The organism is Arthrobacter sp. 05T444, assembly GCF_056395905.1.
On the sequence record NZ_JBFTKK010000028.1, the window covers coordinates 1 to 48,073 of the forward strand.

Here is a 48,073-nt window from a genome sequence, read left to right on the forward strand (position 1 = left end):
CGTTCTTCGGGTCATAGATCGGGTACAGCCCCACCATGCCCTTGTAAACATTTGAACCTGTGTGGTCCATGCGGTGGTCGTGGAACCAGAAGAAACTCTGCTTCTCGCGGTCATCTCCACCGGCGGGCCAGTTCAGATACAGGTTGTCGACGAACATCTGCGGCCTGAAGCCTGGGTGCCTCGGCCCGGACACCATCGAGTAGTGCGGGTTGCCGTCGCTTTCCGGTGCCGTGTGGCCGTTGTGCAGGTGGGTCAGGAAGGACAAGTCCGGGGAACCGAAGTCCTGGCGGTCTAGGTTCAGCGGGTTCTCATCCAAGTGGTTCTCGAAGCGGACCAGGACCGGCCTGCCGTATTCGGCGTTGATCATGGGCCCGGGGAAGGTCCCGTTGAAGCCATAGATCGTGCTTTGCGGCAAAGTCCGTTTCGTGCCCGCGGGGAAGGTCCTGCGGGATGAATCGAACGAGACTGTCGGGCGGCCGTCCGAGTCAATCGGCAGGACTTGGGAGGTGGTGAACGCGTGCTGCCGCAACAGCACGTCGATCTTGTAGACGATGGGGTCTGGCTCGCCGAATTGGCTCGGCCAGACCTGGTGCTGCTCATTGCCCAAGGAGTTCTGCTGGCCCGGTCCCGGTCCCGGCGGATTCCGCCAGGCGCTGAACACCGATTTCGGGACCGGGGCCAGCGCCTTCGGGATCGGCAGCGGGTCGCTGAACGGGGAGATGATCAGCGGGCTCGTGGGGAACTTTTCGATGTAGAAAATTACGTCACCAAGCGCTGTGGACGTGGCGGCGAAGGCGCCGTCAGCCGAAAGCAGCCCCCTCCGGGCCAGCAGCGGACTGGCCCAGGCCTGTGCGGCCACGAGTGCCGCTCCGGCTCCTCCGGCGGCACCTAAGCGGAGAAGTGCGCGGCGTGCGAGCCCGCGGGTGTTTGCAGATTCTTCAGACATGGTCTGCGCCTCCTTGGCGTGGGGGCGCAACCCAACTCAGCCGCCCCGGTCGTCATGTGTGGTTACGAGACCGAATCTTGACCACGAGGACCTCCTTGTCCTCTGTGGATCAGCTTTTCTGCGGCGATTCCCCTGGCGACAACTGTGGGTTTGCAACCTTGCGAAAAGCTGGTGCTCTTTTGGTGCAGACCCTCCGATCTGGCGGTCTGCCGATCGGCCGAACTCGGGACCCGCGCGAACATGCGGGTTGTCCAGCGCATTTTGTTTTCGCCCGTGCTTGGATTACCGAACGTTCATGAGAAAATAGCCGGTATGCCCAGTACAGCAGCACCCACAAAGCGCGGCCGCCCCGGATACGACCAGCAATCAGTGCTGCTGATCGCCGTCGACGTCTTCAACCGTCACGGCTACGATGCCACGTCCATGGGCATCCTCGCCGAGAACCTGGGCATCTCAAAGTCCGCAATCTACCACCACGTGCCATCCAAGGGCGATCTCCTGAAGCTCGCCCTGGACCACGCCCTCGGCGGCCTCGAGGCCATCCTGGACGAACCGGGGGCCACTTCGGGCGCCGCCGATGCGCGCCTGGAGTTCGTGCTGCGCCAGACCATTGCCGTCCTGGTGGACCGCCTGCCGTTCGTCACGCTGCTGCTCCGGCTGCGCGGCAACACGGACATCGAGCGGAACGCAATGGAACGCCGGCGGGCCTTTGACCACAAAGTGGCTGGCTTGATTTCCGCGGCCCGGGACGAGGGATCGCTGCGCCAGGACATCGATCCCCGCACCGTGACCCGGCTGCTGTTCGGCACTATTAACTCGATCGTGGAATGGTACAAGCCGGGCGGCTCGCTTTCGCCGGAAAAGCTCGCCGACGACGTCATCACCATGGTGTTCGACGGCCTCCACGCCAAGGCCTGACGCCGGGCAACGAAATAGCCGTTGACGCCGGCTCGCCGCCGCGCCCACGCTAAAGGCATGGCCACCAAGGTATCCGAAGTCCTCTTCGCCGTCTTTCCCGAGTTGCGCTACCAGCCCACCACCAAGAGGGTCCGCGCGGGCATTGACGGAAGTCCCGTCGTCGACACCCAGGACGCGCTCCTGGTGTGGGAGCCGAAGCGCGTCACCCCGGTGTATGCCGTTCCGGAGAAGGACCTCCTGGCCAGGCTCCGGCGCCCCGAATCGGAGGACGGCACCGTCGAGGAACACCCGTTTGCCTGGTCATCCAGCGGGCAGACAGGGCTGGATCCGCGGACAGGGTTCCGGCGGCACACCACCCCGGGTGAGGAGCTGGACGTCATGGCATCGGCGTACATACTCCCCCGCGCCGCTTTCCGCCCGTCCGATCCCGACCTGGACGGCTACGTGGTGCTGGATTTTGCGGCATTCCACTGGCTGGAGGACCAAGAGGAAATTATCGGCCACCCGCGCGACCCCTTCCACCGGGTGGATATACGGGCCACGCTCCGGCGCGTGGAAATATCGCTCGACGGCGTGAAACTCGCCGACACGGTCGGCGCCCAACTGCTGTATGAAACCATGCTGCCGGTCCGCTACTACCTCCCGCCAGCGGACGTCCGGCTGGACCTGCTGGATGCTAGCTCGCACAGGACTGTCTGCCCGTACAAGGGTGAGGCGAAGTACTGGAGCTTCCCGGAGTCGGACCGCGGCCGGAACGTGGCCTGGGCCTACGATTCACGGTTTATCGACGCCAGCCAGATCCACGGACTGGTCTGCTTCTTCAACGAGCGCGTGGATGTTGCCGTCGATGGCGAACTGCAGGAGCACCCCGTCACGCCCTGGTCCTGAACCCCAACCCTCTCTCACTTCCTGCGCCCAAAAACCGAACCCTCCCTCGCATCCTGCGCCCAAAAACCGAACCCTCCCTCACTGGGTGAGGAAGGGTTCGGAAAAGCTGCGAACGGTGCGGGGGAACGGTCAGAGCTGGTATTCAGCCTGGGTGCCGAGCCTCTCGTGAACGCAGAGGATGTTGTTTTCGGTGTCCATGAACCAGGCGCACTTCTCGGCGTCTGTTGAACAGATATGGTTCTCGGTCTTGAGATCCGGGAGGTCATAGTCCTGGAACCGAACGCCCTTGGACTCCATGTCCTGGACGGTCCGTTCAATGTCACTAACCTCGAAACTCAAGGTGGTGTGATCAGAGTGTTTGCCGTCTCTGACCTCCATCAGCTGCAGCATCGGGCCGCCTTCGCTGCCGAACAATTCGCTTCCGTCATCTGCCAAGCCGCGATGAGGGAGTCCGAGTGTTTCCGCGTAGAAACGACGGGCGCGCTCTCTGTCATCGACGGGCAGGACGGTTGTGGCTGTGTTTAGTACTAGGGTCATTTCGCCACCTCCTACGGAGGACATTTTACGCCCGGCTGCCCGCGAAAGATCTCACGAAAACCCGGCGGGAACCGCTCCAGACGGCCTAAACGCTCTCTCACTTCCCGCAGCCCAAACCGGACGCTCTCTCACTTCCCGCAGCCCAACGCCCACGCTCTCTCACTTGGGTGAGAGAGCGTCCGGGAAAAACCGACACGACGTGAGAGAGCGTCCGGGAAAAGCCGGCGCTACTTCTCCACCGGCCTACTTCTCCACGAGGGTGAGGACGTCGTAGGTGGCCACGATTTCGTCGTTCTGGTTGGTCAGGACGGCGTCCCAGGCCACCTCGCCGTATTCGTCGGTCTCGCGAGGCGTGATCTTCTTGGCCGTGAGTGTGACGCGGATGGAGTCCCCGGCGGCCACGGGCGTGATGAAGCGCAGGTTCTCCAAGCCGTAGTTGGCCAGCACCGGGCCCGGCGCGGGCTCCACGAACAGCCCCGCGGCCCAGCTCAGCAGCAGGTAGCCGTGCGCCACGATGCCCGGGAAGAACGGGTTGGCTTCCGCGGCCCCCTGGTTGGTGTGGGCGTAGAAAGTATCGCCCGTGGAATTCGCGAAGGCCGTGATGTCCTCCAGCGAAACCTGGCGCAGCCCGGAGCGGACGGCGTCGCCGATCCGCAGGGTTTCAAGCGACTTGCGGAAAGGGTGCGTGCCCTCCGTTTCAACGGTGAAGTTGCGGTCCGCTCCGGTGTGCCAGACGCCCGTCACGGCGGTCAGCATGTTGGGCGAGCCTTGGATGGCGGTGCGCTGCATGTGGTGCATCACGGAGCGGATGCCGCCCAGTTCCTCGCCACCGCCGGCGCGGCCCGGCCCGCCGTGCACCAGATGCGGCACGGGAGAGCCGTGACCCGTGGAGCTGCGCGCGTCCTCACGGTTCAGCATCAGCACACGGCCGTGGTGGGCCGCGATGCCAGTGACCAGTTCCCGGGCCACAGCCGGATCATTGGTGCAGACCGAGGCGACGAGGGAGCCGCCGCCGCGGGCGGCGAGCCGGACGGCGTCGGGAAGGTCCTTGTACCCGATCACAGACGCAACCGGGCCGAACGCCTCCAGCGAGTGGACCTGTTCCGCCTCGGCATCGGCCCAGCTGAGCACCACCGGGGACATGAAGGCACCGCTGTCGACGACGCCCGTGGCACCATCAGCGCTGGTGACCGACGGCGAATCGAGAGTTCCGTACGCAAGCTCACCGCCGGCGTCAAGCATGGACTGCACAGCGGCGCGGACGTCCCCGAGCTGCTCCAGCGAGGCGAGCGCGCCCATCGTGACACCTTCGGCGCGCGGGTCCCCGAGCACGACGCGCTGATCGACACGGGCGCCGATGGCGGAAATGACGGCGGGCACCAGCTCCTGCGGGACGATGGCGCGGCGGATCGAGGTGCACTTCTGGCCGGCCTTGACGGTCATTTCGGTGACGACGGACTTGACGAAGGCGTCGAACTCCGGGGTTCCTTCGACGGCGTCGGTGCCGAGGATGGCAGCGTTGAGGGAGTCGGTCTCGGAGGTGAAGCGGACACCGCCCTCGACCACGTTCCGGTGTGACTTCAGGGACTGAGCGGTGGATGCGGAGCCGGTGAAGGCCACGAGGTCGCGGTAGTCCAACACGTCCAGCAGTCCGCGGACCGAGCCTGAGATGAGCTGCAGCGAGCCCTTGGGCAGGATGTTGGATTCGATGATCGCCTTCACCACGGCCGCGGCGACGTAGCCGGTGGGGGTGGCGGGCTTGACGATGGTGGGTACGCCGGCGATGAACGCGGGGGCGAGCTTTTCCAGCATGCCCCACACAGGGAAGTTGAAAGCGTTGATCTGGACGGCGACGCCCGGAATCCGCGTGTAGATGTGCTCCCCCGCGAACGAGCCGTCCTTGGACAGCACCTCCATGGGTCCGTCCACCACAACCTGCGAGTTGGGGAGTTCGCGCCGGCCCTTGGAGCCGAAGGTGAACAGCACGCCGATTCCGCCGTCGATGTCGATCATCGAGTCGATCTTGGTAGCGCCGGTCTGCGCGGAGAACGTGTAGAAGTGCTCGCGGCGGGCATTCAGGTACTGCGCGAGCTCCTTGAGCTTGAGAGCCCGCTGGTGGAAGGTCAGCTTGCCGAGTTCCGTCTGGCCGGTGGTGCGTCCGTAATCCACGACGGAGGCCAAGTCCAGTCCGTCCGTGCTCACCTTCGCTAGGATTTCCCCGGTGCTGGCGTCACGCACGGGGACAGCGGAAGCTGCCGAACCGGCGTCGGGAGTCCACCAGGAGTCCTGCACAAAACTGGGGACGGTCTCTACTGTGTCCAGGGTGGCCTCAGGAGCGGTAGCGGTTGTGGTCATCGTTGACGGGTCCTTCCAACGCGGAACAAACAAATCCGGGCAATCCGGCAATCCGGCCAGCGCATTACTGACCGTCCGTTCGGTAATATGTCTACAGTACATGAATGTGCCCCGCTGCACACTAAGAAGCGCTGCAGCCGAGCCGGGCCCCGGCAGGACCCGGCCACCGTTCTGAGGAGAGCAAATGACGCCCGAGCACCGCGACGCAGACGTGCAGACCGCCGAGACGTGGAAGATCACCCTGGGTGAACTCGACGAGAAGATGGGCGTGAAAATCATCGAGGAATCCGTGGAACGCGTGGTAGCCACGATGCCCGTGGAGGGGAACCGCCAGTCGTTCGGCCTACTGCACGGCGGCGCATCCCTGGCTGTCGGCGAGGCCGTGGGGTCCTGGGCAGCGGTGATCCACGCCAGCACGCTGGGCAAGACGGCGGTGGGTGTTGACGTCTCCGCCACGCACCACAAGTCAGCCCGCAGCGGCCTCATCACCATCACGGCGACGCCGATCCACCTGGGCGGGACGCTCACCACCCATGAGGTGCTGATTACCAACGAGGCCGGCCAGCGGCTCTGCACGCTCCGGATCACCAACCTGCTGCTGGCCCGGAAGTCGTAGCCGCCATGTGACCGTGATTCGTCCGCCGCTAGGCTGATCAGGTGACTGAGCTTGCCAACCTGACTCCGACCCTGGCGGCAGTCGGGCTCCTCATGGTGTTGACAGCCGGGGTTCTCAAAGCCTTTAAGGTGCCGCACGGCTTCGCCCCCGCGCTCGCCATCCTTCGCGGAGCCGCGCAACTGGCAGCGGTCAGCCTGATCCTGGGAGCCGTCATTGCCAGCGGCACCTGGGTTGCCGTGGCGCTGGGCGTCATGTTCGTTGTCGCTGCCATGACTGCCACGCGCCGCCTCGGCTGGAGCTGGACCCACTTGGCAATGGTTGGCTCGTCGATGGCCGCCGGCATCATTGTTGCGCTTGCCATCGTCTTCGCCACGGGATCCATCGGTTTCACAGGGCGCTACGCCCTGGCAATCGGCGGCATCGTCATCGGAAACTCCATGACGATTGCGGCATTGGCCGGCCGACGGTTCAACGAGGCTGTCATTGACAAGTGGGACCTCGTCGAAGCCTGGCTGGCGCTGGGTGCCACTCCCCGGCAGGCGACCCGGGACATGGCGCGCGGGGCGGCGTCCTCGGCCCTCATACCGTCGATCGACCAGACGAAGACAACCGGCCTGGTCACACTGCCCGGGGCCTTCGTGGGAGCCATCTTCGGCGGGCTTTCACCGTTGGAGGCAGGGCGTTTCCAGATTGTGGTGCTGGCTTCGATCATGGCCGCCGGCTCAATCACCGCAGTGATGCTGGTGCACATGCTTGCTCCGGTCCGTGTGCGGCCCGGCGCACTACGTTGAACGCCCGGCCAACATTTGGCTCGGGGCGGTCTGGCGGTCATGGGTGGCGGAGGAGAAAGCGTTGACTTTGCCATGGACGCTTTATACGCTGGCTCCTCTGGATGAGTGGCATGCGGCAGCCATCCACCCAAAGGTGGTTCTGTCTAAAAATGGTGCCTCCGTCCGGTTCCCTTTCCGGCGGCGGCCGACGTCGGCGCTAAGCCGAGTTCCGTAGTTTCCGCACCACCGCAGGCGGATGCATGAGCAAGAAATCCACAAGGGCCGCAATCCTGGCAGTTGCCGTTCTGGCAGGCGGCTTGCTGGCGGGTGTGACTACTTCCGCCTTGGCGCCGGCGACCACCAATTACTACGTCAGTGCTGCCGGCAGCGACACCAACCCGGGAACATCGAGTGGATCGCCCTGGCAATCGTTGTCCAAGGTAAACGAAGCCGACCTCAAGCCCGGCGACACAGTGAGCTTCCGCCGCGGTGATGTGTGGATCGGCATCGTGGAGGTGAGCCGCAACGGAACTGCCGGCTCAGCCATCACGCTGAAGAACTACGGAAGCGGGAGTTTGCCGACCGTCACCGGCGGCGAAGGGGGAAACTGTTTCCGGCTCAGCGGCAACTTCATCGAAGTAGACGGGCTGCGCGCCACATCCTGCGGTTACGCGGGCTTTAACGTCGCGGGCGACAACAACATCGTCAGAAGTTCGGAAGCCTCCAACAACACGGCTGGCATTAAGGTGAGTTCCGGCTCTGATTTCGGCATGTATGCCAACAACTTCCTGGCCGACAACAACGTCATGAACGTCAACACCCCGGGAACCCGGTGCGGCACGCCGCAGGCCGTTGACTGCAGTGACGATTCCGGCGCCTTCGGCGTGCTCATCAACGGTGACGACAACGAATTTTTCGGCAATACCGTGATCGGCTCCACTGCCGCCTCCTCCGACTTCGGCCGCGACGGTAGCGCCTTCGAGATCTACAACGGCAACCGCAACCTGATCCACCACAACAAGGCGATCGACAACAATGTGTTCTCGGAACTGGGACGATCGAAGGGCACTGCCGACGGCAACACCTACCGTTACAACCTCGTCCGCGCTTCCTGCGGCCCTGACTGCGCCGAAGCCTCGGGCCTGATCGCCCGCGGAACGGGATCACCCTTCGGCCCGACCAACAACACTGTCTTTGAATTCAACACGGTCTGGCTGAACGGCAGCCATTCCCGCGGAGTAGTGTGCCACGCCACGTGCCCGTCCTCGACGGTCATCAGAGGCAACATTCTGGTGGCCAACCGCAACGCGCTTTGGTTGGATGGCTCCGGCTGGACCGAACAGGCCAACGTCATCAACGGGCCAAGCAACGTGGTGTTGGACAAGACTTCGACGACGGCCCCGGCCCTCTTCGCGAACGCACCCCAAGATCTCCGGCTGACATCGGCCAGCCCGGCCGTCGACCGGGTCGGCGGCAGTCCTTTTGGGCTGGACCTGGACCGGGTGCAGGTGCCACAGAGCGGTCTCTGCGGTGGAATCGGAAGGGCCGACGCCGGCGCCTACGAATACGATTCGCCGAATTGCTAGGTCGGAGCCGGCACCGGAGGTGCCCCGGTCCGGTGTGAGCCCTTCCGCCTGCCGCAGCACCGGAAGATAATCAAGGTAACTGCTCTTAGCGCCATGGAGGTGGTGGATCGTGTCGGTTTATACCTTGGGGATCTGGCTCATCAAACCGGGCCATGAGGACGATTTCGTGAAGGCGTGGCAGGACATGGCCGCACGAACGCAGACGGATTTCCCGGAAGCCAAGGGGATTCTGATGCACGACCGGGATGTACCCAACCGATTCATCAGCACGGGACCGTGGGAGTCCCTGGACCAGATTGAACGGTGGCGGGCATCGGCCGCATTCACGGAAAGCCTCCAGTCGATCCGCGAAATAGTTGAACACTTCGAGCCTCACACACTGGACGAGGCAGCGACGATCGGCACGGCCGCGAAGTAGTCCTATCGCCTGCCGCGCCGCCGGACTGCGAGAAGCAGCAATCCGCCGAGGAGCAGGGCAGCGCCTGCCACGCCGCCTGCCGCAAGCAGGCCGGACGCCCCGGTGTCGGCCAGCCTGTCCGTAGTGCTCGCCGTTGCATCCCGGATGTACGTGATGCCGTCAGGCAGCACAGCCACGACGGATGGCTGGGGCGCCGGCTTCAGTTCGGCGGCCCGGACAGAGCGTGCCGGCGCGGCAGGCTTGGACGGCGTGGCCGGGTTTGAAGCGGCTGGTTTCTCGACCGTACTGAAGGTGCTTGTCCCGGAGCTGCTGAAGCCGTTGATGGTCTGCGCCGAAAACTGCGTAGCGGAGGCGGGCGCTGTAAACGACCAGTTGCCGTCAGCGTCTGCTGGGACGTCCAGCGGCTCGTGGGCCGGCAGCACAATTCGGACACTGGAGCCAGCCGGTACAGCGGCGGCCGGAGCTGCCGGGATCCTGCCCGTGATGCGCTGCCCTGCGGCGATTGGCCCGGCCGGCAGGGGTGCGTCCAGTGCCGGCTTGTTGAGGAACAGCCTCAGCTGGACGCCCGGCAGCACGTTGAGCGATTCCTGCAGGGTGGCAGCCACAGCGAAGTTTTCTGCCGACGTTCTTGAGTTTCCGGCCGAGTGTGTTCCCACCGCATAGTTTCCGCTGATCCAGGGACCACCGGAATCGCCTCCGCTTGATTGCACGGATGTGGAGAGGAACCCACGGAAGGATCGGAGGTCGTCCGGCTCGCCGGAGCCGCCCTCTACGACATAGATCCCCACCTCGTCCACCGTGCCGCACGACCAGCCCGCGGTCCGGCCGGAGCGGCAGACAGCCTGTCCGACGAAGGGGGCGGCGGTGCCCACAATCGGCACGGCCCCGGCGCCGAGGTCTGCGGGATCGTCCCATGTGGTCGCGGCAGGCAGCAGGTCGAGGTCGGAACGGATGGATTCAATGACGGCGATGTCGGACCCCGGTTCCACGGCGCCAGCCGGGTCGGTGCTGATCCTGGCGTTTCCCGGGCCGCCGAACTGGCTGAATCCGAAGGTCCCGAGTTCCCCGGTGACCCCACTCTCCGCGACGGAGCCACCGGCCGGTTCGCCCGCCGGAAGTGTTACCTCCGCAAGCCGGGCGGTGCCGTCCTCCGCGCAGTGGCCAGCTGTGAGCACCAGCGGCTCTCCTCCAGGGCTAAAGGCGCTGAACCCCGAAGAGCAGACCACCACACCGTCGATTCGGTAGCCTTGGCCGCCGAGGAAGTCCTCTTCGCTGGCCATCGGCTCGCCCTTCTCCAGCACCACGTTGGCGTACTGTGCCACGAATTCCGACGGCGACATGCCGGTCTCGCCGGCGGCCCCCCGCATTACGCCGCCCCCCGGCTGTTGTCCGCTTTGAGACGCTTTCTCGGGGGAATTGACGCCGCCCGTGCGGATGATGAATTTGCCACCGGCCGCGGCCACAGCCTGCAGGCCTGCTGCGCCGACGTCGTGCAAATAGGCCCGGTAGAGCTGCTCGGTGCTGGTTGCCTGAAGATCCTTCTCCGGAGCAGGCCCCTGCGCCGGAGTTGCTCGGGCTGGCGCAGCCTTTGCTGGTGTCTCCGGGGCTGGCGTTGCCCCAGCTGGTGTCGCCGGGGCTGGCGTTGCGTGCGCTGGCGTTGTCTGCACTGGCGTCCCAGGGACCCGAGCGGCGGACGCTGCGCCCGGGGCGATGAGCACGAATTCGTTCCTGCCAGCCTGGCCGGCCGCGTTGAGCGACGCAACGCTCTTTTGAAGCCCGGGGCCCGTGCCTTCGACCAGAACATGGCCGTCGTGCAGGCTGAGCGCAACGAAACCGGGCAGCTTCCAGAGCGTGGCCAGCGCATCGGCAGCGCGTTTTCCCTGCGCACCGGCAGCGTTGAACTCCGCCAGGGTCATGCCGAGATCCCGCGCAACTGCCTCCGCCAGGCCTTCGTCGCTGATACCGGAGGCGCTGACACCCGTAGCGCCGACACTGGGTTTACTGACACTCGGGCTGCTGACACTCGGTCTACTGGCAACCGACGGCGACGCGGCACCGCCGGTGACTGCCGGCGTCGGACTTTCCTCGGCAGCGGAAGCCGGCACGGACCCGAGAGCGGCGCTGAGGGCGACAGCTGCTGCCGCCGCCAGAGCCAGTGCGCGCCGGCCTGCTGCGCCGTATGCGGAGGAAGTCACAGGGCCACCCTGGCGCCGAGGGCAGACAGGATGGCTTCCAGCTCCGGCTCCGAAACGCCATGCCGCAGGAGGTACTCCCGGGTGTTGAGTGACCGAACGAAATCAAGGACGCCTTCCCCGCGGCTTTGCAGGAGCGGCGCCAGGGTTTCTTCGTCCAGGTACCGTTCGTGGGGGTGCGGTGTCAGCCGTGTGCGGTGACGCTCATTGATGCCGCGCATGGCCGCCTGGTAGCCAGCGACAATATCGCCGTCAGGGGCGCCGGCGAGGTCCTGAAGCATGGCTGCGACCATGCCGCTGCGGTCCCGTCCTGCCGAGCAATGGATCACGACTCCGCCAGGGGATGCGGCCACAGCCTTGAACACAGCGGCCAGTTTGTCCGGAAACAGCCGGGCGTTGGCGGCGTAATAGGCGGGGTCATTGAGGTAGGGGACGCAGAGAGCCTTGAACTCGCGGTTGTCCGGGTCCTCGGTCGGGGCAAATATGACGTCGAACGCGGCGAGCGCCCCGCCCACGTCGGGATCGGCGTCCCGGGGTTGCCGTTCGGCGGGGTTGCGGAGGTCGATGACGGTGCGGACGCCGTCATTGTGTGCGTCCTGCCAGCCGGCGGCCGTGACCCACTCGCGGCGGCCCATCCGGTAGACCGAACCGGCCACGCGCCAAGCATTGACGGCACCGTCCCAGCCCACAGGTGCCAGTTCCCTCGCGTTCACGGAGACAGCTAACCACATCTTCCGCGCCGGCTGCACTGGCTGCATCCAAGTGGCGCGGCCACTGCCGGCCAAAATCGAGTACTCGCGACAGGACCATAGCCCCACGACCAGGCGTACTCTAAGGCGATGAGCGCCATCGCCCGGCCACTGCTGCCTCCACCGGCCATGCCGGGTCTGATGGCGTGCCGCAACGACGCCGTTTCACCACCGATTAGTTCAAGGCACAGGATCTGCAACGAAAAGGGGACATCCAATGGGCAAGAGGACGACAATCCGGCGGCGCTCGGCTCTCGCGGCCGGGCTCGCCACTATGGCGATGGCACTGGGCTTCACAGCAGTACCGGCGGAGGCGGCACCGCCCATCGCCTATGTGGCGCTTGGCGACTCCTATGCCGCAGGGCAGGGGGCAGGGCCTTATCTTGACTCGTGTTTTCGCAGCGACAACAGCTACGCGGCGGACGCCGACGTTGCGAAGTCTGTCCGCCTCGTCACCAATGCGGCGTGCAGCGGTGCAACGACGTTAGACGTAGCCGCGACGCAATTAGGACGCCTCAAGAAAAACACGGCCCTTGTGACCATTACGGCTGGCGCAAATGACCTGAACAGCACTGCCGTCCTGATCGCCTGCCTTCCAGCCCCATCAAGTGCGAACTGCGCGGCCGCCCTCGGATTTGCCTCGAACATGTTGGGGACAGTCAGTGCCCGGCTGGTTGGCCTCGTGCAGGCCGTCCACGCCGCAGCACCGAACGCGAAAATTGTCCTAACGGGCTACCCGCATTTGTTCGAACCTGTCGATACTTTTACCGCCACAGCCAACCTGCTGACCGATCGCCTCAACACCGCCATTGCCGCAGCAGCCGACTACACTAAAACGCAATACGTGGACGTAACCACCGCCTTCGCAGGACACGCCACCAACAGCACCCCCGCTTGGATCAACTACGACCCTCTGACTCCGCTCGCTCCTGACAACTTCCACCCGAATGCTTCGGGCTACGAGGCATACTACGCGGCGCTCTTGGCTAAGGGTGCCTACTCAAAGTCGTAGCACAGCCGTCCTACCGCTTCCTGGCCAGCCTGTACTCGAGGCCGTTGCGGACCATGGGCCACTCGTGTTCCAGGATAGAGAACACCACGGTGTCCCGGAGCACGCCGTCCGAGGTCCGGGAGTGGCTGCGGAGCACACCGTCCTGCTTGGCTCCGAGCCGGGCGATCGCTTCCCGCGACTGGTGGTTCAGCCAGTGTGTGCGGAATTCGACGGCGGGGCAGCCGAGCGTTTCGAAGGCATGTTGCAGGAGCAGCAGCTTGGAATCCGCGTTGCTGCCGCTGCCGTGCGAAGAGGCCGCATTCCAGGTTGAGCCGATCTCAACGCGGGGAGTATCGGCGTCGATGTTCATGTAAGTGGTCATGCCGATCACCCGACCCGGACCGCCCGTGGTCGGGTCTATCAGCCGCGTGGCGAAGGGCAGCATGGAGCCCAATTCCTGGAGGGCCAGCCGGCGGTCGATTTCTGCAGCCATCCGGTCCGGGGCGGGGACGTTCGTGTACCAGAGCTTCCAAAGTTCGCCGTCGCGGGCCGCTTCCACCAGTCCGTCGTGGTGGCTGTGCGCCAGTGGCTCAAGGACGACGACCTTGCCGGTCAGGGTGATGGGTTGAATCGGGGTCACCGCACCATCCTAGAGGCGCCCGATGATGTTCCTATAGACAATTCTTCAAATCGTTTGGCGGCACAAGCAGCGCGAGACAACCCTCACCCTTATGCTGGCTGAATGGCTCGTACCGCAAGAGAACGCATCGATGGTGACCCGATTTCGTCTGGTGTTTACGGTGCCCTCCTCGATCAGATTTCTGCTTTGGATGGGTGTGAGCTACAGGAGAACGCGTCCTCGTTCCATGTCACACACGGGCGTGCTTTTCTCGGCATCCACCCCCGGCGGGGCGGCATTCTGGTCAACATCGTCCTGGCGAGGCAGCTCGAATCCGATCGTGTGCACCGCGCCGAGCGCGTATCGGCCAACCGGTGGCACAACGAAGTCATCCTGAAGGACCCTTCAGAAATTGATGCCGAGGTGCTGGCCTGGATCCGCGAAGGATATGCGCTCACCGCCTGAGGCGGCAGACTTGGCGCTGGATGGTGGCCCGGGTCGGCGTCCGTCATGCAGGACCTTTCAAGCCGCACGTTCCTATCAAGTCACTACCCCGTCCGGCCGGTCGCCCCTGGTGAGTGGCGGCAGCCCGGTCCGCCTTGAGGAGCCGGCTGTAGGATTCCCGCATCCGACAGACCTAGAGGAGCTGCCATGACCAACGAGCCCACCCCGGTAACGCACGCCTTGGACGCCTACGCCGCGGCTGTCTATGCCAAGGATGTCGAGGCCTTCACCGCGCTCTACGACGACGACATCCACGTCTTTGATTCGTGGGGGCAGTGGCAATACCAGGGCATCGACCAGTGGCGCGGGATGGCGGCAGGCTGGTTCGGCTCGCTGGGCGACGAGCGTGTGCAGGTCGAGTTCAACGACGTGCAGTCCGCCGTCGGGGATGACGTCGCCTTCGGACATGCGGCCGTCACCTTCGCCGGCGTTTCGGCGGACGGCGAGCGACTGCGGGCCATGACCAACCGCATCACCGTGAACCTGGCGAAGAAGAACGGCGTCTGGAAGATCGCCCACGAGCATTCCTCGCTGCCCATCGATCCGGAGACAGACAAGGGCATGTTTTCGCTGCGCCCTTAGCTCCAGTCGAAGAACCCCTTGCCGGTCTTGCGGCCCAGTTCGCCCCGGGCCACCTTGTCCTTCAAAATCTGCGGCGGCGCGAACCGCTCCCCCAGCGTCGAGTGCAGGTATTCGGCGATGCCCAGCCGCACGTCCAGACCCACGATGTCTGTGGTCTTCAGCGGCCCGGTGGGGTGCTTGTAGCCGAGCACCATGGCGGCGTCGATGTCCTCCGCGGAGGCCACACCTTCCTCCACCATGCGCATCGCCTCCAGCGCAATCGCCACGCCCAGCCGCGAGGACGCGAACCCCGGGGCGTCATTGACGACGACGGCGGTCTTGCCCAGCGCTTCGGTCCAGCGCTTCGCTGCGGCCGCCAGCTCGGGAGATGTCGCCGTCCCCAGCACCACTTCGATCAGGGTTGACGCGGGCACCGGGTTGAAGAAGTGCAGGCCCAGGAAGTTCTGCGGGCGCTTCAGCTCACGGGCAAGGCCGTTGACCGACAGCGAGGAGGTGTTTGAGGCGAGGTAGGCATCCTCGCCGAGCCGCTCTTCAATTCCCCGGAGGGAAGTGACCTTCAGGTCCCAGTCTTCCGGAACGGCCTCGATGACGAGCTGCCGGTCCGCGAAGTCGTCGTAGTCCAGGGTCACCGAGAGCCGGGACACCATTTCGTCCAGGTTTCCGTCCGTGGCGCCGCGTTCGATGCTCTTCGCGGCTGCCGACTCCACCCGTTCCCGGGCGGCTTCGGCGGATTCCTCATCGCGTTCAACCACCAGGACGTTGGCCCCGGTGATCAGGAACGCGTGGGCGATGCCTGCCCCCATGCGGCCGCCGCCGAGGACGCCGACGGTGGCGGGAAGGTTTGCCGGCAAGGTCGAGTTGCTCATATCTATTTCTTCTTCTCTGTTTTTTTGTCGAGGAACGCCTGCATGCGGTCAAACTTCGCCTGCGACTCGAAAAGGATGCCCTGCGCCAGCTGGTCCACGAGCGGATGCGCTTCCGCCGGCGCGTGGAACACGGACTTGGTGATCCGCACGGCCAGCGGGTCCTGCCGGGCGATGCGGTCGGCCAGGCTGTGGGCGCCCTCCATCAGCGACGGCGCCTCGTGGATCTCGGTGATCAGGCTGACCGCCAGGGCCTGTTCGGCCCGCAGCACCAGCCCCGCGAGCAGGATTTCCTTGGCTACGGGCTCCCCCACGAGCTCCTTCAGCCGCCAGCTGGCGCCGGCCGCCGCCAGGATTCCCAGTCCGGTTTCCGGGTTGCCGATGCGGACGCCCGGAGTGCCGATCCGGAAGTCGGCGGCGTAGGCGAGCTCGGCACCGCCGCCCAGGCAGTAGCCGTCCAGGGCCGCGATGACGGGCATGGGCAGCTTGGCAATGCGGACGAAAATCGTTGAGTTGATGCCCTGCAGGGCATCGTCCCGCCGCCGCTCGCGCAGTTGGGCGATGTCCGCGCCGGAGGCAAACACGCCCTCGACGCCGGCAATGATCAGGATCCGCGGGTTCTGCTCGAGTGCGGTGCAGACCACGTGGAGCTCATCCACCATCTGCTGGTCGATGGCATTGCGGACCTCCGGGCGGTTGAGCAGCACCACCACGCGGTCGTCGCGCTCTTCGACCAGGAGGGTGCTGAACTTTTCGGTGCTTAAGGATCCGTTCGCGCTGTCCGGAGCCGCCATTACACCCGCTCCAGCAGCATCGCGGTACCCTGGCCGACGCCGATGCACATGGTCGCCAGGCCGATCCGGGCATCCTCGCGTTCCATCCGGCCCAGCAGGGTGATGGCGATCCTTGACCCGCTGGACCCAAGCGGGTGACCCAGCGCGATGGCACCGCCGTCGTTGTTGACGATGCCAGGGTCCAGCCCAAGCCGCCGCATGCTCGCCAGCGACTGGGTGGCAAACGCTTCGTTAAGCTCGACGGCGCCAAGGTCGCCGACGCTGAGACCGCTCCGCTTGAGCACTTTCTGGGTGGCGGGGACCGGGCCGATGCCCATGATTTCGGGCTCGCAACCGGCAGAGGCGCCGTCGATGATACGTGCCCGCGCGGTCAGTCCAAGCCTCTGGATGGCCGCCTCGGAGGCCACGATGATGGCCGAGGCGCCGTCATTGAGGGTGGACGAGTTGCCGGCGGTGACAATCGATCCGCCCGGAACGACCGGCCGGAGACCGGAGAGCACGTCCATGGTGGTGCCGGCACGGGGACCCTCGTCGGTGTCCACGACCGTCTCGGACTTGCGGGTCTTGACCGTGACCGGAACAATCTCGTCCTTGAACCGGCCGCCCGCGATGGCTGCCAGGGACTTTTCGTGCGAGCGGACGGCGAAGGCATCGGCGTCCTCGCGGGAGATGACGTCAACGCGGCCCACTTCCTCCGCCGTTTCCGGCATCGAAAAGGTCATCTTGCCGTCCCGGGACAGGTCGCCCTTCTTGAAGGCGGGGTTGACGAAGCGCCAGCCGATGGAGGTGTCGAAGATTTCGCCGGGCTTCGCGAACGCAGTGTGCGGCTTTTCCTGCACCCACGGCGCCCGGCTCATCGATTCGACGCCGCCGGCCACCACGATGTCCGCGGCGCCCGACTTGATCATCTGGCTGGCCATGATGATGGCGCTGAGGCCGGAGGCGCACAGCCGGTTCACCGTGATGCCGGGGATGTGGAGGGGAAGTCCTGCCAGGATCGTGGCCATGCGGGCAACGTTGCGGTTCTCTTCACCGGCTCCGTTGGCGTTCCCGAGAATGACTTCGTCGATGGCGTCCGGGTCCACACCGGCGCGGGCCACGGCTTCGCGGACCACCAGCGCTGCCAGATCATCAGGACGCACGGCCGAAAGCGCACCGCCGTATCGCCCCACCGGGGTGCGGGCGCCGCCAACCAGAAAAGCCTCGACCATGAGAACATCCTTTACGCAGGGAGTGAGGCCGGATACGAATAAATTACCGACCGTTCGTTCTATAAAGATTACACGGCGGGCCCGGAGGGTCAACCAAAGGGCCTGTTTTGGTCGGCCGGCACACGTCGCGCCGCCCGGCGCTACGCCACCACGACCCCCAGATGAGCGGCCAGCAGCGGGGCGATGAGGCCGAGCTGGTAGTCGTCGATCACCACGCCGGCCAGGCTATCCAGTCCACTGATGCTCCGGAAATCGGTGCCGCGGAGATCGAAATCCTTCAGCTTCGCGCCGCTGAGGTCCAGGCTTCCGATGGTGCAGTTCCTGAGGGCCACGCGGGCGCCGGTAACAGAGCCAAGGTCCAGCTCATTGATGATGCAGTCGCTGATGAGGACGTCCGCCAGCCTGGAGCCGCGCAGGTTCACGAAATCCAGCTTGCCGCCGTCGATCTTCACGGACTGCCAGCCGCTGTCATACAGCTCGGCGGATCCCCAGCGGGGGTTGCTGAACTCGACGTCGCGGAAGGTGGACCTGGCTGCGGTGAGCACGGGAGCGTAGGCCTCGCTCACCAGGCAGTCCCGGAAGCTGGCACCCCGAAGCTGGGTTTCATTGAAGGAGATCCCGGAAAATTCGCACTCGGCAAAGACGATTCCACTGAGCTCCAGGCCATCCGCATCCGCACGGCTGTACCGCACGGCGTCATACCTGTCACCGCTGCGGAAATCCGGCGCATCATCGTCCCGCAGGCCCTCGAGCTGAATCGGAGACAGCCGCGGCGGCGTGACCTTCAACCCCTTCCCCCGGGCGGCCTTCCCCGCGGCCCTGCCCGTCACTGCAGCGACTCGGCTTTTGCAGCGATCTCGGCAAGGTCCTTTGCCAGGGCTTTCCGCGTGACGTTCATGCCGATCTTTCCGAACAGCGCCAGCATGACCCTGCTGACGGCTGTGGGCCGGAGCATCTCGGCACCGAAGGTCAGCGTAAGGTCCGTTCCGGCGTCGCGCTCAGCCAAGGTGAAACGGGAGGTGTAGTCCGCGCCGCCCTGCAATGCCTTGACGGTGGTGCTGCGCGGCGCATCCACCTGGGACACCCACATTTCAATCGTTTCACGCCGGCCCATCATGGACCGCGTTTCCTTCCACCGCGTGCCTTCGCCGTAAGGCCCCTCGCTGACCATCTGAATGGTCTCGACGCCCGAGAGGGTGGCTGCCGAACCGGGGATGTCGGAAATCACTGCCCACACTTTCTCGGGCCTGGCGTTCACATGTTGAGTCAAACTGGTGCTGTGGTCCATCCTCCGAGCCTAGCCCCGGGCACAGACATTGAGCACTCAGGCGGACACGTCCTTGAATTAGTAAGCATGCTTTGTGTTAGGCTGAAACGGCTTTGTCAGATCAACCGGCAACGGAAGGTGGTTAGCACCATGGGTATTGGAGACAAGATTCAGAACGCTGCAGAAGACTTCGGCGGCAAGGCCAAGGAAGCTGCCGGCAACGCCACGGACAACGACCGCCTGAAGGCCGAGGGGCAGAAGGACCAGGTCGTTGCCGATGCCAAGAAGGTCGGCGAAGACGTCAAGGACGAGTTCAGGCGCGACTAGGTCCTACAGACACACAAACGACGACGGCGGACTCTCCTTGGGGGGTGTCCGCCGTCGCCGTTTTGTCGTTTAAATGTCCGACCTGTCTGCCAGACTGTGGCCATGACGGAACTAGACCTGAGTGACGACAGCAGGGCGGCCGGCGGCTCCAAGAATCTTGGCGGCTACTTGGCGCGCCCGGACGGCCCGGGCCCGTTTCCGGCCGTCGTGATGATCCACGAGGCCTTTGGCCTCAACGACCAAACCCGGCGGCACGCGGACCGGCTGGCAGAGGCAGGCTACTTGACCCTGGCCGTGGACCTGTTCAGCGACGGCGGCACGCGGCGCTGCCTCGTCAGCACCATGCGCTCCATGATGTCCGGCGAAGGCCGCGTCTTCACCGACCTGGCCACCGCCCGGTCCTGGCTCAGCGGTTCAGGGCTCAGCACCGGGAAAACGGGGGTGATCGGCTTCTGCATGGGCGGAGGGTTCGCGCTGCTCGCCGCCAACGACGGCTTCGATGCCGCGTCGGTGAATTATGGACGCCTGCCTGGAAACCTGGAGGCTGCGCTCCGGGGCGCCTGCCCCGTCGTGGCAAATTACGGCAAAAAGGACCGGACGCTCCAAGGCGCCGCCGCCAAACTCGAGGCCGCGCTGGAGTCCCTCGGCATCGAACACGACGTCAGGGAGTTCCCGACCGCCGGCCACGCCTTCCTGAACGACGAGGAAGAAGGGCCGAGGGCGCTGCGTCCGCTGATGAGGGTCATGGGCATCGGCCCGGATCCGCGGTCCAGCCCGGAAGCGTGGCAGCGGATTGAGGACCATTTCGCCAAGCATCTGCAGGCGTGAGGCTTAATGAGCGGTGGCGGCCACCTGGTGAAGGTGACCGCCGCCGTCGTCGTGATTCCAAGTACTAGCTGAACAGCTCGCTCTTAGGCTCGTTGTTCTTGACCTTCTGCCAGCCCAGCCACAGAACCACAGCGAAGAACGGGATGGTGGCCAGGGTCCACAGGCCGAGGTAGAAGACCTCACCGTTCTTGCTGGTCATGGTGTCGAAGCCGATCAGCACGGCGATGACCAGCAGTGCGACAAGTCCGGCCCAGCTGCTCCAGGGCGAGCCCGGCATCGGCAGCTCGGAGACGCGGCCCTTCTTGTGGCGCAGCGCGATCTGGCTGGCGAAGATGGCGCCCCAGGTGAAGATCACGCCGATGGACGCGGTGTTGAGCGCGAGGTCGAAGGCGTGCGAGCCGCCGAGCCAGATGTTCAGCAGGATGCCCACGAGGTAGAACGCGGCGATGGCGAGGATGGCAGCGTACGGCACGTGGCGCGAGGACATCTTGGTGAGCCACTGCGGGGCATGGCCGTTGTTGGCCATGGTGCGGAAGACTCGGCCGATCGAGTACAGACCCGAGTTGCACGACGACAGCGCAGCGGTGATGACGATCATGTTCATGACGTCGCCCACCCACCCCAGGCCCATCTGGCCGAATACGGTGACGAACGGCGAAACGCCTGCCTTGTACTGGTCTGACGGCAGCAGCATGGCGAGGAGCAGCACGGAGCCGACGTAGAACACCACAATGCGGAGCACGACGGCGCGGATCGCCTTGGGGACTTCACGCTTGGGATTCTGCATCTCACCGGCAGTGATGCCGACGAGTTCGATGCCGTTGTAGGCGAAGATGACGGCGTTCAGGACGAGCACCATCACGAGGGCGCCCTTGGGGAACATGCCGCCGTCGCCGTCGAAGAGGTTGGACACCGAGGCGTGACCGCCGCCGACTTTGGCATTGGTCACCACCATGAAGGTGCCGACAGCCAGGAAGATCAGGATGGCGCCGACCTTGAGGCAGGACGCCCAGAATTCAAATTCGCCGAACGCCTTAACGCTGAGCAGGTTCACAGCCACGAGGAGCGCCAGCGCCGCGATGGCGGACGCTTCGACAGGAACGTTGGGGAAGAAGAACTGGAAGTACAGGCCGATCGCGATCAGTTCGGCGATTCCGGTCATGCCCCAGTTGATGAAGTACATCCAGCCGGAGAGGAAGGCGCCCTTCTTCCCGAACATTTCACCGGCGTAGCTGACAAACGAGCCGGACGTCTGGCGGTACATGATGAGCTCGCCCAGTGCCCGCATCAGCAGGTAGGCGATCACGCCGGCAATGGCGTAGGAGAAGATCAGCGCCGGGCCCGTGGAGGCCAGGCGTCCGCCGGCCCCCATGAACAGGCCGACGCCGATTGCGCCGCCCATCGAGATCATCGTCACGTGGCGGCCGCTCAGGGTCTTCTTATAGCCCTCGGCGCTGAGGGTCGAGTCGACGGCGATGGATGGTGCCGTCGGGCTCTCAAGTTCTGTGGGAGTAATTTGTGGCACAGCTTTTCCTTGCAGGTCGGGGTGTTGCCGCAGGTTGGGGCATTGCCGGTTGGGGAACCTCGAGTTTTTGTACCGATTATTCGCAGTTTGACCCCTCTTGAGGGCCGGATGAGGACAAAAACTCGTGAAGCATCGAAGGTTCGCGCGGCTCATCCATCGTACAAGATTTCCGGGGCGCTCCGTGACGCGCACAACATTATTGGGTTCAGCCCGCCGTTTGATGCCGTCCTGCGCCGGTTGTATTTCGAATGGATAAAAAGACGCCTGATCGGACGCAATTACCGCTACCCTGAGCTCAACGGGGAGGGACGTGCGTCTCGCCCCGGCGACCACGCGGCCTGCGTGGCACATGGCATTCGTGCCATTCCTCAGGGGGGACTATGAGAATGAGAGCACTACTGCCTGCAGCGCTGCTGCTTGCAGTTGCGGGGTGTTCGGGCGGCGGCTCTGGTCCTGCCGGACCAAGCGCCAGCCAATCGGCACCTGCATCATCATCGGCAACAACAATCAATCCGACGTCGCGGTCTCAGTCGCCGTCGGTATCCGCACCACCAACAACCGCACCATCACTGCCCACCGACGTCTCGACGTCGCTGAACGCAATCGATGCCCTGCAGAAGCACACCTGCGCAGCGGGCCCGGACGGATCGTGGACCTTCAAGGGAACCCTGCTCAACACGTCCGACAAAGCGAAGACGTATACCGTGGCGGTCGCGGTGACCGTGGGCGCTGCTGTCCAGGGCCACACGCTCATCACGGAAACGCTCCAACCCGGAAAATCAGCCGAAGTGTCGGCTGAGAATTTTGCCAAAACCACCGGCCAAGAAGGCACGTGTGAGCCCGTTGTCTCGGTGGAGGACGCTTCGTGAAGAAAAGAATACTGACGGCTGCCCTGCTCCTGAGCTTCGCGGCCGGATCCCTTGTGTCCGTTCCGGCATTCGCCGATGACACCACACCTGCGACGCCGTTGACGCAGACCTCTGATACGGGCAGTCCCGGCGCCACAAACGAGGCCACGCAGCCGGGCTCCTCTACAGACCCAGGAGTAGCGCCGGGAACCGGAGACGTGCCAGGCACAGGGCTCTCGGATCCGACCACGCCGGAGCCGCCGGCATCTGATCCTGCCCCCGCGTCTGATCCTGCCCCCGACCCGGCACCGGGTCCCGCGCTCGATCCGGCACTTGATCCGCCGGCACCGGATCCGGCACCAGACCCGGAGTTCGTCACCCGCGGCGCGATAGGCGCAAAATGGCTTGCCCTGGGCGGTAAGGGCGGCGTCCTGGGTGCGCCGAAAGCAAATGAGCAGTGCGCAACCGGACTTTGCGTCCAGACGTTCGAGGGCGGTTCGATTTACTGGACGTCGTCCACCAGTGCGCACACTGTCTTCCTCACCTCCGGACGCACCGGACCGCGGTGGCATGCCGCCGGGGCCCTCCCCACGTTCGGTTATCCGGTCAGCGACGAGGCCACCATGGGTGCCAAGTCCCTGCAGAAGTTCTCCACCGGGAAAATGCTGGTCTGGACCGGCACGCAGTACCTGAACTTCTCTACCGGCACGGGAATCGGCAGGGCATGGGTGGCGGCAGGAGCTGAAGCCGTGGTCGGCCTGCCGCTGGCGGGTGAAGTCTGCGGGCTGAAGAACCGCGGGTGCTCCCAGGCCTTCGACCGCGGAACCATTCTCTGGTCCCCGCAGACCTCCGGTCAGGTGGTCCGCGGCGGCATCGGCGGCCGGTGGCGCGCGGCCGCGGCGCAGAACGGCGTTTTGGGCTACCCCACCACCAGTGAACGGTGCGGGCTGACCGCGGGCGGCTGCAGCCAGGGCTTCCAGGGCGGCGCCATCTACTGGGCCCACGCCACCGGCGCCTGGATCGTCCGGGGCGGCATCGGCGGCCGGTACAGCGCAACCGGCTCCACCGGCAGTTTCCTCGGCTATCCGCTGGGCAACGAGACCTGTGGCCAGGCAGCCGGCGGCTGCCGGCAGCGCTTCCAGGGCGGAACAATCCACTGGTCCGGCGCCACCCGTGCGTGGATCGTGCAGGGAGCCATCGGCAGCAGCTTCACGGCAAACGGCGGGGCAGGCGGCTGGCTCGGCTATCCGGTGGCCAACGAAAATTGCGTCGGCGCCCAGTGCGTCCAGTGGTTCCAGCGCGGTTTCATTAGCTACACCCGAGGGGCCGGGACACGGACCTACGGAATGACGGAATGCCAGAAGCTGAACAACGGGCGGTCCAAGTACTCCACCTACGGGGCCAACCGCGTCCTCCTCACCTGGACGCAGGGCTACGGGCTGTCCCGGGCCACAAACCTCTACTGCGTCCGGATTGCCGGGACCTATGTTCCGGACTGGAAGACCGACGGCTACGTCGGCGCCTCCGGATTCAAGCCGCCGGGCGTGCCGTCCGGTCCCACCCGTTACCTCTACTCGCCCACCGGCTCGTTCTCGGTAACGGAGGCCTTCGGCCTGGGCAACCCGGGAACGAAGCTGGCCTACCGCACCCTCAACCCTGGCTCCCGCTGGGGCGGCAACCCGTGGACCGCCACGTACAACAAGTACTTCGAGTCCTCGTCCTGGGTGGGCTGGGACGAGAACATGTGGTACTTCGCTACCCGCGCCACGCACGACTACCGGCAGGGCGTGGTGGTCAACTACAACCGCCCCAACATTGTGCAGAACGCCGGCTTCGCCATCTTCCTGCACATGAACAAGGTCCCGACGGCGGGCTGCATCTCGCTGGACGACTGGGCGGTTGTTGACTACATCAGGAAGTCAACGCCGGGCGACCGGATCATCATGGGGACCTACAGCGCCCTCTTCCGCTGAAGCGAACGGACGTCAGCAAGTCACGCTGGCGCCTGGTTCCGGCGGCCCCGAGCCGCCGGAACCGGGCGCCAGTTGTGTTTGCCGGCTTTCCGACGGCGCGGGCAGGTTGCCCGGCGTCGGGTCAGCCCGCCTGCGGGCTCGCTAAGCCGCCACGGGCGCGGGTGCGAGCACGCCGCGGTCCATGGTGTACCTCAGCCAGGCGCCGCGGGGCCGTTCCGTTTCCGTTCCGCGCACAGGGTTCGCGGACCGTTCAGCGCAGTCACTGAACCATTGCCTCAGGGCCCGGTCATGGCTCACCATCACCAGCGTCCCGCTGAATCCGGCCAGTGCAGTCTCCAGCTCTTCCACCAGCACAGGGGCAAGATGATTGGTGGGTTCGTCCAGCAGCATGACGTCGTTGTGACCGAGCAGCAGCCGTGCCAGCGCCAACCTGCGCTGCTGGCCTGCCGACAGCCCGCCGACCGGGACATGGAATTCACTCGTTCGGAAAAGGCCAAGGCGCAGCAGTGCTTCGGCGTGATCGTCAATGTTGCCGCCCAGTCCCGCGGCGAAAGCAGGGAGCAGCCGCAGCCCGGGGCGTTCCGGCGGCTCGAGCTCCTGCTGCAAATAGCCGATCCGCCCGCTCCGCTCCACGTTGCCAACCGGTGCCTCCAGCGTGCCGGCAAGCACGGAGAGCAGTGTTGATTTGCCGGCACCGTTGGGACCAGTGATCAGGATCTTCTGGCCGCGTTCCACGCGGAACGACGGCAGCTCCAAGCGGCCCTGCACGCGCACGCCGCGGATCCTCAGGGCCAGGCCGGGCTCGCCCTCCGCGTTCCCGGCAGCCCCTCCGCCGTCGAGTCCTGCCTCCAGCTTCAGCCGTTCCGGGGGACGCTCCACCGGATTCGCTTCGAGGCGCCGGAGCCGCTCCTGGGCGTTGCGGATCTTGCTCGTGGCGGCCCGCTCCCAGGTGCCCGCCTTGAAGTCGAAGCCCATCTTGTCGCCGTCACGCTGCCGGGCGTAGCCCATCTTGGTCGCGACGGTGTCCGCCTGCCTCTGTTCGGCAGCCATGGCATCGATCCAGCCGTGGTACTGCTGCACCCAGCGTTGCCGTTCTGCCCGCTTCTCCTTCAGATAGCCGTCGTATCCGTTGCCATAGCGGTTCACGGCGCGGCGTTCGGCGTCCACCTCGATCACGGTGGATGCTACCTTCCGGAGCAGGACACGGTCATGCGAAACCACCACCACGGCGCCGCGGTGCGATGCCAGCCGTGCTTCAAGCCAGGCGGTGCCGCCCGCATCCAGGTGGTTCGTGGGCTCGTCCAGGAGCAGGATGTCCGCAGGATCTGCCAGCAGGCAGGCCAGCGCAACGCGCTCCTGCTCTCCGCCGGACAACGATCCCAGCGTCCGGTTCCGGTCCACGCCCCCGAGGCCCAGCCGGTCAAGCGCCGCCTCCACCCTGGAGTCCGCGGCGTACCCCTCCCGCAACTGGTACTGGGTCTGGAGGCTGCCGTACGCCTCAAGGTCGTTGGCCTCTGCAGCGGCCAGCCCGTACTCCAGCCGTTCCAATTCGGCTTCCATGTCGCGCAGCGCACGCAGGGCGTCGTCGATGGCGTGGGCCACGGTCAGCCGCGCCGGGAGGCCGGAGGTTTGGGCTAGGTAGCCCACACGCCCGTGGCTGACGGCGGTTCCGGCGTCAGGTCTCTCAAGTCCCGCAAGAATCCTCAGCAGGGTGGACTTGCCGGCACCGTTTTCGCCGACGATCGCCACATGCTCCCCCGGGGCAATCACCAGCCCGACGCCGGTAAAGAGTTCGCGGTCTCCGTAGCCGTGCGAGACACCGGAAAGGTGCAGTTGCTCGGCGTGGGAAGTCTGTTCAGTCATGTGAAGTCCTTGAAATCAGGAGGGTGGCCCAGGCGCCACTCCTTGAGCGAGCCAGCGGCTCTACGGGGCCCGGCGCTCCAAGCGGCCTGGCGCTCTGCGGGGTGTTTTGCGTGCAGCGCGGGCGTGCGCCAGCACCGCCGGCTAGGACTTCATGCCTCCAGCGTGCCCGGCGGCGGCGATGCCGTCAAGGCGGGCACCGTCGTCGGCTTCTCAAGAGCAAGAGGGCGGGCACCGTCGTCGGCTTCTCAAGAGCAAGAGGGCGCGCACCGTCGTCGGCGTCTCAAGAGCAAGAGGGCGGGCACCGCCGTCGGATTCTCATGAGTCGTAGCCGGACATCCCGGCTACGCTGGAACCATGGTGACTACCCGACGGCTTCTCCCCGCTCAGCGCCCGGAACTCTACCGTTTTTCGCCGCTCGATTTCACCGCCGTGTCACTGTACGTGGCGGTCGCCGCCTTCTTCGCCGTGGCCGGGGAGCTGATCATTCCACTGCTCAGGCTGATCGCCCCGAGCCCGGCCGCAGCGTCGTACGGCGTCAACCTCCTGTTCTACGGCTGCGTCGGCGTCCTGGCGCTGTTCGCCGCCCGACGAGTGGTGGCCCGGGACCTCAGGGTGCTGGCCACGAGGCCGTGGTTCACCGCCGCGATGGTGCCGCTGGCCGTCGTGGCGATGATGATTTTCACCGCCGTACTTGTGGTGATGGGTGGCACGTCGGAAACGTCGGCCAACCAGGCCGGGCTCCAGGCGCTCATCCAGCAAGTGCCTGCGTGGCTCATGGTGCCCCTCATTGTGGTGGTGGGTCCGTTTGTGGAGGAGTACATCTTCCGCCATCTGCTGATCGGCAAGCTGAGCAGGCGGATCAACATCTGGATCTGCTGCGCGCTGTCCGTGGTGCTCTTCGCCGCCCTGCACATCGTGGGCCAGGAGGCGCTCACCGTCGCTGCCCTCATGCCGTACCTGGCCATGGGTGCCACACTCGTGTTCGTGTACGTGTGGACGGGCCGGAACCTGATGTTCTCGTACTTCGTCCATGCCGCCAAGAACCTGCTGGCGGCCGTCTTCCTCTACAGCATCCCGCCGGAACTTCTTGATCAGCTGCAGCAGGTCCAGGGGTAGGGACCCTATCCGGAGGCGCCGCCGTCGTCGTAGTTTTGTCCCATGGGACTCAACATTCAGATCACCGTCGACTCCAAAAATCCACACGATCTCGCCGACTGGTGGGCCGAAACGCTGGGCTGGGCCGTGGAACCACAGGACGGGACCTTCATCCGCTCCATGATTGAGCAGGGCTACGCCACGGACGCTGACACCCTGACCCACAGCGGCAGGCTCGTGTGGCGGGACGGCGCGGCGATCCGCCCGGTGGAGGAACTCGACGCCAAGACGCCGGAGCGTCGCATGCTGTTCCAGATATCCCTGGAAGAAAAGACCGTGAAGAACCGGGTGCACTGGGACGTCCGCCTGGATGGCCGTGACAAGGACGAGGTCCGCACCGAACTTGAGGCGCGTGGCGCAACCTTCCTCTGGACAGCAAGCCAGGGACCGCATTCCTGGCACACCCTGGCGGACCCCGAAGGCAACGAGTTCTGCATCAGCTAACGCGATTACTAGACTTGGACGGTGAGCAACGAAATCCCTGCCAAGGTATCCGATGTGTTCGACCCGTCGCGCTGGCGCACCGTGTCCGGCTTCGACGACTTCCAAGACATGACATACCACCGGCAGGTGGAGCGCTCCGAAGACGGCACGGTGGTGCGGGACCTGCCCACCGTCCGGATCGCCTTCAACCGCCCCGAGGTCCGCAACGCCTTCCGCCCCGGCACAGTTGATGAGCTTTACCGCGCCATGGACCACGCCCGGATGAGCCCTGACGTGGCCACGGTGCTGCTCACCGGCAACGGCCCCTCCCCCAAGGACGGCGGGCATTCGTTCTGTTCCGGCGGCGACCAGCGGATCCGTGGCCGCGACGGATACCGCTATGCCGACGGCGAGACCCAGGAAACCATCGATCCCGCCCGCGCCGGCCGGCTGCACATCCTGGAAGTCCAGCGGCTGATGCGCACCATGCCCAAGGTTGTCATCGCGGTGGTTAACGGCTGGGCGGCCGGCGGCGGGCACTCCCTCCATGTGGTCTCGGACCTCACCATCGCCTCCCGCCAGCACGGCAAGTTCAAGCAGACCGACGCCACGGTGGGCAGCTTCGACGCCGGCTACGGCTCGGCACTGCTGGCGCGCCAGATCGGCCAGAAAGCAGCCCGCGAAATCTTCTTTCTGGCCCGCGAATACACTGCCGAGGACATGGTGCGGATGGGCGCCGTGAACGAAGCCGTGGACCACGAACGGCTCGAGGAAGTGGCGCTGGACTACGCCGCTGACATCGCCAAGCAGTCGCCCCAGGCCATCCGCATGCTCAAGTTTGCGTTCAACCTCGCCGACGACGGCCTGGCCGGCCAGCAGGTCTTCGCCGGCGAAGCCACCCGGCTGGCGTACATGACCGACGAGGCCGTGGAAGGCAAAGAGGCGTTCCTCGAGAAGCGCGATCCGGACTGGTCCAGGTTCCCGCACTACTTCTAAGCAGCACCAGCCCAAAGGCAGCCCCATGATTCCCAGGCCTACGTTTCCAAGGCACACATCCCCAAGGAGCACAGCGTGAACATCGACCCAGCGCTCAAGGCATTGGCGGCCGCCCTCCACGGTGAGGGCCCCGCCGTCGAGCTTTCCGCCGGCGACAACGGGGAAGTGCTGGTGACGCTTGTCGAGACACCCGGCATCGAGGACGCCGCCGTGGTGGTCCGCACCTCCGGGTCCACCGGCGTGCCCAAGGCCACGGTGCTGACGGTTGATGCGCTCGCGGCGTCCTCAATGGCCACCGCGTTCGCGCTCAAGGGCGAGGGCCAGTGGCTCCTGGCCCTACCCGTGCAGTATGTGGCCGGCGTTCAGGTGCTGGTGCGTTCGCTCTTCGCCGGCACCCGGCCCTGGGCCATGGACCTGTCCAACGGTTTCACCACAGACGCCTTCACCGCTGCCGCGCTGGAGCTGACGGACAAGATCCGCTTCACGTCCCTGGTGCCCACGCAGCTGCAGCGGCTGCTGGACAACCCGTCGGCCGACACGCTTGCCGTGCTCCGCCGCTTCAACGGCATCCTCGTCGGCGGCGGACCGGCCCCTGCTGCGCTCCTTGACGCTGCGCGCGACGCCGGGCTCCGTGTCATCACCACCTACGGCGCCGCAGAAACCTGCGGCGGCTGCGTGTACGACGGCTATCCCCTCGAAGGCGTCGCCGTCCGGCTCGCCGAGGACGGCCGCATCCACCTTGGCGGTGCCACCCTGGCGGCTGGATACCTCGAGGCTCCGGGGCTGACAGCTGAGGCCTTCGCCGATGACGACGGAGGCCGCTGGTACCGCACCAACGACCTCGGAACGCTCGACGCCGACGGCCGGCTAACGGTGCTGGGCCGCGCCGACGATGTGGTCGTCACCGGCGGCGTCAAAGTCTCCGCCGCGCACGTCCAGGCGGAGCTGGAAAAGTCCGACGGCGTAACGGCGGCTTTCGTGGCCGGCGTCCAGTCCGCGAAATGGGGTCAGGCCGTTGCGGCCTACGTTGCGGTGGCCGGCGGACCTTCGTCCGGCGTCGACGGTGCCGCCTTGGCTGAGCAGTGGCACCGCACGTTGGGACTTCTGGCGCCCAAGACGGTCCTTCCCGCGGACGAACTGATCATGCTGCCCAATGGCAAACCGGACAGGCTCGCCATGATTGAACGGCTGAACGCCCTTCATCAGGGAAAATAGACTGGTTCCGCTCCGCCGCGGGCCTTCCCTCGGCATCGCAGTTCCCTGCACCACTCCGGCCGCGCTTCCTGCGCGTGCAATGCCCACCGAACCAACACGAGGTACTCACCGTGGCCACAGCCGCACAATGGATCCAAGGCGCCAGGCCCCGCACCCTGCCGGCAGCGATCGCCCCTGTCGTGATCGGCACGGCGGCGGCCTTTGAAATGGACGCCTTCCGCCCGCTCAACGCCATTCTGGCGGCCCTGGTGGCCCTGCTGCTACAGATCGGCGTCAACTACGCGAACGACTACTCGGACGGAGTACGCGGCACCGACGAAAACCGCGTGGGGCCGCTGCGATTGGTCGGATCAGGCGCAGCGCGCCCGGAGCTCGTCAAGTACGCGGCGTTCGCCGCCTTCGGCGTGGCCATGCTGTTTGGGCTGGCGCTCATCATCATCACCCAGACGTGGTGGCTGCTTCTCGTCGGCGTGGGCTGCGTGATGGCGGCATGGGGCTACACCGGGGGCAAGAACCCGTACGGTTACATGGGCCTCGGCGACGTCTTCGTGTTCGTCTTCTTCGGGCTCGTGGCCACCCTGGGGACCACGTACACCCAGGCCGGGCAGATCAGCCTGCCCGCCGTCGTGGGCGCGATAGGCACCGGCCTCATCGCGTGCGCCCTGTTGATGGCTAACAACGTCCGCGACATCCCCTCCGACATCCAGGCCGGGAAACGCACACTGGCCGTGCGGCTGGGAGACAAGCACGCCCGCGAAAGTTACGTGCTGATGCTCGCCGTAGCAATCCTGCTCGTGGTGATCCTCGCGCCCACGCGGCCATGGATGCTGATTGTCCTGCTGCTCATCCCGGCAAGCCTCATGCCCGCCTGGCTGATGATCAACGGCCGCAAACGCAAGAGCCTCATCCCGGTACTGAAACAGACCGGCCTCATCAACCTGGGCTATGCGGCCCTGTTCTCACTGGGACTCGTACTGAGCCACGGGCTGTAAGGCTCTGGCGCTGCCGTTCACGGTCCGGCTGGGCTTGCGGCCGCCACGGTCCGGCGGGCCTGCGCGGAGAGCGTTCTAGGCTTCCTTGCTGCGGGGGTCTTGGCTGCGCGGGTCTTGGCTGCGCGGGTCTTGGCTGCGCGGGTCGTTCTTGCGGGGTGCTTCTTTCCTAGTGTCGTTGCGGACCGTTATATCCGGGTGGGAATCGACCAGACGATCCTCCGCCTCGGCGTCGGCGACCTCACCTGCGGTGCGCAGGGGCTTCGCGCGGCCAGACAAGCGCGTATGCAGTGCGGCGGTAGCGGCATCGCGCTGCTTCTGGAAGAAGAGGTAGCTGATGGCGAAGGCAATCAGCCCGGCGCAGACCACAGCAAGAAGCCACCCGAGCTGCAGGAACACGAACAGCGCAAAGAGCGGTGCGAAGAGGGCAAGCCGGATCAGGGAGTATTTCACAAAAGCCACCATCCAAGTTTAGCCGCGATCCCTGAACGCAACCTCCGCGTCCCTCCGCCCGGCCGCCGGCCCGGCCGTCGATCCCGGCGGCGGTTGCGTCATTCGTTGCGATGTCCGTTGAAGTTTGGGCCCGGCAGACGAGTCCTGCGGGGCCGTTTGGGAGCATTATCCGGGCCAAAACTCCCCGGTTCAGCGGCGCAAATCGGTGACGTCTTCTGTGGGCATACTGTAATCTTCGCAACCCCGCGCGACAGCTAGACTTGATTGCATGCTCCGTGTTGCGATTGCAGTCGCCGTTCTTGCCATATACGTCTACGGACTGGTGGACGTGATCCGGACTGATTCGACGCTCACCCGGGGATTTTCCAAACCGACATGGATCATCATCGTTGTCTTCCTCCCTATTATCGGCGCCGCCCTGTGGTTCCTAATCGGCCGTCCGCGTTATGACGCCCCGGTCCAGCCGACCTACTCCCATCCAACGGCCCCGGATGACGACCCCGATTTCCTCCGCAACCTGGAACAGCGCCGCCGCAACCAGGCTGAAGCGGACCGGCTGCGGAAGCTGAAGGACGACCTGGAAGCCAAGAAACGCAAGCTCGACGGCGGTGCCCGCGGCACCGGAGAGCCCGGCACCTCGGGCGCCACAGGAGACGCCAGCGCCGAGGGCAACCCGGAGATCAAGTAGCGCGGGATACCTGGGCTGCCAGTCTGAGTGCGTCCTGCGTGCCCCTCCGTTTCGCCCCGGCATGGAGCCGAACGCGGTGACACGGGTGCGCGCAGCTTTGAAGGACCGGGGCTGGATGCCGTCCCAGTAGAAAGCCGTCGCCGTAGAGGAACAGGAATCAGGCAGAGGCTGCCCGATTGCCACAAAGGGCCGCCCAGCAACCAAGCTGAGCGGCCCTTTATGGCAACCGGCGTTCCGTTGATCCAACGAGGGCCTCGGAGAGGCCCTACAGCCCCGAGTAGGAGTGCAAACCGTTGAAGAACTGGTTCACGATGGTGAAGTTGAAGACCACGCACAGGTAGCCCACGATCGACAGCCAGGCCGCGCGGGTACCCGTCCAGCCGCGGGTGGCCCGGGCGTGGAGGTAGCCGGCGTAGACCACCCAGATCACGAACGTCCACACTTCCTTGGTGTCCCAGCCCCAGAAGCGTCCCCAGGCCTTCTCCGCCCAGATGGCGCCGAACATGAGCGTGAACGTCCAGCCGATGAAAGCGATCGCATTGATGCGGTAGGAGAGGTTCTCGAGGCTCAGCGCCGACGGCACCAGGCGCATGAAGCCCAGCTTGTCCTCGCCACCGCCGGCAATGGCCTTCTGCCGGTGCGACTGCACGAGCTGCAGCGCGGACATGGCAAACGTCAGTGTGAACAGCGCGGAGGACAGCACTGCGATGGAGACATGGATGACGAGCCAGTAGCTCTGCAGCGCCGGCACCAGGTGGCCCACGGGCGTCCAGAAGGCCACCGAGGCAGCCACCAGCATGATGATCACCAGGCCCACCACGAACGTGCCGAGGAAGCGCAGGTCGCGGCGGATCAGGACGGCAAGGAATACAGCCACCACCAGGAACGCGCCGGTGGTGAGGAATTCGTACATGTTGCCCCACGGCACACGCCCGGAGCCAATGGCACGGGTCAGCACACCCGCGGCGTGGATCGCGCCGCCCAGGACGGTCAGGGCCACTGCCACGCGCGCAGGGACGCGGCGCTCACCGCCGTAGAGCATGCTGGCGTCAGCGGTCTGCCCTGCACCGCCGCTCCCCTGCGCTTTGGCGGCCACGGACGACGACGGCCGCTCGGCACGTCCTGCCGGCCCGGCCAGGTGCCCCTCAACCCGGTCGGTGTTCCGGCCGGCGTCGGCTCGTCCGGAAAGGCCAGCCGTCCCGGCGGCGCCTGCTGCCACCGGAACCTTCGCGCCGGCGTCGGACGCGTCCTCGGAGGAATCGGAGGCAGAGCCGGCCGCGGCGGCCGCCCTCAGATCCACGGTGCGCAGCGCCTTGCTGCTCTTGGCCAGGTCCCAGGCGAAGGCGATGAACGCCACCGTGTAGGTGCCCGCAGCAAGGAGCATGAACAGCTCGCTGTACTGGCCCATGGTTTCGTTGATGGGGAACATTAACTGTCCTTCTTCGGCTCAGCTGAGCCTGCTGGTGAGGAAATGGAGGATGGTTTTTGGGGCCCGTCCGCGTCGAGGTCCCACGCGCTCGAGAGCAGTCCGCGGATGGCGGCGGCTTCGCCGGCCAGGCGGTGGTCCTCACCGCGGGCGAGGAGGCCGTATTCCACCATGGTGCGGCCGTCTTCATGCCTGCCGGTGCGCACCCAGACCCTGCGCCGGTTGACGTAGAGGGAAATCACAAGGCCGCCGACAGCCAGCAGCGCGAAGATCAGCGCGGATACCTGGCCTGGATTGTGGTGGATGTCGACACCGACATAGCGCTTCACGCCGTCGAAGCTGATGGAACCCTTGCCGTCCGGCAGCGTGACGGTCTTGCCCGGCGAAAGAGTGATGCCCTTGGTAGCCAGGTTGCGGGCGTTCAGCGGGGTCAGGCCCTTGACGTCGAGTTCAAACACGTTTTGCGGAGCGCCGTTATCCAGGCCCAGGTCGCCGTAGTACGAGTTCAGGCTGAGCTGCGGGTTGATGAGGTCCGGGTCCCCGCTGAACGAGATGCCCTGGTCGGTCACAAAGGCGGTGGGCAGGAAGAAGCCGGCGAATCCGAGCTGGTCGGGTTTGGCGTCGGGGACCTTGATCACCAGGGACGAGTAGTAGTTGTCGCCCTGAAGCTTGGCCACCACGGGTCCCTGCATGGCGATGTTTCCCTTGCCGTCACGGACCGTGACCACCGGTGCGTAGCCGTTGCCCGTCAGGTAGATGCTGGTGCCGCCGAGGGTCAGGGGGTCGTTGACCTTGAGGACTTCCTTCTTGGCCGGGGCACCGGGGTTTTCCTTCGTGGTGACGTCCGCGGTGAAGTCGATGGGCTGGCCATACTTGCCCTTGGATTCGCGGTCGAACGTGGCCCGGAACTTGTTCAGCTGGATGGAGTACGGCTGGAGCTGGCTGCTCTGGAAGTTGGTGCCCGGGGTGAACTGGTCGTAGCCCACCAGCGTGTTCACGAAGGTGTCGCCCTCCACGAGGATCCGCTGCCCGCTGTAGCCGAACAGCCCGCCGATCGCCACGGACACCAGCACGCCGATCAGCGAAGTGTGGAAGACGAGGTTGCCCACCTCTTTGAGGAGGCCGCGCTCCGCCCCCAAAGACGGCCGCGCGCCGTCGTCGTGCCGTACGTCAACGCGGTAACCGCGTTTCTTGAGCAGCGCCGCTGCGTCTTCAATGGCGTCCGACGCCGGGACCCCGGCTTCTGCGGGCAGCACCAGTGTGCCGTACTCCGGAAGGCGGGAGAGGCGTTGCGGGGTGCGCGGCGGCTGGGAGCGCATGGCCCGGTAGTGCGCGATGGCGCGGGGCACCACGCAGCCGATCAGCGAGATGAACAGCAGGATGTAGATGGCCGAGAACCAGGCCGACGAGTAGACGTCGTAGAGCTGCACGGAGTCCAGCAGCTTGCCGTAGTCCGGGTGGTCCTTGATGTACTGCGTGACGATCGAGGGGTTGGCCGGCCGCTGCGGGAACAGAGAGCCAGGCACCGCCGCCACAGCCAGCAGGAGAAGGAGGAACAGCGCGGTGCGCATGCTGGTCAGCTGCGTCCAGGCCCAGCGGAGCATGCCTAGGATTCCGAGGGCAGGCAGCGCCGCGCTGGCCTTGGCCGCCTTCACCGCGCCCTGGGGACCGGTGCTCTTGGCGCTGGCATCTTTTGCGCCGGCCCTTTTGGAGCTGGCGCCTTTACGGCCGGCACCTTTACCGCCGGCACCGTCAGGGGCGCCTTCGGGCGCGGCCTTGGGCGCTTCGCCGGCCGGAGGGTTCTTGGTTGACTTCACACGCTCGCTCATCAGATCGGCAACTTCACGTCGGTTTGGAACCAGTACTGCAACTGGGTGACCCAGGCTCCCCAGACTCCTGTTGCCATCAGGAGGCCCAGGACGATCAGGACGCCGCCGCCGGTCCGCTGGATGGCAAGCCGGTGGGTGCGGAAAAAGGACATCACGCCCGCGCCGCGGCGCACGGCCAGCGCGATCAGAAGGAACGGAATGCCCAGGCCAAGGCTATAGACAAACGCCAGGAAAGCACCTTTTGCCGCAGACGAGCCGCCGGAGAGGCTCAGGAGCTGGACGGCGGAGTAGGTTGGCCCGATGCAAGGCGCCCAGCCCAGGCCGAAGGTGATGCCCAAAAGCGGCGCGCCCCAGAGGCCTGCCGGCGGTTTAGCGTGGATCTTGGCGTCGCGCTGGAGCCAGCTGAAGCCGCCCATGAACACCACACCCATGATCACCACCAGGATGCCCAGGACCTGCGTGATCCAGGCGTTCTGGCCGCCTGAGATCAGCGTCCCCAGTTGGCCGAACGCGCCGCCGAGCAACACGAAGATCACCGAGAATCCGAGCACGAAGAGTCCGATGCCGGCCAGCATGCGGCCGCGCTTCTGCTTCTGGAGATCGACTCCGGTCAGTCCCGTGACGTAGCCCAGATATCCGGGTACGAGGGGCAGGACGCAGGGCGAGAGGAACGACACGAGGCCGGCCAGGAGCGCCACCGGGATGGCAAGCAGCAGGGATCCGTTCAGGATGGCTTCGGCGAAGGGGCTGTTCACGGTGGGTCCGCCCGCTACTCTGCCACGGCGGATTCGATGAGGGCCTTGAGGGTACCCTTCTGGATCTCGCCCAGCACGCGCGAAGCCACCCGGCCCTTCTTGTCCACCACGAGCGTCGTGGGGACGGCCCCCGGCGGCACAAGCCCGGACACAGCCAGCAGCACGCCGCCGTCCTTGTCGTCAAAGCTCGGGTAGGTGAGGCCAAACGTCTTGTCGAAGGCTTCCGCGGTGGCCTTTTCATCCCGCAGGTTCACGCCGAAGAACTGCACGCCCTTGCTCTTGAACTCCTGGTGGAGCGCTTCCAGCGACGGCGCCTCCACGCGGCAGGGCGCACAGGCAGCGAACCAGAAGTTCAGCACTGTAACCTTGCCCAGGAAGTTCTTGGGCGCCACCGCGGTGCCGTCAAAGAGGGTGCCTTGGATGTCGACGGCGGACTTGCGGTCCGCGGCGGCGAATTCCGTCACCGAGCCATCCCCGGCGACGTAGTTCTTGTTGTCTCCCGCCTTTGCCTGCTTGGCAAGCGCGTCCTCCTGGGCGCAGGCGGACAGGCCCAGCGTGAGCGCCGCCAGTGCCAGGCCGCCGGCTGCGAGGACGCTGCGGCGGGAGCTTGTGGGGATGTGGGTCATCGTCAGGCTCCGGGGGTGCTCGAGGCACCGGGAAGAAGGTCTGCGGCCGGCTCGCTGTACTCAACGCGCAGGAGCGTGCCGTCGTCGTCGAACACGAGGGACGTGAGGGAGGTCAGGGTGCACTCGCGCTTTCGCGGGTCGTGCCACAGGGGCTTTCCCTCGGCGCTGCGCCGGGTGGCCCAGATGGGAAGCTGGTGGCTGACCATGATGGCCTCGGCGCCGTCGCCGCCGAGTTCGATCGCCCTGGCCCGGGCGTCCTGGACGGCTGCCCGCACCCGGGCTGCCTGCTCCTTGTAGGGCTCGCCCCAGGAGGGCCGCATCGGGTTCACGAGCTTGGGCCAGTGCTTGGGCTTGCTGAGCTCTGCCTTGGTGACCTTCAGGCCTTCAAAGTGGTTTTCGGCCTCGATAATGCGCTTGTCCGTGTGGATCTCCAGGCCCAGGGCCTCGGACGTCGGCTGCGCTGTCTCCTGCGCGCGGGTCAGCGGAGACGCCACGAGGTAGACGATCTTTGCACCCTGGGTTGCACGGTCGCGGAAGTGGTCCGCGAGCGTTTGCGCCATCTGCAGGCCAAGCTCGGAGAGGTGGAATTCCGGCAGCCTGCCATACAGGACGCCCTCGGGATTGTGGACCTCGCCGTGGCGGAGCAAATGAACAGTGGCTTGGGGCATGTGTACCAGTTTCTCAAAGATGTTGGGCGATTCGAAATCTTCTACATCTAGTAGAACTCAGGAAAATTAAGAAATGTTCCGTTCGGGTGGAATAAAAGATGCAAATGCATGTTTATACTGGATGCAGCAGTTAGTTGATAGTTCAACCAATGAAGCTTCAGCGGCATCAACGTCCGAAGCACCACTGATACAAGGAGAACCACCATGGCACTTCCCGCTAACGTCACCACCGGCACCTGGACCCTCGACAATTCGCACAGCGAAATCGCCTTCACCGTCCGGCACGCAGGCATCAGCAAGGTCCGCGGCCAGTTCAAGGAAGCCACCGCAACCCTGGACCTCGCCGAGAACGTGGCCGACTCCAAGATCAACGCCACCATCCAGACCGCGAGCTTCGACTCCGGCGACGTCAACCGCGACGGCCACGTCCGCGGCGAAGACTTCTTCGACGTCGAGAAGTTCCCCGAGATCTCCTTCGTTTCCAACGGTCTCGTAGCCAAGGGGGACGCCTACGAACTCCAGGGCGACCTCACCATCAAGGGCGTTACCCGTGCGGTGGCCCTCGAGACCGAGCTCAACGGCGTTGCCGTGGACCCGTTCGGCAACACCCGCGCCGGCGTTTCCGCTGAAACCACCATCAGCCGCAAGGACTTCGGCCTCACCTGGAACGCCGTACTGGAAGCCGGTGGAGTCCTGGTCAGCGACAAGGTTGCCATCAACCTCGAGCTCGCCTTCATCGCCCCTGCTGCGTAACGTGCACGCCTAGGTCGGTCCCGCCGACTTTTGCAGTGCAAACGCCCCGCCCGTGGCTTCCACGAAGCGGGGCGTTTGCGTTGTCCTGATGCCTTGTTTTCCACCCTTGAACGCCTGCCGGGAACTGCGGCCGTGCCGTAGCGATGGCCAACGAATGACCCCCGTGACATGGCCCCGGATCTTCTGGAATTAGCCATTTTCCGGGTCTACAGTGAGAGCCATGAGCAACCCCAGCGATGTACCGCAGCCTGAACAGCCGGGCTCCGAACCGCCGTCAGGCGACCACCGTCCTCCAGCGGCGCCGGAGACAGGGTGGAATCAGGCGGCGGGTTATCAGGCTGCGGGCCAGCACGACACCGACGCGCACGGGGACCGCTATGGGAATCAAGGGCAAGATTCCGGGCATTACTGGCAGCCAAACAAACCGGGCCGCGCCGGACGATTCCCCTTCGAGATTCCGGCCGACCGCCCCCGCAGTTTCAACGACGTCATGCCCCGCGGCGGCTTCTCGGGAATGTTCAGCGTGATGGGGCTGCCCACAGAGCTGAAGGTCTCGTACTGGATTTGGGTGATCGGTGGACTGGTGGGCCTGCTGGCCGGGGTGATCGGGCTGTTCGGGGCACTGGTGCTCTTCGCGTTCGTACCGGGCCTCGCGATCCTCGTGCTGCTGCTCGTGCTGGTGGCTCTGGCCCTGTCCGGGGCGCAGATTGTCCTGGCGATGCAGATGAAGGAAGGCCGTGAGTGGGCCAGGTTCGCTCTGACCGTAGTTGCCGGCGTCTCGTTGCTGCTGTCCATCATCAGTCTCGGATTCGCCGACGGGCGGGGCGGCAACGGACTGGGCTTTCTGGCCAGCCTGGTGGCGACCGTGCTCATGTGGGTCTCCAACTCGCAAAGCTGGTTTGCCGCCGTCCGGGGCCACGCCTGATCCCTGCGAAGGGTGCCCTCCGGCGGGCCCCCTGTTCGCCTGGTGGAGGCCCGCGGGAGTGTGCCGTTCTAGCCGGATCCGATTGGCCGGTCCCCCGCCCCTGATCGGCGCTGCAGCCCGGGCAATTGCGGTGCAGGAATACCTCTCCGGAATGATCATTGCCGCGCCCGCCGAGGGGTACGGTTGAACTGAACCATGCTGGGGGCAGGGCAGGCTTCTGAACCCGGTGGCCGATCCCGACGTCGATAACGCAAAGGAACGCTCATGAGCACTCCTCCAGTCCAGCCCCCGAATCCGAACGAACCGAATTCCGGCCAGCAGGATTCCAACGAACCGGACCTGAACGCCCGGGAAAGGTCCGGGCAGCCCGGGTACGGCCAGAACGTTCCGCCGGCACCGCAGTACGGCCAAGCGAGTCCGCAGCAGCCCCAGTACGGCCAGAACGCTCCGCAGTACGGGCAGAACGTTCCCCCGGCACCCCAGTACGGCCAGAACGCCCCGCAATATGGTCAGAACGTTCCCCCCGCCCCGCAATATGGTCAGAACGCCCCCCAGTATGGACAACAGCAGCAGTACGGGCAGCAGCCCTATGGCCAGTCGCCCTATGCCAAGTACCCCTCGGAGCAGCCCCAGGGCGGTGGCCCGGCCGGCGTTCCCAAGCTTGTGAACACAGCTTTCTGGATGCTCATTGGCGCAGGCGTCCTCTGGCTCCTGTCCATCCTCATCGCGATTCCCACACTGGATGACCCCGCCCTGCGGAACATGTTCGAGAGCCAGGTCCGGAGCAGCGGCCAGAACATTCCCTTCGAGGAGGTCAAGCCGTTCATCATCGGGACGATGGTGGTCTTTGGCCTCATCGGCGCCGGGCTCTACGCCCTGGTGGCATTTAACATCCGCAAGGGCAAGAACTGGGCCCGCATCCTGGGCACGGTCTTTGCAGCCCTCTCCGTCTTCGGCATCCTGCCGCTGAGCCTGAACACCCTGGTGACCGTCCTTGGAATCGCGGCGATCGTGATGCTCTACCTGCCCACAACGTCACCTTATTTCAAGAAGCAGCAGCCCTTCGCCAACCCGTACGCGGGCGGCCCGTACGGCCGCTAGCCACGAGCCGATAGCCTAGGGCCGCCAGCCACGACCCAGTCGGCACCCAGCATCAGCGGGCGCGGATCCCAACAGCGCCGGACGTTAGTTCGGCTGCCCCGGGGTCTGCGCCCGTTGCGCGTGGTAGGCAAGAATCTGCAGCTCGGTGGCCATGTCCACTTTGCGCAGGTTCACGCCGTCGGGCACCTGGAGCATCACCGGCGCGAAGCTGAGGATGCTGTGCACGCCGGCCGCCACCACCCGGTCGCAGACGCTCTGAGCCACGGCCGCGGGCAAGGCCAGGACCACCATGTTGGCCCCCGTCCGCTGCAGCACGGCTTCAAGGTCCGCGGCGTCGCTCACGCGCAGCCACCCAACCTCGTTGCCCACCACCATTTGGTCGGCGTCGAAAATGGCAACAACGTCGAATCCCCGGGACTCAAAGCCGCCGTACCTGGCCAGCGCCTTGCCGAGGTTACCGGCGCCGACGATCGCGACCTTCCAGTCGTGGGTCAATCCGAGCGCGGCGGCTATGTGACGGCTCAGGTACTGCACCTCGTAGCCCACTCCGCGCGTGCCGTATGACCCCACGTGGGACAGATCCTTGCGGAGCGTGGACGAGCTGACTCCCGACAGCTCGGCCAGCGATTCGGAAGAGACGCGTTCGGTGCCTTCGGCCAGCAGGGAGTTCAGGGCGCGCAGGTAGATGGTCAGCCGGGCCACGGCCGCTGGCGGAATCTGCTTTCCGGCAGCTCCGGTGTCCCCCGGCACAGCCTGGGGTGGTGAATCGAGCGAAGTCACTATCTGCTCCATTGCGTCGCGTTGTGAGTCCACTCTAGATCCCCATCACTTATGTCAACAAAGCCGGTGCCATTGCGCGGAATTCGCTGCTACCTCGCCATCGCCTGGCGCAGGACGCGCTCCAGCCTGGCCTCGTCAATCTTCCAGAAGTCGCGTTGGATCCCGTCCACCAGCACCACCGGAATCTCTTCGGCATAGCGGTCCCGCAGGGCGTCATCGCCGTCCACCGACTGATCCGTCCACTCCAGTCCGAGCCCGGCAGTAACCCGCCCGACGGCGTCGCGCGCCGCAGCGCACAGGTGACAGTCAGCTTTGGTGAGGAGAACGACGTCGGGATTTACCATGCTTCAACCGTATCGCCGTTCCCGGCGCGGAGCGATGCCGACGCCGCAGTGACGCCCAGTGCGTTCCCGCGCCGTCCGCTGGCCGCGCCCTCCCCGGCATTGACTAGACTCAATGGCATGCCCGAGGAGAAGTACGTCGCTGTGGCCCAACAGCCGGTTGCACCGCAGCAACGCCGCGAGGCCGCGTTCTTCGACGTCGACAACACCCTCATGAAGGGCGCCAGCCTTTTCCACGTCGCCCGGAAAATGCATCAGCGCGGCGCATTCACCCTGCCGCAGGCCGCGGGGATGGCCTGGAAGCAGTTCAAGTTCGTGCTCCGCGGCGAAAACATGGACGATGTTCACGCCGTGCGGGACTCCGCGCTGACCCTCGCCTCTGGTATTACGGTGGAGGACATCAAAGTCCTGGGCGAGGAAGTCTACGACGAGATGATCGCCTCCCGGATCTGGCCCGGCACCAAGGCGCTGGCCCAGCAGCACCTGCGTGTCGGACGAAAGGTCTGGCTCGTCACGGCCACGCCGATCGAAGTGGCCACAGTGATCTCCAGCCGACTCGGCCTCACCGGTGCCCTCGGCACGGTGGGCGAGATTAAGGACGGCCTCTACACAGGACGGCTGGTCGGGGACATCCTGCACGGGCCGGCCAAGGCGGTGGCGGTCCAGGGCATCGCCGACGCCGAGGGCCTGGACCTCAAGCGCTGCTGGGCCTACAGCGACTCCTACAACGACATCCCGCTCCTGACGCTCGTGGGACACCCCGTCGCCATCAACCCGGATGCCAGGCTGCGCAAGCACGCCCGCGAGCGCAACTGGCCGGTCTACGACTTCCGTTCCGGCCGCCGTGCCGCCACGCTCGGACTCAAGGCCGCCACCGCCGGCGGCGCCGTCTACGGCCTCTGGCGAGGCTACTCCCGCTTCCGCGGCCCCCGGGTCTGACGCGGAACGTCCCTGCGACGCACAAAATCCCCCTCGACACCCGAATTCCAGTGTCACCAGGCCATTTGCGCGTCCCTAGATCATTCGCGCGGCACCACCGCGGCCGCGATGGTGCCGACGGGAAGGCGACATCACGACGCACGCCGTGCTTTGCGTAGGCGACTTAACGACGCACGCCGTCTTTCGCAGCCGCTCCCCCGGCCCGCTGCCAGGACGCAAAAATGCCCGCACCCTCGAAAGGGAGCGGGCATTGACGCTGTAGAAGTATCTCTACTTCTTATTGCGGCGCTGGTGGCGCGTTTTGCGAAGCAGCTTGCGGTGCTTCTTCTTGGCCATACGCTTGCGACGCTTCTTAATAACTGAACCCACGAAAGTTCCTCACAAACTAGATGCAGTACCTGTCTGATGAAAAAGGTCCGTGGACTAAGCAACAGACTGAACAACTGACAGATTCTTACAATGACGTAAAACGTTCCTTAACAGGGTACCGCTTATCCGGACCCCCTACTGACCGCCACTGTTCCCATGACCTGCAGCCGCCCCAAGGCGGTTGCCTCGGTCACTAAGATCCCGGGGAAAGCGAGGCACCAAGAGTCAGGCGGTATCCGACTGGCCGTCAACAACAGCGCCCTTGAGGTACTGCTCGACGGCGTTCTCCGGAACCCGGTAGGAGCGGCCGAACCGAACGGCGGGCATCTCTCCGGAATGGACCAGGCGGTACACGGTCATTTTGGAAACGCGCATGACCTCAGCCACCTCGGCCACGGTCAAGAACTTGGCGTTCGAGAAGTTCGACTCGGACATTTCCCATATTCCTTTGCTCTCAGCATCATTGCGGCATCCCATGTTGTGTGCGGTGCGCCGATGCTGAGCCATCGAACAACCGTGTGCTAGTTACTCTAGAGGCTCACGTGGCCATTGTGAAAGCCCCGGCGTTTCCGCGACGATGCTGCCAACTGGTCGAGCACGGACGTCGTCACATCCCACTCCATGCAGGCGTCGGTCACGCTCTGGCCGTACACCAGTTCAGACCGCCCGGCGGCGTGTTCTGCCACGTCCAGGTTCTGCGCGCCGCCCACCAGGAAGCTCTCCATCATGACCCCGGCAATGGCACCCGCGGCCGTACCCGCATCCTCCAACTGCGCACCGATTTCGAGCGCAACTTCGGCCTGGCGGTGATGGCTCTTGCCGCTGTTGGCGTGGCTGGCGTCCACGATGAGGCGCGGGTTGAGGTTCTTGGCGGCGAGCCTCGCTGACGCTGCTTCGACGTCGGCGGCGGAGTAGTTTGGGCCCTTGCGGCCGCCGCGCAGGATCACGTGGGTGTCCGGGTTTCCCGCGGTGGCCACGAGCGCGGCTCGACCCTCGCCGTCGATCCCCAGGAAAGCCTGGGCCGCCGCCGCGGCGCTGCAGGCGTCGACGGCAACCTGGAGGTCGCCGTCGGTCCCGTTCTTGAAGCCGATGGGCATGGAGAGCCCGGACGCCAGCTGGCGGTGGATCTGGCTTTCGGTGGTGCGGGCGCCGATTGCCCCCCACGAAACGACGTCGGCCATGTACTGCGGGCTGATCGGCTCCAGGAACTCGGTGGCGGCGGGAAGCCCTAACGCTGTGACCTGCTGCAGGAAGCGGCGCGCCTCGCGCAGGCCGGCGGCGATGTCGTGTGTGCCGTCAAGCCGCGGATCGTTGATCAGGCCCTTCCAGCCCACCGTGGTGCGCGGCTTTTCGAAGTACGCGCGCATGACGATCAGCAGGTCCTCCTTGTGCTTCTCGGCCTGGCTCACGAGGCGGCGGGCGTACTCGAGGCCGGCCTTGGGATCGTGGATGGAGCAGGGCCCTACGATCACGAGCAATCGGTCGTCCACTCCGTCCATGATGGCCCTGACTTCGTCCCGGCCGCGTTCGACGACGTCCGCCACCCGCGCGTCCAGCGGCAGTTCCGCGATCATCTCCTGAGGAGTGGGGAGCGCCGTGATCCCGCTGACCCTTAAGTTCGAGGTGGACTGCTTCGGCGTGGACGGTTTCGAAACGCTCTGCTGGATTTCGGTGGCTGCTTCGGTGCTCATGTGCGGGGTCCTGTTCCGGGGTACGGAGCGGGCCCAGATCAGAACCCGCCGGAGAAATGGCGAAGGGCAGAGAATGATCTCTGCCCTGTTGGCTCTGAAGGTAGTTGGATGCGTGTCAGTTAGACGCGGGCCCCTCCAGAGCCAACGAAAAATACGCATACCAACGGTTAGTCATAGCCACACCATAACCTCGCATTTGTTTGATCCGCAAATTCCGTCCGTCACGCAAACGGCGAGGCGGATCATCCCACCAGCTTGCGCAAAAACTGCAGCTGCCGGACCCATTGGTGCTCCTGGCCACCTTCATGATTGTTGAAGCGGTAGACCTCGATGTCCTTGGCAGTTCCGCCACCGCCATTTGTGCCGTAGGCGTTGTAGCTCGCGAAAACGGTGGAAGGCGGGCAGACATCGTCCATCTGCGCCACCGAGTAAAGCGCGGGGACCGTCGCGCCACGGCCGAGGTTAACGCCGTCGAAGTAATTCAGCACGGCCAGCATCGGCTCGTACCGTTCGCGGTGCCTGCCCAGAAACGCGGCAATCTCGGGATACGGGCCGCGCGGCGTGATGTCGATGGCACGGGGAAAGTCCTGCAGGAACGGGACGTCGGGCAGGGCGGCGACGACGCCGTCGAGCCTCCCGGCCGCAAGCCCTGCGACGGCGACCGTGATGCCTCCGCCCTGGCTGACGCCGGCCACCACAATCCGGGAAGCGTCGACGTCCGGATGCGCCTGCGCCGCTTCGACGGCGCGGAACGCGTCCACATAGACACGCCGGTAGTAGTAGTCCTCCCGGCTGCCTGCACCTCGGGTCATCAGCCCTGCGTGGGCCACCTCGCCCGCAGACGGATCAGGATCAGGAGTCTCACCCACGGCGCCGCCGTAGCCTTGTCCGCGGGTGTCCATAATGAAGTGCGCGTAGCCTGCCTGGGCCCACTTGGTGTCCTGGTTGGCCAGGCCGCGGCCGCCTGAATAGCCGGCATACTGCACGACGGCGGGCAGCCGGGTTCCAGCCTCCCTGTTCGCCGGGAGGTGCAGCCAGCCCTTGACCGGAGAACCGCCATAGCCTGCGAACGTCACGTCGAAGGTGTCGATCACCGTCAGGTAGTTCTCCACAGGCTCGAAAACCGCTGCCAGGGGAAACTCGCGCGCCTCCCTGATGGTGTGGTCCCAGAAAGAGTCAAAATCGGCTGGAGCGGTCACGTCGGAGGTGTAACCGCGCAGCTGCTCAAGCGGAAGATCGAAGAGAGGCATGGGCTTTCCGTTCTCTTGAAGTGTGTAGAACCAGGCTGTGTGCTGTTGTGGATCCTATGTCAGGCACCGGCATAGGATCCTTCCCTCCGAGACGCCACATTGCGGGCCGTTTCGGAGTGCGGCGCCGGATGAAGCCTCATCTCCGGCCACTTCCGCTAGACCAGTGCCGCCTGGTAGCTTTCCAGCGGTGGAGAGCTGCGGACGGCTGCACGGAGTTCCCGCAGGCCGCCACTAATTGCCCCCGCGGCGCGCCCCTGGACAAGTACGTTGCCCATGGCCGTGGCCTCGACCGGGCCGGCAACCACACGCTTTCCGGTGGCTTCAGCGGTGAGCTGGCACAGGAGCCGGTTCTGCGAACCGCCGCCCACGATGTGCACGACGTCCACCTTGGTGTCCGCCAGCCGTTCAGCGTCGGCGATGGTCCGCGCGTAGCCGGCGGCCAGACTGTCCAGGATGCAGCGGACGATGGCCGCCGGCTGGTCCGGAAGCACAGCGCCGGGATTCCTGACGGCGGCGCGGATCCGTTGTGGCATGTTGTCCGGGGCGATGAAGTAGGAGTCGTCGGCGTTGATCTGCGGGCCGCCGGGCGGGAGTGCCGCGGCGGCGTCGAGCAGTTCGCCGAGCTCCGTTTTGTACCCTTCTGCTGCCCAGGTGCGCTGGCATTCGCTGAGCAGCCAGAGACCCCCGACGTTGCGCAAATACCTGATGGTGCCGTCCACGCCGCGCTCGTTCGTGAAGTTCGCGGCCCGGCTGGCCTCGGCCAGGACGGGGTGCTTCAGTTCCACTCCCACCAATGACCAGGTACCGGAGGAGATATAGGCGAAGTTGTCCTGTTCTGCCGGGACGGCGGCGACGGCGGAGGCGGTGTCGTGCGAGCCGACAGCCAACGGCAGGTGTCAAAGCATTCTCTGCATCTGAGAGCTTGGAGAAGGATGTCACGGTCAGCCAGTATCAAGGGTGTCGCCAACCACGCCCGGGTGGCGGTGGGCACTGTCTCGAACGTCTTGAACTACACGGACCGGGTTCACAGCGCACCAGGAACGCGTCCTGCACGCCATCGAGGAGCTGAGGTTCGTCCGCAATGACGCCGCCCGCCAGCTGCGGGCGGGCCACAGCCGGACCATCGGCCTCATCGTCCTGGACGTGGGCAACCCCTTCTTTACATCCGTGGCCCGGGCAGCAGAGGATGCCGCGGTGCTGCTGGGCGACAGCGGCCACGACGCCGGCAGGGAATCCGGCCATATAGATCTGTTCCAGGAACAGCGCGTCCGAGGCCTGCTGATCTCGCCCGTCGGTGACGTCACTGAGCGTCTGGACCAGCTCCGGGAACGCGGCGTGCCAACCGTCCTAGTGGACCGCCTCGCCGACGACGCCGAGTACAGTTCTGTGTCGGTCAACGACGTCTAAGGCGGTCACCTCGCCGCCCGGCACCTGCTGGACATCGGCCGCCGTCGGCTCGCCTTCGTGACAGGGCCGACGTCGGTCCGCCAGTTCGCCGACCGCCTCGAGGGGGCGCGGCGCGCCGTCGCCGAAGTTCCCGGCGCGTCGCTGGAAGTCGTTGAATCCGAGGGGCAGACCGTCCTGGCCGGCCGCGGGATGGGCGACCAGCTGGTGACGCGCAACTCGGGCCAGCTTCCGGACGGCATCTTTTGCGCCAACGACCTCCTTGCGCTGGGCGTCATGCAGTCGCTGGCCATGACACACACACTGCGCATCCCGGAGGACGTGGCGCTGATCGGTACGACAACATCGATTTTGCCGTTTCAGCCGTCGTGCCGCTGTCCTCCATCCGGCAGCCGACCGAGGCCATTGGCCGGACGGCAATCGAACGGCTCACAGAAGAGCTCGACGCCGCGCATCCCCGCCACCGCGGCGTAGTCTTCACCCCCGAGCTGGTGGTGCGGCAAAGCACCGCCGGGGCTGCCGCCGTCGACGGCGAAGAGCCCGGCGCAGCGGAACGATCCGCCGCACGGAAGGAAGCAGGACGGCGTACGGCCGCACCGCGCGAGGCTGCTCAGAGCGAGGCTGCTCAGCGCGTAGCCGCACCGGAAGCTCTTCCGGCAGGGCAATAAGCAACGTGTGACGAGCTAAGCCCAGAGGATGGCGGAGTGGCGTGCGGCGTCGCCACGGCGCATCTCTCCTCCGGGGCGCTATTTCTCAGCAGAAACTATGACGGCGCCATCCAAGGCCGTGTCTTTGGTCAGCGGCTTTGCGCAGGGAAATCCGGCGTTGGCGGCTGTGCGCTGCGCGTTGAGGCACCGGTTGATCCGCTGGAGGGGCCAGGGGCCAACCTCGATCCGGAAATCGTGACGCATCACCCACACTAGGCGTGAGGAGACCAAGAGGCGGCTACCTCAGACGGTCGCATTGGCCAACGTTAAAAATGTCGGACCCCTCTGACAGAGTTTTCCTATGGAAGCCATGGGGGAACACGCAGCGGATCACACCGCGGGCCAGGCGGTAACGCCGGGCCTTAGCGCGGCTGCCCTGCTGCGGGGCCGCGCGCTTCGCAGCGTTCCCGCTTCAGCGCC

The 48,073-nt window shown here is 65.5% G+C and carries 48 protein-coding genes and 2 pseudogenes; 24 read left to right on the forward strand and 26 right to left on the reverse strand.

The window, feature by feature from the left end:
• Positions 1-946: multicopper oxidase domain-containing protein (locus tag AC1DD3_RS19755; protein ID WP_476882348.1), on the reverse strand; the 946-nt coding region annotated here is incomplete at its 3' end.
• 312 nt (positions 947-1,258) lie between these two features.
• On the opposite strand from AC1DD3_RS19755, the gene AC1DD3_RS19760 reads away from it, so the two are divergent.
• Entirely contained in the window at positions 1,259-1,864 is a 606-nt protein-coding gene (locus tag AC1DD3_RS19760) for a TetR/AcrR family transcriptional regulator (protein WP_230119477.1), read from the forward strand.
• A gap of 57 nt (positions 1,865-1,921) precedes the next feature.
• A complete protein-coding gene (locus tag AC1DD3_RS19765; RefSeq protein ID WP_476882349.1) occupies positions 1,922-2,752 on the forward strand; it encodes a DUF427 domain-containing protein in 831 nt (276 codons plus the stop codon).
• A gap of 129 nt (positions 2,753-2,881) precedes the next feature.
• Here the strand turns inward: AC1DD3_RS19765 and AC1DD3_RS19770 are convergent, their stop codons facing one another.
• Entirely contained in the window at positions 2,882-3,289 is a 408-nt protein-coding gene (locus AC1DD3_RS19770; RefSeq protein WP_230119479.1) for a VOC family protein, read from the reverse strand.
• A 243-nt stretch (positions 3,290-3,532) separates the two neighbouring features.
• Positions 3,533-5,644 (reverse strand): phenylacetic acid degradation bifunctional protein PaaZ, encoded by a 2,112-nt coding sequence (gene paaZ / locus AC1DD3_RS19775; RefSeq protein ID WP_476882350.1) that lies wholly within the window; start codon positions 5,642-5,644, stop codon positions 3,533-3,535.
• 184 nt (positions 5,645-5,828) lie between these two features.
• On the opposite strand from paaZ, the gene AC1DD3_RS19780 reads away from it, so the two are divergent.
• The 4 genes from AC1DD3_RS19780 to AC1DD3_RS19795 all read left to right on the forward strand — a co-directional run bounded on the left by AC1DD3_RS19780 (position 5,829) and on the right by AC1DD3_RS19795 (position 9,034).
• Positions 5,829-6,260 carry a PaaI family thioesterase gene (locus AC1DD3_RS19780; protein ID WP_230119481.1) on the forward strand — a complete coding sequence of 144 codons (432 nt, stop codon included), beginning with the start codon at positions 5,829-5,831 and terminating at the stop codon, positions 6,258-6,260.
• A gap of 41 nt (positions 6,261-6,301) precedes the next feature.
• Positions 6,302-7,051: an ABC transporter permease gene (locus AC1DD3_RS19785; protein WP_230119482.1), complete on the forward strand. Its 750-nt coding sequence runs from the start codon at positions 6,302-6,304 to the stop codon at positions 7,049-7,051.
• Between the two features lie 239 nt (positions 7,052-7,290).
• Positions 7,291-8,616 (forward strand): right-handed parallel beta-helix repeat-containing protein, encoded by a 1,326-nt coding sequence (locus tag AC1DD3_RS19790; RefSeq protein WP_230119483.1) that lies wholly within the window; start codon positions 7,291-7,293, stop codon positions 8,614-8,616.
• A gap of 109 nt (positions 8,617-8,725) precedes the next feature.
• On the forward strand, positions 8,726-9,034 hold the full coding sequence (locus tag AC1DD3_RS19795) for an antibiotic biosynthesis monooxygenase family protein (RefSeq protein ID WP_230119484.1): 309 nt from the start codon (positions 8,726-8,728) through the stop codon (positions 9,032-9,034).
• Between the two features lie 2 nt (positions 9,035-9,036).
• Here AC1DD3_RS19795 and AC1DD3_RS19800 read toward each other — a convergent pair whose 3' ends face one another.
• Entirely contained in the window at positions 9,037-11,229 is a 2,193-nt protein-coding gene (locus AC1DD3_RS19800) for a trypsin-like serine protease (protein WP_230119485.1), read from the reverse strand.
• A complete protein-coding gene (locus AC1DD3_RS19805) occupies positions 11,226-11,939 on the reverse strand; it encodes a tyrosine-protein phosphatase (RefSeq protein WP_230119486.1) in 714 nt (237 codons plus the stop codon). Before AC1DD3_RS19805 ends, AC1DD3_RS19800 begins: the two co-directional genes overlap by 4 nt.
• Positions 11,940-12,192: 253 nt before the next feature.
• Between AC1DD3_RS19805 and AC1DD3_RS19810 the strand changes: the two genes are divergently transcribed.
• A complete protein-coding gene (locus AC1DD3_RS19810; protein ID WP_230119487.1) occupies positions 12,193-12,987 on the forward strand; it encodes an SGNH/GDSL hydrolase family protein in 795 nt (264 codons plus the stop codon).
• Positions 12,988-12,997: 10 nt separating this feature from the next.
• Here the strand turns inward: AC1DD3_RS19810 and AC1DD3_RS19815 are convergent, their stop codons facing one another.
• Positions 12,998-13,606 (reverse strand): GNAT family N-acetyltransferase, encoded by a 609-nt coding sequence (locus AC1DD3_RS19815; RefSeq protein ID WP_230119488.1) that lies wholly within the window; start codon positions 13,604-13,606, stop codon positions 12,998-13,000.
• A 102-nt stretch (positions 13,607-13,708) separates the two neighbouring features.
• Here AC1DD3_RS19815 and AC1DD3_RS19820 point away from each other — a divergent pair, with 102 nt between their 5' ends.
• The gene (locus AC1DD3_RS19820) at positions 13,709-14,050 is read left to right on the forward strand and encodes a DUF5655 domain-containing protein (protein ID WP_230119489.1); all 342 of its coding nucleotides are present in this window, start codon (positions 13,709-13,711) and stop codon (positions 14,048-14,050) included.
• A 186-nt stretch (positions 14,051-14,236) separates the two neighbouring features.
• Positions 14,237-14,671: a YybH family protein gene (locus AC1DD3_RS19825; RefSeq protein WP_230119490.1), complete on the forward strand. Its 435-nt coding sequence runs from the start codon at positions 14,237-14,239 to the stop codon at positions 14,669-14,671.
• Here AC1DD3_RS19825 and AC1DD3_RS19830 read toward each other — a convergent pair.
• The 5 genes from AC1DD3_RS19830 to AC1DD3_RS19850 form a co-directional block, all read right to left on the reverse strand.
• Complete coding sequence (locus tag AC1DD3_RS19830; protein WP_230119491.1) at positions 14,668-15,537, reverse strand: 3-hydroxyacyl-CoA dehydrogenase family protein; 870 nt, start codon at positions 15,535-15,537, stop codon at positions 14,668-14,670. The genes AC1DD3_RS19825 and AC1DD3_RS19830 overlap by 4 nt on opposite strands.
• A 2-nt stretch (positions 15,538-15,539) precedes the next feature.
• Entirely contained in the window at positions 15,540-16,328 is a 789-nt protein-coding gene (locus tag AC1DD3_RS19835; protein ID WP_230119492.1) for an enoyl-CoA hydratase/isomerase family protein, read from the reverse strand.
• The gene (locus tag AC1DD3_RS19840) at positions 16,328-17,539 is read right to left on the reverse strand and encodes a thiolase family protein (protein WP_230119493.1); all 1,212 of its coding nucleotides are present in this window, start codon (positions 17,537-17,539) and stop codon (positions 16,328-16,330) included. Before AC1DD3_RS19840 ends, AC1DD3_RS19835 begins: the two co-directional genes overlap by 1 nt.
• Positions 17,540-17,679: 140 nt before the next feature.
• The gene (locus AC1DD3_RS19845) at positions 17,680-18,369 is read right to left on the reverse strand and encodes a pentapeptide repeat-containing protein (RefSeq protein WP_476882351.1); all 690 of its coding nucleotides are present in this window, start codon (positions 18,367-18,369) and stop codon (positions 17,680-17,682) included.
• Complete coding sequence (locus AC1DD3_RS19850) at positions 18,366-18,827, reverse strand: SRPBCC family protein (RefSeq protein ID WP_230119495.1); 462 nt, start codon at positions 18,825-18,827, stop codon at positions 18,366-18,368. The genes AC1DD3_RS19845 and AC1DD3_RS19850 overlap by 4 nt, the downstream gene beginning before the upstream one ends.
• A gap of 129 nt (positions 18,828-18,956) precedes the next feature.
• On the opposite strand from AC1DD3_RS19850, the gene AC1DD3_RS19855 reads away from it, so the two are divergent.
• Together AC1DD3_RS19855 and AC1DD3_RS19860 are read left to right on the forward strand one after the other, a co-directional pair.
• Positions 18,957-19,133: a CsbD family protein gene (locus AC1DD3_RS19855; protein ID WP_230119496.1), complete on the forward strand. Its 177-nt coding sequence runs from the start codon at positions 18,957-18,959 to the stop codon at positions 19,131-19,133.
• Positions 19,134-19,235: 102 nt separating this feature from the next.
• Entirely contained in the window at positions 19,236-19,961 is a 726-nt protein-coding gene (locus tag AC1DD3_RS19860; protein WP_476882352.1) for a dienelactone hydrolase family protein, read from the forward strand.
• 64 nt (positions 19,962-20,025) lie between these two features.
• Here AC1DD3_RS19860 and AC1DD3_RS19865 read toward each other — a convergent pair whose 3' ends face one another.
• Positions 20,026-21,486 (reverse strand): amino acid permease, encoded by a 1,461-nt coding sequence (locus AC1DD3_RS19865; RefSeq protein WP_476875375.1) that lies wholly within the window; start codon positions 21,484-21,486, stop codon positions 20,026-20,028.
• A 386-nt stretch (positions 21,487-21,872) separates the two neighbouring features.
• On the opposite strand from AC1DD3_RS19865, the gene AC1DD3_RS19870 reads away from it, so the two are divergent.
• Entirely contained in the window at positions 21,873-22,355 is a 483-nt protein-coding gene (locus AC1DD3_RS19870) for a hypothetical protein (RefSeq protein ID WP_230120564.1), read from the forward strand.
• Positions 22,352-24,307, forward strand: a complete 1,956-nt coding sequence (locus tag AC1DD3_RS19875) for a hypothetical protein (RefSeq protein WP_476882353.1) — start codon at positions 22,352-22,354, stop codon at positions 24,305-24,307. The genes AC1DD3_RS19870 and AC1DD3_RS19875 overlap by 4 nt, the downstream gene beginning before the upstream one ends.
• 141 nt (positions 24,308-24,448) lie before the next feature.
• On the opposite strand, the gene AC1DD3_RS19880 is transcribed toward AC1DD3_RS19875, so the two are convergent.
• Positions 24,449-26,170, reverse strand: a complete 1,722-nt coding sequence (locus tag AC1DD3_RS19880; protein WP_476882354.1) for an ABC-F family ATP-binding cassette domain-containing protein — start codon at positions 26,168-26,170, stop codon at positions 24,449-24,451.
• 354 nt (positions 26,171-26,524) lie between these two features.
• On the opposite strand from AC1DD3_RS19880, the gene AC1DD3_RS19885 reads away from it, so the two are divergent.
• The 5 genes from AC1DD3_RS19885 to AC1DD3_RS19905 all read left to right on the forward strand — a co-directional run bounded on the left by AC1DD3_RS19885 (position 26,525) and on the right by AC1DD3_RS19905 (position 30,951).
• Positions 26,525-27,286 carry a CPBP family intramembrane glutamic endopeptidase gene (locus tag AC1DD3_RS19885; RefSeq protein WP_230120558.1) on the forward strand — a complete coding sequence of 254 codons (762 nt, stop codon included), beginning with the start codon at positions 26,525-26,527 and terminating at the stop codon, positions 27,284-27,286.
• A gap of 42 nt (positions 27,287-27,328) precedes the next feature.
• Complete coding sequence (locus AC1DD3_RS19890; protein WP_230120556.1) at positions 27,329-27,769, forward strand: VOC family protein; 441 nt, start codon at positions 27,329-27,331, stop codon at positions 27,767-27,769.
• A 21-nt stretch (positions 27,770-27,790) separates the two neighbouring features.
• A complete protein-coding gene (locus AC1DD3_RS19895) occupies positions 27,791-28,744 on the forward strand; it encodes a 1,4-dihydroxy-2-naphthoyl-CoA synthase (RefSeq protein WP_476882355.1) in 954 nt (317 codons plus the stop codon).
• Positions 28,745-28,819: 75 nt separating this feature from the next.
• On the forward strand, positions 28,820-29,959 hold the full coding sequence (locus AC1DD3_RS19900) for an AMP-binding protein (RefSeq protein WP_476882356.1): 1,140 nt from the start codon (positions 28,820-28,822) through the stop codon (positions 29,957-29,959).
• Between the two features lie 110 nt (positions 29,960-30,069).
• Positions 30,070-30,951: a 1,4-dihydroxy-2-naphthoate polyprenyltransferase gene (locus AC1DD3_RS19905; RefSeq protein WP_230120551.1), complete on the forward strand. Its 882-nt coding sequence runs from the start codon at positions 30,070-30,072 to the stop codon at positions 30,949-30,951.
• Between the two features lie 75 nt (positions 30,952-31,026).
• Here the strand turns inward: AC1DD3_RS19905 and AC1DD3_RS19910 are convergent, their stop codons facing one another.
• Positions 31,027-31,413 carry a DUF4229 domain-containing protein gene (locus AC1DD3_RS19910; protein WP_476882357.1) on the reverse strand — a complete coding sequence of 129 codons (387 nt, stop codon included), beginning with the start codon at positions 31,411-31,413 and terminating at the stop codon, positions 31,027-31,029.
• Positions 31,414-31,669: 256 nt separating this feature from the next.
• Here AC1DD3_RS19910 and AC1DD3_RS19915 point away from each other — a divergent pair, with 256 nt between their 5' ends.
• On the forward strand, positions 31,670-32,089 hold the full coding sequence (locus AC1DD3_RS19915) for a PLD nuclease N-terminal domain-containing protein (protein WP_476882358.1): 420 nt from the start codon (positions 31,670-31,672) through the stop codon (positions 32,087-32,089).
• A gap of 265 nt (positions 32,090-32,354) precedes the next feature.
• Here AC1DD3_RS19915 and ccsB read toward each other — a convergent pair whose 3' ends face one another.
• The 5 genes from ccsB to AC1DD3_RS19940 all read right to left on the reverse strand — a co-directional run bounded on the left by ccsB (position 32,355) and on the right by AC1DD3_RS19940 (position 37,393).
• On the reverse strand, positions 32,355-33,518 hold the full coding sequence (gene ccsB / locus AC1DD3_RS19920) for a c-type cytochrome biogenesis protein CcsB (RefSeq protein WP_230120545.1): 1,164 nt from the start codon (positions 33,516-33,518) through the stop codon (positions 32,355-32,357).
• Entirely contained in the window at positions 33,518-35,119 is a 1,602-nt protein-coding gene (gene resB, locus AC1DD3_RS19925) for a cytochrome c biogenesis protein ResB (RefSeq protein ID WP_230120570.1), read from the reverse strand. The genes ccsB and resB overlap by 1 nt, the downstream gene beginning before the upstream one ends.
• A 224-nt stretch (positions 35,120-35,343) precedes the next feature.
• Complete coding sequence (locus AC1DD3_RS19930) at positions 35,344-36,099, reverse strand: cytochrome c biogenesis CcdA family protein (protein WP_230120536.1); 756 nt, start codon at positions 36,097-36,099, stop codon at positions 35,344-35,346.
• A 14-nt stretch (positions 36,100-36,113) separates the two neighbouring features.
• Positions 36,114-36,725, reverse strand: a complete 612-nt coding sequence (locus tag AC1DD3_RS19935; protein ID WP_230120534.1) for a TlpA family protein disulfide reductase — start codon at positions 36,723-36,725, stop codon at positions 36,114-36,116.
• A gap of 2 nt (positions 36,726-36,727) precedes the next feature.
• Positions 36,728-37,393 carry a histidine phosphatase family protein gene (locus tag AC1DD3_RS19940; protein ID WP_476882359.1) on the reverse strand — a complete coding sequence of 222 codons (666 nt, stop codon included), beginning with the start codon at positions 37,391-37,393 and terminating at the stop codon, positions 36,728-36,730.
• A gap of 204 nt (positions 37,394-37,597) precedes the next feature.
• Between AC1DD3_RS19940 and AC1DD3_RS19945 the strand changes: the two genes are divergently transcribed.
• The 3 genes from AC1DD3_RS19945 to AC1DD3_RS19955 all read left to right on the forward strand — a co-directional run bounded on the left by AC1DD3_RS19945 (position 37,598) and on the right by AC1DD3_RS19955 (position 40,172).
• Positions 37,598-38,146 carry a YceI family protein gene (locus tag AC1DD3_RS19945; RefSeq protein ID WP_230120530.1) on the forward strand — a complete coding sequence of 183 codons (549 nt, stop codon included), beginning with the start codon at positions 37,598-37,600 and terminating at the stop codon, positions 38,144-38,146.
• Positions 38,147-38,366: 220 nt separating this feature from the next.
• Positions 38,367-39,071 (forward strand): hypothetical protein, encoded by a 705-nt coding sequence (locus tag AC1DD3_RS19950; RefSeq protein ID WP_230120528.1) that lies wholly within the window; start codon positions 38,367-38,369, stop codon positions 39,069-39,071.
• Positions 39,072-39,335: 264 nt separating this feature from the next.
• Complete coding sequence (locus tag AC1DD3_RS19955) at positions 39,336-40,172, forward strand: G protein-coupled receptor family protein (RefSeq protein WP_476882360.1); 837 nt, start codon at positions 39,336-39,338, stop codon at positions 40,170-40,172.
• An 84-nt stretch (positions 40,173-40,256) separates the two neighbouring features.
• Here the strand turns inward: AC1DD3_RS19955 and AC1DD3_RS19960 are convergent, their stop codons facing one another.
• Positions 40,257-40,952, reverse strand: coding sequence for a redox-sensing transcriptional repressor Rex (locus AC1DD3_RS19960; RefSeq protein WP_230120524.1), 696 nt, complete (start codon positions 40,950-40,952; stop codon positions 40,257-40,259).
• 89 nt (positions 40,953-41,041) lie between these two features.
• Positions 41,042-41,296 carry a glutaredoxin family protein gene (locus AC1DD3_RS19965; protein ID WP_230120523.1) on the reverse strand — a complete coding sequence of 85 codons (255 nt, stop codon included), beginning with the start codon at positions 41,294-41,296 and terminating at the stop codon, positions 41,042-41,044.
• A gap of 117 nt (positions 41,297-41,413) precedes the next feature.
• Between AC1DD3_RS19965 and AC1DD3_RS19970 the strand changes: the two genes are divergently transcribed.
• Positions 41,414-42,232 carry an HAD family hydrolase gene (locus AC1DD3_RS19970; RefSeq protein ID WP_230120521.1) on the forward strand — a complete coding sequence of 273 codons (819 nt, stop codon included), beginning with the start codon at positions 41,414-41,416 and terminating at the stop codon, positions 42,230-42,232.
• A gap of 270 nt (positions 42,233-42,502) precedes the next feature.
• Here AC1DD3_RS19970 and AC1DD3_RS19975 read toward each other — a convergent pair whose 3' ends face one another.
• The 5 genes and pseudogenes from AC1DD3_RS19975 to AC1DD3_RS19995 all read right to left on the reverse strand — a co-directional run.
• Complete coding sequence (locus AC1DD3_RS19975) at positions 42,503-42,601, reverse strand: 30S ribosomal protein bS22 (RefSeq protein ID WP_003792170.1); 99 nt, start codon at positions 42,599-42,601, stop codon at positions 42,503-42,505.
• A 225-nt stretch (positions 42,602-42,826) separates the two neighbouring features.
• Entirely contained in the window at positions 42,827-43,036 is a 210-nt protein-coding gene (locus AC1DD3_RS19980; protein ID WP_230120519.1) for a helix-turn-helix domain-containing protein, read from the reverse strand.
• Positions 43,037-43,131: 95 nt separating this feature from the next.
• A complete protein-coding gene (locus AC1DD3_RS19985; RefSeq protein WP_476882361.1) occupies positions 43,132-44,292 on the reverse strand; it encodes a 3-deoxy-7-phosphoheptulonate synthase in 1,161 nt (386 codons plus the stop codon).
• A 242-nt stretch (positions 44,293-44,534) separates the two neighbouring features.
• Entirely contained in the window at positions 44,535-45,542 is a 1,008-nt protein-coding gene (locus AC1DD3_RS19990) for an acetylxylan esterase (RefSeq protein WP_230120517.1), read from the reverse strand.
• A gap of 155 nt (positions 45,543-45,697) precedes the next feature.
• Positions 45,698-46,429: pseudogene (locus tag AC1DD3_RS19995) on the reverse strand (FGGY-family carbohydrate kinase); the annotation flags it as partial.
• A gap of 45 nt (positions 46,430-46,474) precedes the next feature.
• On the opposite strand from AC1DD3_RS19995, the pseudogene AC1DD3_RS20000 reads away from it, so the two are divergent.
• Positions 46,475-47,467: pseudogene (locus tag AC1DD3_RS20000) on the forward strand (LacI family DNA-binding transcriptional regulator); the annotation flags it as partial.
• Positions 47,468-48,073: the final 606 nt, after the last annotated feature.

Bases quoted from the DNA above. Each gene is read 5' to 3' on its own strand.
- paaZ (WP_476882350.1), bottom strand. From the start codon at position 5,644: ATGACCACAACCGCTACCGCTCCTGAGGCCACCCTGGACACAGTAGAG.
- AC1DD3_RS19830 (WP_230119491.1), bottom strand. From the start codon at position 15,537: ATGAGCAACTCGACCTTGCCGGCAAACCTTCCCGCCACCGTCGGCGTC.
- AC1DD3_RS19770 (WP_230119479.1), bottom strand. From the start codon at position 3,289: ATGACCCTAGTACTAAACACAGCCACAACCGTCCTGCCCGTCGATGAC.
- AC1DD3_RS19880 (WP_476882354.1), bottom strand. From the start codon at position 26,170: ATGACTGAACAGACTTCCCACGCCGAGCAACTGCACCTTTCCGGTGTC.
- AC1DD3_RS19980 (WP_230120519.1), bottom strand. From the start codon at position 43,036: ATGTCCGAGTCGAACTTCTCGAACGCCAAGTTCTTGACCGTGGCCGAG.
- AC1DD3_RS19885 (WP_230120558.1), top strand. From the start codon at position 26,525: ATGGTGACTACCCGACGGCTTCTCCCCGCTCAGCGCCCGGAACTCTAC.
- AC1DD3_RS19955 (WP_476882360.1), top strand. From the start codon at position 39,336: ATGAGCACTCCTCCAGTCCAGCCCCCGAATCCGAACGAACCGAATTCC.
- AC1DD3_RS19820 (WP_230119489.1), top strand. From the start codon at position 13,709: ATGGCTCGTACCGCAAGAGAACGCATCGATGGTGACCCGATTTCGTCT.
- AC1DD3_RS19780 (WP_230119481.1), top strand. From the start codon at position 5,829: ATGACGCCCGAGCACCGCGACGCAGACGTGCAGACCGCCGAGACGTGG.
- AC1DD3_RS19855 (WP_230119496.1), top strand. From the start codon at position 18,957: ATGGGTATTGGAGACAAGATTCAGAACGCTGCAGAAGACTTCGGCGGC.
- AC1DD3_RS19935 (WP_230120534.1), bottom strand. From the start codon at position 36,725: ATGACCCACATCCCCACAAGCTCCCGCCGCAGCGTCCTCGCAGCCGGC.
- AC1DD3_RS19810 (WP_230119487.1), top strand. From the start codon at position 12,193: ATGGGCAAGAGGACGACAATCCGGCGGCGCTCGGCTCTCGCGGCCGGG.
- AC1DD3_RS19945 (WP_230120530.1), top strand. From the start codon at position 37,598: ATGGCACTTCCCGCTAACGTCACCACCGGCACCTGGACCCTCGACAAT.
- AC1DD3_RS19790 (WP_230119483.1), top strand. From the start codon at position 7,291: ATGAGCAAGAAATCCACAAGGGCCGCAATCCTGGCAGTTGCCGTTCTG.
- resB (WP_230120570.1), bottom strand. From the start codon at position 35,119: ATGCTCCGCTGGGCCTGGACGCAGCTGACCAGCATGCGCACCGCGCTG.
- AC1DD3_RS19860 (WP_476882352.1), top strand. From the start codon at position 19,236: ATGACGGAACTAGACCTGAGTGACGACAGCAGGGCGGCCGGCGGCTCC.
- AC1DD3_RS19910 (WP_476882357.1), bottom strand. From the start codon at position 31,413: ATGGTGGCTTTTGTGAAATACTCCCTGATCCGGCTTGCCCTCTTCGCA.
- AC1DD3_RS19890 (WP_230120556.1), top strand. From the start codon at position 27,329: ATGGGACTCAACATTCAGATCACCGTCGACTCCAAAAATCCACACGAT.
- AC1DD3_RS19950 (WP_230120528.1), top strand. From the start codon at position 38,367: ATGAGCAACCCCAGCGATGTACCGCAGCCTGAACAGCCGGGCTCCGAA.
- AC1DD3_RS19985 (WP_476882361.1), bottom strand. From the start codon at position 44,292: ATGAGCACCGAAGCAGCCACCGAAATCCAGCAGAGCGTTTCGAAACCG.
- AC1DD3_RS19965 (WP_230120523.1), bottom strand. From the start codon at position 41,296: ATGGTAAATCCCGACGTCGTTCTCCTCACCAAAGCTGACTGTCACCTG.
- AC1DD3_RS19840 (WP_230119493.1), bottom strand. From the start codon at position 17,539: ATGGTCGAGGCTTTTCTGGTTGGCGGCGCCCGCACCCCGGTGGGGCGA.
- AC1DD3_RS19765 (WP_476882349.1), top strand. From the start codon at position 1,922: ATGGCCACCAAGGTATCCGAAGTCCTCTTCGCCGTCTTTCCCGAGTTG.
- AC1DD3_RS19970 (WP_230120521.1), top strand. From the start codon at position 41,414: ATGCCCGAGGAGAAGTACGTCGCTGTGGCCCAACAGCCGGTTGCACCG.
- ccsB (WP_230120545.1), bottom strand. From the start codon at position 33,518: ATGTTCCCCATCAACGAAACCATGGGCCAGTACAGCGAGCTGTTCATG.
- AC1DD3_RS19870 (WP_230120564.1), top strand. From the start codon at position 21,873: ATGAGAGCACTACTGCCTGCAGCGCTGCTGCTTGCAGTTGCGGGGTGT.
- AC1DD3_RS19850 (WP_230119495.1), bottom strand. From the start codon at position 18,827: ATGGACCACAGCACCAGTTTGACTCAACATGTGAACGCCAGGCCCGAG.
- AC1DD3_RS19915 (WP_476882358.1), top strand. From the start codon at position 31,670: ATGCTCCGTGTTGCGATTGCAGTCGCCGTTCTTGCCATATACGTCTAC.
- AC1DD3_RS19760 (WP_230119477.1), top strand. From the start codon at position 1,259: ATGCCCAGTACAGCAGCACCCACAAAGCGCGGCCGCCCCGGATACGAC.
- AC1DD3_RS19825 (WP_230119490.1), top strand. From the start codon at position 14,237: ATGACCAACGAGCCCACCCCGGTAACGCACGCCTTGGACGCCTACGCC.
- AC1DD3_RS19990 (WP_230120517.1), bottom strand. From the start codon at position 45,542: ATGCCTCTCTTCGATCTTCCGCTTGAGCAGCTGCGCGGTTACACCTCC.
- AC1DD3_RS19835 (WP_230119492.1), bottom strand. From the start codon at position 16,328: ATGGCGGCTCCGGACAGCGCGAACGGATCCTTAAGCACCGAAAAGTTC.
- AC1DD3_RS19940 (WP_476882359.1), bottom strand. From the start codon at position 37,393: ATGCCCCAAGCCACTGTTCATTTGCTCCGCCACGGCGAGGTCCACAAT.